Consider the following 55,244-nt stretch of genomic DNA (forward strand, 5'->3'; position numbering starts at 1 on the left):
TCTCGGCCTGCTTCAGGATCGCCATGATCTGCGCATCGCTGTATTTCGATTTCTTCATCAGAATCTCCTCTTTCATCATTTGAGAAAATTCTACTTCAGCACACCCCTAAATTTCGGGAGGATTACCCCATCAGTTTGGTCCGCCCAAGCCTGCATCAACTTAACACGTTGCTCCCAATACGTTGTACGGTTGGGGGCGTCGGCCTTAGCGCCGCCCGGAGGGAGGCTGCAAAATGGCGTGCCGTGGTGGCTTCAGGGCTGAACCCGATTACTGAGCGCGAAAAGATCAGGCGCGAGGCAGAAAACAACCTCCATACACTTAGGGAAGTCACGCATGACGCATTCGAAGCGCGAAAAGCTGAACTGAAGGGGGACGGTAAGGCGGGGCGATGGATATCACCGCTTGAGTTGCATGTGCTACCAAAGCTAGGGCGCGTTCCTGTTTCTGAGATATCGCAGATTGATATTCGAAATACTCTTGGCCCGATTTGGCACACCAAAGCTGACACAGCCCGCAAGGCCATGAATAGGCTAGGCTTGGTTCTCAAGCACGCTGCTGCGCTGGGTCTCAATGTGGATTTGCAAGCCACCGATAAGGCCAAAGCGCTGTTGGGTAAGACAAGGCACAAGCCAAGGGGCATTCCTTCGATGCCATGGCAGGAGGTTCCTGAGTTCTATGCGAGCATATGCGATGGCGGCACAACCCACCTCGCCCTACGGCTTCTAATTCTCACCGGCCTTAGATCAGCACCTATCAGGTTCGCTCGATCCGATCAGATTGAAGGAGATGTTTGGACCATACCCGGCGAACTAATGAAAGGCAGGCGCGACCAAACCCCAGATTTTAGAGTGCCACTCTCAGCCGATGCAATGGATGTGGTGAATAGCGCCGAAAAGATTGGACGCGACGGCTATCTATTCCCCGGCGTCCGCAAGGGTGTCATTTCCGACGCCACAATGAGCGCCCTCATGAAACGCGAAGGGCTGGAGTACAGGCCGCACGGCTTTCGATCCTCATTCCGAAATTGGGCGGAAGAGGTGGCCGAGGCCACCGAGCTTGTTGCAGAAACTGCACTCGCGCACGTTGTGGGCGGCGCGGTCCAGCGGGCCTATCGAACAACAGATGTATTGGAAAAAAGGAGACTACTTATGCAGCGCTGGGCGGATCATGTTGCTGGGCGGGAGGGCGCGGTTCTAAGGATGGTTACAGCATGAGACAGTTTGTTCCGCCTGGGTACATTTCGCATCTAGATTTTTTGAATGGCGTTATATCTAGAAATCTCAGAGATGAGCACGGCATTGACCCTCAGAGCGTTAGTGCGGAGGAATTTGGGAATGCCCAGGGCGATATGAATTACATTCTTCGGTCGGGCAGCCGCATTAAGGCAATTCGCTCGGCAATAGATGACGCTGTTCATGAAATACAAGGACGGCTGTATCAGGGCGACCTTGTAGGCTGTTATGTGGGCCCACTCGCAGATAAGAACATACTTGAGGTCGAGGCAAATTTTTGGGCGACTGAGAGAGGCGGGGAGACCATACATTCGGGGCGCTATTACTCGCCCGGGTTTGGCATCAACCATATATCGGGAACTACCAAAGGTTTCGATGTGCCTTTGTTTCTTCGCGAGTCAGTAGAGCAAGACGAGGCCCTAACTGATTATAAAGAAGATGTGCATTCGGGCGCGCCCGGACGCCCAAGCACTGGAGCGGATGCAGCGCTTGTGTACGTCACTCTATTTGCGGATGGGCATGTGTCTGCTGGCCTGTCGTGGAAGCAAGCACTAGAGCAGGTGAATAAGGCCCTGAAGCGCGCCGGGCGAATGCACGTTTCACTGAGTACGCTAAAATCTCACACACAGACACCAGCTGAGAGTTAACTGCCCGCCAAAAACCCTCATTGCAGGCATCAAAAACACATCAAAAACCCCCTACTTCTGGCAGATGGGTTTTTTGCATTTTTGGATACCTATATTAAATCAGACACTTATGGCCAAGTTCGACCATCACTAAGCAAGGATGGATCGAATGCAATACATCACACTCAATCAACTGCGCGCAAAACTGGGCAATCGCGCCCGATCCTCAATTTATCTGGATATTGAAGCCGGTAACCTGCCGAAGCCAAAGAAGTTGGGCGGCACACTTTACTGGAATGAATCTGAGATTGATGAGATCATGAGCGCCCCCGCGCCTGATACGCCCAGCGCCAACTCCGCAGCCGCTTAACGAACAACCCCCACTCAATCCAGCAGGATCGAACAGGGGGTGCTACATTGGAATTTGGTCTTTTGCAGAGACACTCCGACAGTAGCCCGTTCGGTCCTCACATTCAATACATGAGGACAAAAGCATGACAGGCACTACAGAAAAATACCCACGGTGGATTCTATCCGTCCGTGACTTGCCGAAGAAGAGAGGCCCAGCGCGTTACCGTGTTGAGACGCCAGACGGAACCACAAAGCAGATCATCATCGACAAGCGCAAGCGCCAAGTGGTCGATGCGATGCGGGAGGGGCCGCTTTTCTGCGCATCAACAGTCCGCCTTGGCGATGCAGTGTTTCGCTTGAAGCAGGATCACGACTTTCACACCAAAACCGAAAGACTCGATAACGGGCGCAAATTTTATGCTCTGCCCGAAACGGTGGCGTTCTTGGGCGAAGTTGTGGGCAAGGACAAGTCCGATGAGTGAGGCAGCAATCATCAACCGCCTGCGTCGCGCCTATGGCCTCTCTGAGACCGCTGCGCGCCTTGTCTTCAGCCTGCACTTCAGGGGGTCTGCATAATGGCCGATCACATCGAAATTCAAAAAAACAGCCGCGAAGTCTTCAGGATCAGCCGTGGCGAATTCAAAGGGCATGACATGCTGAATATCCGAGTTTTCTATCAATCAGAAGGTGGCGACAAGCTGCCGGGGAAACAGGGGGTGGCCATCAAGGCCACTCTGCTGCCCGATATAGTGCGCGCCTTGCAATCGTTCATGGCGGAGGGCGCGGCATGACCTACACAAACGTGTCCATTTGGCTTCACCCGGGTCGGTTCATTGTCTGCGGCTACTATCGCGGTGAACTGACTCCAATCGGTTCATATCCCGATGCCGCGCAGGCAATCGAGACGGCTATAGCTACCCCCCGGAGGGACTCTATCATCGGGCTTCGCGGGCCACTTGCCGAAACGGGTAGAGAGGGTGGCGCAGCATGAGTACCGTAGTAGATCCGAAACAGCTTACCCATGACCTTGGCGGCAAGTGGCACCAGCGCTAGGGGGCCTAGAAAACACTGTGACACGAGGAGCCAAATAAATGGCTAAGTTTTCAAGACGCACATGGGCATACAGCGGTGCACAGCGAACGGCATGTGTTGTTCGTTTAACGTAAGGCGGTGCGCCATGATGTAAGCCCGAGCGGTCTGACGAATAGAAACGGAACTTCTCCCGCAGCTAAGCAGAGTGAGCCAAGGCGCTTTCCGTTATGCTGGAAAAGGTCGAGGCGGAACGACAGCAAGAAGGGGAAACACACCAATCAGTTATCAGGATGAAACCGGTTGGCCGGGAGTGCAGCAACACCACCCGGCCTGCCAATGACCACGCAACGGCAACGGAGTATGACCAATGACAGCTAAGTTACTAGCTTACCTAAAGAGGAATCGTCAAACATATCTGATCATTATGGGGTTGGTGTTTTTCGTGCTGATCGGGCAACTCGCCCTGCACCTTTGGACCAACCGGGATGCTTGCGACGCTGATCCCTTCATCTGCGAAATACGGGAAAACTACTACAAGCTTAGGGATTAGCGAGCAGTATCATTGAAGAGGGAGGTCCACACCATGGTGTGGACCAGATGTGGGCGCGTATTGCTGAAAAAACTCTTGGCGCGGATATGGGCGCAACCCTAGGGGTTTCTGAAAGCTAAGCGGCACTAAGGCCTATCAAGCCGCTTCAAGCGACAAGGGGCAACGAGTACAGTCTATTCTGCGAGTCCATGTACAGTAAGTTTGCCATCGCGCGGCAAATGCATCACAGGCATCTTCCCATGCACTCGATTCCGCCTTATTTTCTGAACGAATTGCAAGTATTCTTCCCTGTGAGAGCTATGGATGTGCTCTTTATCATCAGCATCCTTTTGGGTCGGTATTGAACTGAGTTCACATAGAGTAATCATAGCTTCCCCCCTTACTACTTTCTTAATCGTTTGAATGCAGTCTGCGCAAGTATCTCTGGTTCAAGTCAATGTCAAAGAAGTGCTTTCGCTTCTTCCATACGAGGCCTTCGTTTTTTGTTATGATGGCAACATCAACTGGTCCGCCAACAGTTTCGCTTGGTCTCGTTACTTTTTCCTTAAGTGACTGCAAGTCAACCATTGTCGCAGCCAATTCCGCCATTTCCTCGACCGGAAGCATCGAGATGACACGCTCAAGCGGTGCCCCGTGTTTTTGTCGAGATTCTTGAAGGATGCTCCCGCCAACCGGGGCTATAACTTCTAATGTTGTTTGTTTGAATGCCTCTTCATCCATCAAGACATCTCCTTCGGCGTTTTTTAGCACGACACCGCTATCGGTATACTCCGTCCCGCCTCCAAACTCGGCGATGAACGGCGCCAACAGTTCTGGTAGGGATTGATCGTAGACCCCCTGGATCGTTTCGTACGCCTGCGCATCAAAGCCCATAATGAATGTGTCGGCCATGGAAGATTGCGCGAACCCCGAAATATATGAGTTCAAATGTTGCCCGATCACAATGGCTTCAGTCTCAGCCATCACGATATCCCTGGCTATGAAACCCGCTTTTTGTACGGCGTACGCTTCTGGGTATACGGACGAATCTCCAAATCCAGCAAAAACAAGGCCCGTGGGGCTTTCGGGGGGCTGCTTCGCCTTCAGGATGATCGCAAGAGAAACAATCTCCTTTAGGCGCGCGTCTGACCTTTCCTTAAGGTGCGGGTGAAAAACAGCTGAGTCCTCATGCCTAAGGTTTTGAAGGATTCTTTCTGGCCAAGTTTCCAGCAATGAAGCTAGAAATTCACTATCTAGCTCGTTTTCAAAATGGAGATTTTGTACTTGGTCATTCAATTCTGAAATGCAGTTCGCCTCATTGAAATCTTGGTTCGCGTCCGCCTCTTCATTGAAATTCTTACAACAAATTACTGATTGCAACTCGATAGCGTGAGCAAAGTTCTCGTCGCGGCGCTCATCTGGAAATAGCTGCTGGTTGTCGTTTAAGAATTGCTGGAACGCTTTGGCATATCCTTCAACAGTATCGAACGAGCTATTGCTCAGATGCTTCCGAAAGGCCTTAATCGCCAGCTCCCATGGTACTCCCATGATCTCTGCGTTTCCGAAGATCATCAAACCAACTGGGTGTGTATTTGATAACTGAAATACCTTGTTAGCACCCTTGAAGTACCTTTGCTGAAGTGCACCGTTTTCATAATATGAAATAGTTGACGCGCTGTCAGCGGCAAGCACGACGCTCATTCGGTTCATCACACATATTTCTGACGTCATTAGATTGTTCCTGTCGCTACCGACTGCCTGCGTTGCCTCAGATGTGAAATCCAGACCAATTCCGATTTGCTGGACTATCGAATAAAATTCAGTCGCAAATCAATATGGAGGCGTTAGATAGTGTCTGTCTTTAATCAGGGGGGCCACACGGGGGGCCAAGTGCCGTACTGTGTGAGAATATCTTTTGATAACAGAGTTTTATGTGGTGTAGGTGGTGCCCAGGAGAGGACTCGAACCTCCACGTCCATACGGACACTAGCACCTGAAGCTAGCGCGTCTACCATTCCGCCACCTGGGCCGGTGTCGTGAAGCCTGCGTTTAAGCCCAAGTCTGCGAGGTGTCAAACGGAAATTCCGCTAGAAGCTCAGGTGCTGAGAGCGGCGAGATGTTCGACCTGATCTGATGCAAAACGTGCCCTCTGTTCCCAGACACAACGGTCAGTTGATCAAAGTGTGCACGAATTCCACCTTGTTTCAAAGCCTGCACAGAGGTACATCCAGAACGAAGGCGTCATTTGGGGCAGCACATGACTAAACTCGTTACGATCTATGGGGGTTCTGGGTTTGTCGGGCGATACATCGCACGGCGGATGGCCAAAGCAGGTTGGCGCGTCCGTGTGGCCGTACGACGTCCCAATGAGGCAATCTTTGTGAAGCCCTATGGTGCGGTTGGACAGGTCGAACCTGTCCTTTGTAATATACGAGATGACGCCTCTGTACGATCGGTCATGTCGGGTGCGGATGCGGTGGTAAATTGCGTCGGCATTCTGGCTGAAGCGGGCAGGAACGAATTCGACACAGTACAGGCAGAGGGTGCTACGCGTATTGCCCGGATCGCTGCCGATGAAAGCGTCGGCAAGTTGGTCCATTTGTCTGCAATTGGCGCCGATTTGGAATCAGACAGTGAATACGCACGGACAAAGGCGGAGGGTGAAGCAGGCGTTCTAAACGAGATGCCTACAGCGGTGATCCTGCGACCATCCATTGTTTTTGGACCAGAAGACCAGTTCTTTAACCGGTTTGCATCCATGACCCGCCTTGGACCGATCCTGCCGGTCGTTGGAGCGGATACGAATTTCCAACCTGTATATGTTGACGACGTCGCGAAGGCGGCAGAGCTGGCATTGACCGAAAGTGTTGAGCCTGGCGTCTATGAACTGGGCGGCCCCGAGGTCGACAGCTTTCGCGGCCTGATGCACCGGATGCTGGAGATTATTCACCGCCGGCGCCTTGTTGCGAACATGCCATTCTTCGTGGCGCGGATCATGGCGTTCGGATTTGATATGATGCAAACGATCAGCCTTGGCCTCTTTACAAATTCGATGATCACACGCGATCAGGTGCGCAATCTGACAAATGACAATGTGGTTGGTGAAGAAGCAAAGGGTTTCGCCGAGCTTGGCATTCAACCCGTGACCATGGCCTCGGTTCTACCGGACTACCTGTGGCGTTTCCGCCCCTCGGGTCAATATGATGCGATCAAGGACTCTGCGAAAAATCTGCGCACTTAGGCGTAGGCGTAGATCAAAAGAACGACGCCCAAGAGTACCCGATAGACCACGTAAGGCGTGAAGCTGATGCTGCGCAGGAGCCGCATCATCAGTGACAAAGCCACAAGTGCTGCGACAAAGGCGAAAGCAGCCGCAATAAGCCCGTCGCGCGCGATCGCCCAATTGGCCTGCTGGATGACGTCGAGGCTCAATAGTGCGCCCGATGCCAGGATGGTGGGGATCGACATCAGCATTGACAGCTTCGCTGCGCTTTCTCGGTCATAGCCCAGGCGGCGCGCGGCGGTGATCGTGATTCCGGATCGCGAAGTGCCAGGTACCAAAGCCAGTACTTGCGCTAGCCCCATAATCATCGCATCCTTGATGCTCCACGCCTCAGAAGTCTTTTCAGTGGTTCCGATCTTGTCCGCCCAAAAGAGCACCAGGCCAAAAAGCAACATGGTCCAGCCAATGACTGCGACCGATCGCATCGCCTCATCAAGGCCGGTTAACTTGATGATCAAGCCCGCGACAATCACCGGGATCGTTGAGAGGATCAGGCAGAGCGCCAAGAAGGCACCCTGGGTATCGACCCGGCCGTGCATCAGGCGGCCCGCGCCCAAAAGGGCGATTTTGACGTCCGCGCGGAAATACAAGACCACGGCAATAAGCGTGCCAACGTGCACAGCCACATCAATCGCAAGACCCTGATCCGGGCCACCTGTCAGCGCAGGCAACAGCACAAGATGTCCAGATGAGCTGACCGGCAGGAATTCCGTCAAGCCCTGTATCGCTGCAACCATAAATAGTTGAAAAAGAGTCATCCGGCATTGTCCAATCGGGTTGAATATCGAGTGGTATAAGCACAAGAAATCAAAAGGAAAGAGTCGAATTAGGACCGATTCGGAGTTATATTCCGGCGATTTCAGGGTGTATTCTGCTTTGCAGCGCCAAATTTATTCATTATAGGTCAGTATAGCTGACTTTATTTCTGGTTGCGATTGGCGTAAGCGTGCGGTTCGGGACTTTTGTGGAGGAATTGGGCAATGGCGGAACAATCCATGTTGAAATTTGTCACTGTCGGGCGGGATATGCCGGAGAAACGCTCCGCCGATCTACGTCGGGAGGATTTCAACGAGATTTACGCGGAGTACGCTGAAGCCAAGGCCGCAGAGCAATCCAGCCGATGCAGTCAATGCGGTGTGCCCTATTGCCAGAGCCATTGTCCGCTGCACAATAACATCCCCGACTGGCTGCGCCTGACCGCCGAAGGGCGCCTGCAGGAGGCCTATGAGGTCAGTCAGGCGACCAACACCTTCCCGGAAATCTGCGGCCGTATCTGCCCGCAGGACCGACTGTGCGAAGGCAATTGCGTGATCGAACAATCCGGCCACGGCACCGTCACCATTGGAGCGGTGGAAAAATACATCACCGATACCGCCTGGGAAGAGGGCTGGGTTCAGCCGATTGCGCCCACACAGGAGCGCACGGAATCAGTCGGCATTATCGGGGCCGGACCGGGCGGGCTGGCGGCGGCGGATGTGCTGCGCCGGGCAGGTGTGCAGGTCACAATCTATGACCGCTACGATCGCGCGGGCGGATTGCTGACCTATGGCATCCCCGGCTTCAAGCTGGAAAAGGACGTGGTTATGCGCCGCAACACGCAGCTTGAAGCAGGCGGTGTCGCTTTTGAGCTGAATACCAACGTGGGTGAGGACATCTCTTTTGCTGATCTGCGGGCCCGGCACGACGCGGTGATCATCGCCACAGGTGTCTATAAAACAAGGGAAATCGAAGCGCCGGGCGTGGGCGCGGCCGGTCTTGTGCGCGCGATTGATTTTCTGACGGCCTCCAACCGCAAGAGCTTTGGCGATGCGGTGCCCGAGTTCGATTCCGGTGCGCTTGACGCCAATGGCAAACGCGTCGTGGTGATCGGCGGCGGCGACACGGCGATGGATTGCGTGCGCACCTCTGTCCGGCAGGGCGCGACATCGGTCAAATGCCTCTATCGCCGGGACCGGACGAATATGCCCGGCTCGCAACGCGAAGTGCAGAACGCCGAAGAGGAGGGCGTCATCTTTGAGTGGCTGTCCGCGCCCAAAGGATTTGCGGGCGATCCTGTGACCGGCGTTATGGTGCAGAAAATGCGCCTCGGCGCGCCGGATGCGACCGGGCGTCAGGCCCCCGAAGTGATCGAAGGGGCCGACTATGTGGAAGACGCCGATCTGGTGATCATGGCGCTCGGGTTTGAGCCCGAAGACCTGCCGACGCTCTGGGATCAGCCCGAACTGCCCATCACGCGCTGGGGCACGATCAAGGCGGCTTTCACCACAGGCGCCACTGATCTCAACGGCGTTTATGCGGTAGGTGACATCGTGCGCGGTGCGTCACTGGTGGTATGGGCGATTCGCGACGGGCGTGATTGTGCCGAGGCGATCCTCGACCGGTTTGGCGCGGCGACGGCCGTGGCAGCGGAGTGATCCCGACGTGCACAGACCATGCACAGGCGGTGCACAGGCTGTGCACCGGGGCGAGGCCTGCGGAAAGATGCAAAGGACATCGACTATGACCTATTCGGGGCGACATGCGGTTCTGACAGTCAGTGCAGCGCTGAGCGCTCTCCTGTCCTTTGGTGCCTCAAACGCGGCTGCACAGGATCTGGCCGAAGTTCCGGAAGGGTGCCAGCCCGTGGCGACGGTCCACAAAAACGGCTGCGCAACAACAACGATTTCGCAATGCAGCGACGCAACCTGGCAAGCTGTGAGTTATCGGCGGGGCAAGCCGCTTGGCACCTTGAGCTATGACCGCGATTGGGGATTTTTCAAGTGGCAGACCCACGAGTCCAATAAGCTGACTCTGGAATTGGTTCCCGGAACCGGAACGGCCATGAGCCGCGCGGCCCTGCTGGAAACCGGCCGACATGATGCATCCGGTGAATTCCGGTTGACCACCAATATTATCGAGGGGCAGCCCTACATCCTGACCGGCAACACCGAAAAAACCGGGGCGACCGAAGTCATCAGCGGTGAAACCTACACCTTCTACAAGGCGCGTCGGCTGTTCGAGCGCGAAGTCGGCAAGGGAGGGCTGTCGTTCGAAGTCGATGTTCTGATCGCGGAAGACCGGGATCTCATGATCGAGGGCCGCTGGTCGCGCAGTGTCATGGGCGGCAACGAAGAGGTTTTTGAATTTGCCCCCCGCGCCATTGCCCGGCCCGGAGACAGCGGATTTCTGGCCACCTTATCGGAGTACGGCTGTGAGTGAGGCCCCAGATACCCGTTCGGGCCAGTGCATGTGCGGCGCTGTGCGCTTTGTCGCGAAAGAGGTGCCAAAGACGATCAGCGCCTGCCATTGCCAGATGTGTCGCCGCTGGACTGGCTCCGCCCTTTTGGAGGTCAGCGTGCCAGAAGATGCCGTTACATGGGAGGGGGTCGAACACATCGCAACCCGCCAATCCACACCCTGGGCGGAGCGGGCATGGTGCCGCGAATGTGGCTCTGGCGTTTATTTCCGCATGACAGCCGAAAATGAGTTTTCCGGAACGCTGGACATACCTTTGGGCATTTTTGACGACCCGAATGGTTTTGAGATGACCCATGAAATATTCATCGACCACAAGCCAGACAGCTTTGCCTACGCAGGGGAACGACGACAGCTGACGCGCGCAGACTGCGTTGCAAAATTCGATCGGCTGGACAGCGTATGACCGGCCCGTCGATCATAAACGGGCGTTGCCTCTGCGGTGCCGTAACGGTGCAGGCCCATGCGCCAAAACCCATCTTGCGGGCGTGCCACTGCGACATGTGCCGCCAGCACACCAGTGGCATGTTCATCTCCATCGCGACCGAGCAGGAGGGCATGGTTATCGACGGCCCGGCGGTGTCATTTCAGTCATCGGAGTGGGCCGAGCGCGGCTTTTGTGGCACCTGCGGGTCAACCCTTTGGTATGGAACCAAACATGATGGCGCGCGCCATCTGGCTGCGGGCCTTTTCGAGCAGGCAGCGGGGGCCCGGCTTAAGCTGGAATTTTTCAGCGACATGTGCCCGCAGGGCTATGGGCTGAAGGGCGATCACCGGCGTCTGAATACGCGCGAGACCCTTGAGATGTTCGAGGGCAGCGAAGGCGACGAGACATGAGAGGTTTCGCAGCGCTCCTTTTGATCTGTCTTGCCCAAGCCGCGATGGCGGATGGCGCGCGTTTTTACCCGCCCGAGGGGTGTACCGGATTCCTGACCGTGCAGAACCGCAGCTGCGAGGTCACCAACTATTGGACCTGCGAAGGCGAGGCAGCGGGCGATCAATGGTCCATTGATTTGGGCCCGGACGGGCCGATCTACCTGTCAAAAATCGACTACGAGACGCAATGGATCGACAGTTACGAATTCTCACCGGTGCTGCGCGAGCAGATTGTGCTGCCTGCAAAAGACCCTGCCAGTTTCACCGACCTATTGCGTGACGGCGTGGATACGTTTGATTTCCAGTTGAGCAGTCCCGAGGGCATCAGCCGAGTTGTCGGCGCCGACCGCATTGTCGAGCGCGGCCTTGAAATTGACGGTGAACCGCTGATGCGCACGGAATACGCGGTACGTGTCACGGCGGCGGACGGTACGATGATCTGGGAAGCCGAAGGATACGAGTATATCTCGGAAAAACACCGGCGCTTTTTCACCGGGCTGCGCGAGGGGCGCGATCAGAACGGCTCCTATTCCTATGACGGCTCGCCTGTTGATTTCATTTATCCCGGAGAGCCGGGATTTTTCTCCAAGACACCGCTTTACGGATGCGCGGCCTTGACCGTCCGCTATGCCCCGAACTGAAAGGACCTGATCCATGACCAAATATGATGATGCCTGGGTGGCCCGCGAAGAAGCCAAACGCGCCTATATGTCCGAAAATGGGTTCTACGACGCCTCTGAGGAGCATTCCTCCTGCGGGGTCGGGCTGGTGGTGTCCATTGATGGCCGCAAAAGCCGCGGTGTGGTCGAGAACGGCATCAAGGCGCTGAAGGCAATCTGGCATCGTGGCGCGGTGGATGCGGATGGCAAGACCGGGGATGGGGCGGGCATTCACGTGCAAATCCCGGTCGATTTCTTTTACGATCAGGTCAAGCGCACGGGTCACGATCCACGCGAGGATGAGATGATCGCCGTGGGTCAGGTGTTTCTGCCGCGCACGGATTTCGGCGCGCAGGAGACCTGCCGGACGATTGTAGAAACCGAAGTGCTGCGCATGGGCTATTACATTTACGGCTGGCGGCACGTGCCGGTGGATATCTCCTGCCTGGGCGAGAAGGCAAATGCAACCCGGCCCGAGATCGAGCAAATTCTGATCTCCAACGCGAAAGGGGTCGATGAAGACACCTTCGAGCGGGAGCTATATGTGATCCGCCGCCGCATCGAAAAAGCCGCGTTGGTTGCACAGGTGCCGGCGCTCTACATCGCCTCGATGTCCTGCCGGTCGATCATCTACAAGGGCATGATGCTGGCCGAGCAGGTCGCCGAATTCTACCCCGACCTGATGGACGAACGGTTCGAGAGTGCCTTTGCGATCTACCACCAGCGCTATTCGACAAACACCTTCCCGCAGTGGTGGCTGGCGCAGCCTTTCCGCATGCTGGCCCATAACGGCGAGATCAACACGCTCAAGGGCAACCTGAACTGGATGAAAAGCCATGAGATCCGCATGGCGTCGGGCGCGTTTGGCGAGATGGCGGAAGACATCAAACCGATTGTCGCGGCGGGATCGTCCGACAGCGCAGCCCTGGACGCGGTCTTCGAAGTGTTGGTGCGCGCGGGACGTAACGCGCCGATGGCCAAAACCATGCTGGTGCCGGAAAGCTGGTCGAAACAGGCCATTGAACTGCCGCAGGCCTGGCGCGATATGTATTCCTATTGCAATTCGGTCATGGAACCCTGGGACGGACCGGCCGCGCTGGCAATGACCGACGGGCGCTGGGTCTGCGCGGGGCTCGACCGGAACGGGCTGCGCCCGATGCGCTATGTGGTGACCGAAGACGGCATGCTGATCGCGGGATCGGAGGCCGGCATGGTGCCGCTCAATGAGGCGGGCGTGGTGGAAAAAGGTGCGCTGGGACCGGGACAGTTGCTGGCGGTCGATATGAAGGACGGCGCGCTTTATCACGACAAGAAGATCAAGAACAAACTGGCCGCAAGCCAGCCTTTCGGTGACTGGGTGGGCAAGATCAATGATCTCGAAGAGGCGCTGGATCACGTCACCGAAAAGCCGCTTTTCACCGGAGCGGAGTTGCGCCGCAGACAGGTGGCGGCAGGCTATACCATTGAAGAGTTGGAACAAATCCTCGCCCCCATGGCGGAAGATGCCAAGGAAACGCTGGCCTCGATGGGGGATGACACACCCTCGGCGGTGCTTTCGGGCAAATACCGGCCGCTCAGCCATTTCTTCCGTCAGAACTTCAGCCAGGTGACCAATCCGCCCATCGACAGCTTGCGCGAATACCGGGTGATGAGCCTGAAAACCCGGTTCGGCAACCTCAAGAACGTGCTGGACGAAGACAGCAGCCAGACCGAAATCCTGACGCTCGACAGCCCCTTCATGGGCAATGCGCAGTTCGAGGAACTGCTCTCGCATTTCAACGTCGATCTGGTGACGCTCGACTGTACCTTCACACCCGGGGAGGAAGACCTGAGCGCGGGGCTTGAACGCATCCGGGCGGAGGCCGAAGACGCGGTGCGCTCCGGTGCCGGGCATATCGTGCTGACCGACCAGATGTCGGACGCTGGCAAAGTGGCGATGCCGATGATCCTGGCCACATCCGCCGTGCATAGCCATCTGGTGCGCAAGGGGCTGCGGACCTTCACTTCGATCAACGTGCGCTCCGCCGAATGTATCGACCCGCATTACTTTGCCGTGCTGATCGGTGCGGGGGCCACCATCGTCAACGCCTATCTGGCCGAGGATTCACTGGCCGACCGCATCGAGCGCGGTCTGCTGGACATGAGCCTGACGCAAGCCATTGACCGTTACCGCATCGCCATTGATCAGGGCCTTCTGAAGATCATGGCCAAGATGGGCATTTCCGTGATTTCCTCCTACCGGGGAGGGCTGAACTTCGAGGCCGTGGGCCTGAGCCGCGCCATGGTGGCGGAGTATTTCCCCGGCATGACCAGCCGGATTTCGGGCATCGGCATCACCGGCATTCAGAAAAAAGCCGAGGAAGTGCACCGCAAAGCCTGGGCCGGACCGGCCTCCGTACTGCCCATCGGCGGTTTTTACAAATCGCGTCAGTCGGGGGAAACCCACGCCTGGGAAGCGACCTCGATGCATATGATGCAGCAGGCCTGCAACCGCGCGTCTTACGAGATGTGGAAGCAATATTCGGCCAAGATGAAAAGCAACCCGCCCATCCATCTGCGCGACCTGCTGGACATCAAACCGCTAGGCAAACCGGTGCCGATTGAGGAGGTGGAAAGCATCACCTCGATCCGCAAACGCTTTGTCACGCCGGGCATGTCGCTGGGGGCATTGTCGCCCGAAGCGCATAAAACGCTGAATGTGGCGATGAACCGGATCGGCGCGAAGTCCGATAGTGGCGAGGGCGGCGAAGACCCTGCGCATTTCGTGCCGGAGCCCAATGGCGACAACCCTTCTGCCAAGATCAAGCAGGTGGCGTCCGGGCGTTTTGGCGTGACGGCGGAGTATCTCAACCAGTGTGAGGAGTTGGAGATCAAGGTGGCCCAAGGGGCCAAACCCGGTGAAGGCGGCCAGCTTCCGGGCATGAAGGTGACCGATCTGATCGCGCGGCTGCGCCATTCCACCAAAGGCGTGACGCTGATCAGCCCGCCGCCGCATCATGACATCTATTCCATCGAAGATCTGGCGCAGCTTATTTACGACCTCAAACAGATCAACCCGCGTTGCAAGGTGACGGTGAAGCTGGTGGCCTCCTCCGGTGTGGGCACAATTGCCGCCGGGGTAGCCAAGGCCAAGGCGGATATCATCCTGATTTCCGGACACAATGGCGGTACCGGGGCTTCGCCTGCAACCTCGATCAAATACGCAGGTCTGCCGTGGGAAATGGGGCTGACCGAGGCGCATCAGGTTTTGTCGATGAACAACCTGCGCGAACGCGTGACCTTGCGCACTGATGGTGGTCTGCGCACGGGCCGCGACATCGTGATGGCCGCGATGCTGGGGGCCGAAGAATACGGCATCGGCACCGCGGCGCTGATCGCCATGGGCTGCATCATGGTGCGCCAGTGCCAGTCCAACACCTGCCCCGTGGGGGTCTGCACACAGGACGAACGGCTGCGCGACAAGTTCACCGGGTCGGCGGATAAGGTGGTCAATCTGATCACTTTCTATGCCACCGAAGTGCGCGAAATTCTGGCACGCATCGGCGCGCGGAGCCTCGATGACGTGATCGGGCGGGCGGATTTGCTGGCGCAGGTCAGCCGGGGGGCGGCGCATCTGGATGATCTGGACCTCAACCCGCTGTTGATCACGGTCGATGGGGCGGCGGATATTGTCTATGACCGCGCCAAGGCGCGCAACGCGGTGCCTGATACGCTGGATGCGGAGATTGTACGCGATGCCGCGCGGTTCCTGCAGGACGGCGAAAAAATGCAGCTATCCTACGCGGTGCAGAACACACATCGGACGGTTGGTACGCGCACGTCGAGCCATATCGTCAAGCAGTTTGGCATGCGCAACACGCTGCAACCGGATCATTTAACGGTTAAACTATCCGGAAGCGCTGGCCAGTCGCTGGGGGCCTTTGCCGCGCCGGGGCTGAAGCTGGAAGTCTCCGGTGACGCCAATGACTACGTGGGCAAGGGGCTCTCGGGTGGCATGATCGTAGTGCGCCCGCCCATGGCCTCGCCCATCGAGGCGGCAAAGAATACCATCATCGGCAACACTGTGCTTTATGGGGCGACGGATGGCTATCTTTTTGCCGCCGGACGGGCCGGAGAACGTTTTGCGGTGCGCAATTCAGGCGCGAAGGTGGTGATCGAAGGCTGCGGGTCGAACGGCTGCGAATACATGACCGGCGGGGTTGCGGTGATCCTGGGCGATATCGGGGCCAATTTCGGGGCCGGGATGACCGGGGGGATGGCCTATCTTTACGATCCCGAAGGGCGGGCCCCGGCGCTGATGAACATGGAGACGCTGGTGACCTGCCCCGTCACGGTTGATCATTGGCTGGGCGAGCTGGAAGAACTGCTGGAGGCGCATTTGTCGGAAACCGGCAGCCGTCGTGCATCGGACATCCTGCAGCATTGGGACAGCGAAAAGCAACACTTCCTCCAGATCTGCCCCAAGGAAATGCTGGTACATCTGCCGGCACCGCTGAGCATCGAAAACGAGGCCGTTCCCGCCGAATAATACGCGTTGCCGGGCTCCAGAGGCCCGGCCTGACTGATCTATTGCGGTTCACAAAACATCGCCACGCGCCTATAGCTGGCATATGGCAAAGAGCAGAAAGAAGACGGCAAAACCGCGCAAATCCACTGCCAAGCGTAAACCCTCCCCGGGCCGCTGGCTACGCTATTTGTGGCGGGCTATTTTCAGTGTTGCGATCGTGATTGTTGCTTTGATTGCTCTGGGTCGCGTGCTCAATCCGATCACCACGCCTTACATGTTCGCCGAATCGCGTCGCCTTGGCGGGATTGATCACAACTGGGTCGCCCTGACGGCTATCGCGCCTGCCATGGCGCGGTCCGCCGTCGCGGCAGAGGACGCAAATTTCTGCAACCACTGGGGGTTCGACCTGCCCGCGATCAAGGACGCCATTGCCGAAGGTGGCAACCGGGGCGCATCGACGATCAGCCAGCAAACCGTCAAAAACGTCTATCTCTGGCACGGGCGCAATTATACGCGCAAAGCGCTGGAAGCCCTGCTGACACCGGTACTTGAGGCGCTCTGGCCCAAGGCCCGCATCGTCGAGGTCTACCTCAACGTGGCGGAATTCGACGAAGGCGTCTTTGGCGTGAAGGCGGCGGCTCAGCATTATTTCGGGGTCAGCCCGGCGCAACTCTCTGATCTTCAGGCGGCGCGCCTCGCTGCGATCCTGCCCGACCCAAAGAGGCGCTCGGCCAGCAAACCTACTGATTTCGTTCGTAAAAGAACCCGTGCGATCCTGTCTGGTGCGGCAACAATCAGCAAAGACGGCCGCTCCGCGTGTTTCGAGAGTTGAATCCACGCGCTGATGCAGGCATTGAAGAGCAACCACGCAAAATCCGGATGATCCCATGGCGCGACTGTTTCATGTCCCTCTCTCCCCTTTTTGCCGCAAGGTGCGCCTGAGCCTTGCGGAGAAGAAGATCGAGGTGGAACTGGTCGAGGAACGCTACTGGGAGGCGGATGCCGATTTTCTGCGACGCAACCCTGCGGCCAAGGTGCCGGTGCTGCGGCTTGATGGAATCATGATGGCCGAAAGCACGGCAATCTGCGAATACATTGAAGAAACACGCCCCGATCCGGCCCTGATGCCCAAGGACCCGGTGGCCCGGCTGGAAGTGCGCCGTCTGGTAAGCTGGTTTGACGACAAATTTCACAACGAGGTCACGTCCAAGCTGCTTTACGAACGGGTGAACAAGAAGGTGACCGGGCAAGGCTATCCCGACAGCACCAACGTCAAGGCCGGTGCCAAGGCGATCAAATATCATCTCGATTACATGACCTGGCTGCTCGATCACCGGCGCTGGCTGGCGGGCGACGTCATGACACTGGCGGATTTCGCCGCCGCCGCTCATCTCAGCGCGCTGGATTACCTCTCAGACGTGGACTGGAACCGTTCCGATGTGGTCAAGGACTGGTACGCCAAGATCAAATCCCGGCCCGCCTTCCGGTCCATTCTGGCCGATCAGGTGTCGGGTTTCCCGCCGCCCAAGCACTACAATGATCTGGATTTCTGAGCCAGACCAGCGGGATCGCCACGCGACCCGTGCTGCGCCATGACCGATCTGAAACAGCGCCTGATCACCGAGGCCGATGCGGTGGGCTTTGTCGCCTGCAGGATTTGCAAACCCGACGCCCTGCCTGATCTGCCGGACCGGTTGAAGGATTTCATCACAGCTGGCTACCACGGCCAGATGGGGTGGATGGCGGAGCGGATGCGTTGGCGCGGCAATCCTGCGGCCTTATGGCCGGAGGCGAAATCGGTGATCATGCTGGCCGAAAGCTATACCCCTGAATACGACCCACTGGACATCCTGAATCATCCGGAACGGGGTGCGATTTCGGTCTATGCGCAGGGGCGTGACTACCACGATGTGGTGAAAAAACGTCTCAAACGGCTGGCGCGTTGGCTGCTGGACGAGGCTGGCAAGGATGAGCAGGTCAAGGTGTTCGTCGATACGGCCCCGGTGCCCGAAAAGGCGTTGGGGGCGGCTGCGGGGCTGGGCTGGCAGGGCAAACACACCAATCTGGTGAGCCGCGATTGGGGCAACTGGGCCTTTCTGGGCGCGATTTTCACAACCCTTGATCTGGAGGCTGATGCGGCGGAAGTGGATCACTGCGGATCCTGTCGGGCCTGTCTGGATGTCTGCCCGACCGATGCGTTCCCCGCGCCTTACCGGCTGGATGCGCGGCGCTGCATTTCCTACCTGACCATTGAACATAAAGGACCGGTGCCGGAAAATCTGCGCCGTCAGATGGGCAACCGCATCTACGGTTGCGATGATTGCCTTGCGGTCTGCCCCTGGAACAAATTCGCCGTGGCGGCACGTGACATGCGGTTGTCATCCCGCCCGGAACTGACCGCTCCGCATCTGGCAGAGCTTGCACAGCTGGATGACGCAGAGTTTCGTGCCCTGTTTTCCGGCTCACCCATCAAGCGGATCGGGCGCGACAGGTTCGTGCGCAATGTGCTTTATGCCATCGGCAATGCAGGCCAATCCGCGCTCGCCCCTGTTGCTGCCGAGTTGACCCGCGACCCTGACCCTACCGTGGCCGAAGCCGCCCGTTGGGCGGTGGCGCAATATGTCGATCAATGTCGCTAAAGTGCTGGCAAGAGCAGTGAAATCATTTACATCGCTCTGAGCGGTTGGAGAACGTGAATGGCTTTGGTTTTGGGCGTCGATACGGGCGGAACATATACGGACGCAGTGCTGATCCGCGACGAAACAGACGTCATCGCGACCGCCAAGTCTCTGACAACGCGGGCGGATCTCGCGATTGGCATTGGCAAGGCGGTCTCCTCGGTGCTGGAAGGATCCGGGTGTCAGGCGGCCGAGATTTCCATGGCCTCGCTGTCGACGACGCTGGCCACCAATGCCCTCGTCGAAGGACAGGGCGGGCGCGTCGGTCTGATCTACATCGGTTTCCGCGAAAGGGACCTTGCCGCTCATGGATTGCGTGACGCGCTGAATGGAGACCCCTATCTGGTCTGCGAAGGTGGACATGATCATGCGGGAGCAGAGGCCAAGCCCCTGGACGAGGCAGCGATCACTGCATTTTTGCGCGCGCATCAGGGCGGCGTCAGCGGATTTGCCGTTGCGGCGCAATTTGCCACACGCAATCCGGCACATGAGCTGCGTGCAGCCGCTTTGGTGAGTGAGATCAGCGGTGTGCCGATATCATCGTCGCATCAGTTGTCTGCGCGTTTGAACGGGCCGAAACGCGCCCTGACGGCCGTTCTCAATGCGCGGTTGATCGGGATGATCGACCGGCTGATCGGGCGGGCCGAAGACCAACTGACCGCGCTTGGTGTCACAGCCCCGCTGATGGTGGTGCGCGGCGACGGCGCCCTGATTTCGGCGGAACAGGCGCGCGCGCGCCCCATCGAGACAATCCTGAGTGGCCCGGCCGCCTCCATCGTTGGCGCGCGGTGGCTGACCGGGGCGGATCGCGCGCTTGTCAGCGATATTGGGGGTACCACGACGGATATTGCGGTGTTGCAAAACGGCAAACCGACCATTGATCCGGCGGGCGCAAAGGTCGGCCCCTACCGGACCATGGTCGAGGCAGTGAAGATGCGCACCACGGGATTGGGCGGCGACAGTGAAGTTCGGGTTTTGGTTGAAGGATTGACCGGCGGTATTGAGCTTGGTCCCCGGCGCGTTGTGCCTATTTCTCTGTTCGCGAGAGAAGCTGCGGATATGGTTCACGACACCTTGGATCTGCAGCTGCGCAACGCTGTGCCGGGCGATCACGACGCCCGGTTTGTGCGCGCCCTTCCCGGTCAGGCACAGAAGGGTTTGGCCCCCCGAGAAGAAGTGTTGCTGGAGCGTATCGGTTCTGATGTGCACCCGCTTGGCCACATTCTGCGCGCACGTATCGAAGGGAGCGCTCTTAATCGGCTAATTGAGCGCGGCATCGTGCAGATCGCTGGCATCACGCCATCGGATGCAAGCCATGTTCTGGGCAAAACCTCTGACTGGGATACCGGGGCGGCTAAAAAGGCGCTGCGCCTTATTGCACGCAAACGTACCGGATCCGGGAATGCTTTGGCACCCAATGCCGATGTCATGGCCCAAATGATTATAGATCAGTTGACCCACCAAACCGTACTGGCGCTGCTGGAAACCGGTTTTGCGGAGGAAGCCGAAACTTTCGGAGGATCGCCAAAAGACCTTGCCCGGCATGCGCTGATGCAACGCGGTCTGTCGCAACATCGAAATCTGTTGCGCGTCGATAGCGGGCTGAATGTGCCGGTTGTGGGCCTCGGTGCGTCAGCTCATAGCTATTATCCGGCCGTGGGACTTGCCGTGGGTGCGGAAGTGATCTTGCCGGAGCATGCCAATGTGGCCAATGCCATCGGAGCGGTTGTCGGACGGGTGACAATGCGGCGCAGCGGGACTGTGACCACGCCAGGTGAGGGCAAATACCGGGTCCATCTGGATGAAGGGCCACAGGATTTCACAACTCAGGATGACGCGATAGCTCTGTTGGAAAAGATTCTACGTTCGCAAACCAGGGATCAGGCGGTCGCCGCAGGCGCTGCCGATATCCAGATCACGGTCGAGAAAGAAGTGCGCACCGCGGGCGTCGAAGCCCGCGAGGTCTTTGTGGAAGCCGTGATCACCGTATCTGCAACAGGCCGCCCGCGGGTTGCAGACGCCTGAAATCAGGGCGAGAGTACTGTTTATGACGCCAAACGAGCGGATGCCTCTGTCTCATCAATGTACCCGCTGCTGTCGATCTTGAAAGAAGAGGTAATCTGCCCGAGCGACGTGACCTCATTGGCCAGAAGCTGAGTGGCGGCATTTGTTTCTTCGAACATCGCGGCGTTCTTTTGGGTGACGTCATCGAGGCTGCCGATGGCGGACGTGATCTCTCCCAGCCCACTGGATTGTTCCGACGCTGCCGCGGCGATGTTACCAACCATATTGGCAAGATCTGCAACGAAGTTTTCGATCTCCGATAGGGATTCCCCGGTTTTCGAGACCAAATCCACGCCCTCTTTCACCTGATCGACGGAGGTCGAAATCAGTTTGGCGATCTGCGTGGCGGCCTCTGAAGACCTGAGCGCCAGCGCGCGCACTTCCGACGCGACAACCGCAAACCCTCGACCAGCCTCACCGGCGCGTGCCGCTTCAACACCTGCATTGAGGGCAAGCAAATTTGTCTGAAATGCGATGTCGTCGATAACTTCAGTGATCTTTGATATCTCCGACGAACTCGATGAAATCGCATCCATGGCGTTACGCGCATCTGTCATCACACCAGAACCGGCGGAAGCACGCGTCTTGGTTTTATCAACCACATCGCGCGTGTTTTCGGCGATCTCGGCGGTTGATTTTACCGAAGCCGCCATTTGTGTAATCGCGGCAGCAGATTGCTCAAGAGAGGATGCCTGGCTTTCCGTTCGGCGACTCAACTCATCTGACGCGCTGGAGATTTCAGTCGTTCCCTCACTGATTTTCTGATTGCTTTGCAGCACGGCCTGAATGCTGGCTTTCAGATGATCCTGAGCATCGTTGAAATCGGCCTTCAGGGCTGCGTATTCTTCGGGGAACCGCTCGGTGATCGGTGTGCTGAGATCACCCTTGGCCAAGCGCTTCATCGCCAGCTGAAGTTCCTCCACCACGCGCCGTCTCTCGGTGATGTCTTGAGCGTATTTGACCACCTTGTAAGGTTTCCCGTCCGGACCGAGGATTGGATTATAGGAAGCCACCAGCCAGATATCCCGGCCATCCTTGCGTTGCCGTTTAATTTCGCCGGATATGATCTCGCCGGTTTTCAAACGCTCCCAATGGGCCGCATATTCCTTGCCCTTGGCGTCCTCGTCACTGACTAAAATACGGTGATGTTTCCCCTTCACTTCATCGAGAGTATAGCCGACCGCATCCAGAAACAGCTGATTGGCAGCCAGAATTTCACCGTCGAGCTTGAATTCGATACAGGCCTGCACCCGGCTGATCGCATCGACCTGTTCGTTGGATCGACGCCGTTGCGATACATCTGTTGCAAACTCCACAATTCCGGTCTGTCTGCCGTCGTTGTCCAGGATGGGTGCGTAGCTGCATTGCAGCCATTTCTGCTCACCTTCTTTGGTAAATCGTTCGTAGCGACCAGACAGGAACTGCCCGCCGGAAACGTCTGCCCAGAATTTCTTGTAGTCATCTGTCTTTGCAAATATCGGGTTGAGCAGCTTGCGATGGTTCTGCCGGAGCAATTCGCCTTCGGAATATCCCAGAATATTGAGGAAATTATCGTTCACCTCGACAATGGTACCATCGAGATCATAGACCACTTTGCCCTGTTCGCGTGAAAGTGCGTCCATCTGACTGAGCAGGCGGGCAGTCTCGGAAGAGGAAGCTTTGACGCTTTCAGTAATGTCGTGGGCGATTTTCATCACCTTGGCCAACTTGCCGGTCCCGTCAGTGATCGGCAGATAGGTCGCAGAGAGCCAGATTTCACGTCCGTCCTTCGCGACTCTCTGGACGGTTTCCGCAGATGCCTCACCGGGTGCGACACTGACAATGAGCCCGGCACCCTGCGGATCGGTTGCGCCACCCGCTGCAAGAAATTTTGCATGAGGCTGGCCGACGATTTCATCTTTCGCATAACCAAAAATATTGCAAAACAACGGGTTGGCATCTAGCACGACACCTTGTGGGTCGAACCATGCGATGGCGTGGCTGTCATTCAGCGCCGCAAGGAGGATCGTGGTCTCATCAGAGGAATTTGACTTCTTTTTCTTCGAACCAAAAAAGGATGGCATGGGATTCTCCTGCTTCAACACCAGATGTGTTAAATAGAGACCCTTAAAATCGTCTTTATGCTGATAGGTTTCCCGCGCGAAAAAACGCGCGGGCAAAAAAGCCTGGTTATTCAGCTGCTGCCACGCTGCCATCACGCTTGGACAAAACCCAATCCGCGCGCGGGAAATGGCATGTATAGCCGTTGGGGATACGTTCCAGATAGTCCTGATGTTCGGGCTCGGCTTCCCAGAATGCGCCCACAGGCTCCACTTCGGTCACCACTTTGCCCGGCCAAAGGCCTGACGCTTCAACATCAGCGATGGTTTCGCGCGCGATTTGCTGCTGTTTTTCATCCACGTAGTAAATGGCAGAGCGATAGCTGAGCCCTCTGTCATTGCCCTGCCGATTGGGCGTGGTCGGATCGTGGATCTGGAAAAACAGCTCCAGCAGATCGCGGTAGCCGAGCTGTGCCGGGTCAAAAATCACTTCGATCCCTTCGGCGTGGGTGCCATGGTTGCGGTAGGTGGCGTGGGGGACGTCGCCACCGGTGTATCCCACACGGGTCGACACGACGCCCGGTTTCTTGCGGATCAGGTCCTGCATCCCCCAGAAACAACCGCCCGCCAGCACTGCGCGTTGATGGCTCATACCACATCCTCCACCTGATCGAGATAGGCCCCGTAGCCTTCGGCCTCCATGTCGTTGCGGTGCACAAAGCGCAAGGACGCGGAGTTGATACAATAGCGCAGCCCGCCGCGGTCGCGGGGACCATCGGGGAAGACATGGCCCAGGTGACTGTCCCCATGGGTTGAGCGGACCTCGGTGCGCACCATGCCCAGGGAGGCATCGCGCAATTCCGTGACATGCGCAGGCTCGATGGGTTTGGTGAAGCTTGGCCAGCCGCAGCCGGATTCGTATTTGTCGGCAGAGGCAAACAGCGGTTCGCCGGAGACGATGTCCACGTAGATGCCCGGCTCCTTATTGCCCAGCAGCTTGCCGGTACCCGGGCGTTCAGTGCCGTCCTGCTGTGTCACGCGGTACTCTTCCGGCGATAGTCTGGAAATCGCCTCTTTGGTTTTCTCATATGTGGGCATGGCATGCTCCTTTTGATCTTTGACTATATAAATGGGACAAAAACATCCGAATGGAAGAGGAAACTCTTGGGGGCCGCTTCACGTGTCTTTGATCGAAACCGACCTATATTGACAGACACGCGCTTGAGGAGCTTTTCATGAAACAGATCATCGCAGCCGTTTTCGGGATCATGGCCGCCACAGGCACCATCGCTGATATCTCGGATCATAGCTTTGCCTCCATTGATGGCGGCACTTTGAACACGGGCGATTGGTCCGGACGTCCTGTGCTGGTCGTGAACACTGCGTCACAATGCGGGTTCACCGGGCAATATGACGGGTTGCAGGCGCTTTATGACAAGTACAGAGAACGCGGGTTGGTCGTTTTGGCCGTGCCTTCGGATGATTTTCAACAGGAGCTTGGCAGTGCCGAAGAAGTCAAGGAGTTCTGCGAGATGAATTTCGGCCTCGATCTGCCGATGACAGATATTACCGGTGTCAAAGGCCCAACGGCCCATGCGTTTTACCGCGAGGTGGCAGCGGAGACCGGGTTCACCCCGCGCTGGAATTTCAACAAGGTGCTGATCGGACCGAATGGTGACGTCGTGGGCACCTGGGGTGCAACCGTCAGACCGCAATCAGCCCGGATCACCCGCGAAATCGAGCAGTTGCTGCAATAACACCAATCTCAATGGTCAGGCACAGGAAGGATCGGGGCTATGCCAGAAAAGAAACATAGTCTCGATAATGCCTATGCGCTCGAAACGCCTGAGGACAACAAGGCGCTATATGCAGGCTGGGCAGAGACCTACGACCAGACATTCGCGGCAGAGATGGATTTCATCATGCCAGATCATGTGGCGCAGCTGTTCTGGGCGATGGGTGGGCGCGGGCCTGTTCTGGACGCGGGAGCTGGTACCGGGCTGGTGGCGGAAAAAATTCTCAAGTCTGGAGATTGCATACTCGATGCTTTCGACCTTTCCGCTGAAATGCTGGCCGTGGCACGTGGCAAGGATATTTACCGCCAGACCATCCAGGGCGATCTGACCGCAACGCTGCCCTTTGTCGATGGCAGCTACAACGCCGTGGTCAGTGCCGGAACCTTCACCCACGGGCATGTGGGCCCCGAAGCGCTGGATGAGCTGATACGGGTGGCGGGTCATGGGGCGCTCTTTGTGCTGACCATCAAAACCGAACATTACCGCGAACGGGGCTTTGCCGATAAATTCGAGTTCCTGTCAAATCGCATCGAGGGGTTTGAGACCTCCGACATGCCGATTTATGGTGCCGGGGCAAAAGGAGATCACGCGAAGGATCGCGGTCTGGTCACGGCTTTCCGAAAACGTTGACGCCTTCGGATCAGCCGGGTTTTGCGGACCTGCGGGACCGGAGCGTGTCAACCGCAAGCGTGTCTTGCCGCCGAAACACGATCAGCAGCACGCAGGCTGCGAAGGTGATGATCGTCGGGTAGAACACATGCGAATTGAAGACAATGCGATCCACACCGCTGATGTACCACCGGTAAGGATCGATGATCGCCCACCAGACGCTGGCCGCCGTGAAGCCATGGATCAGCGCCTGAACCGGCAAGGCGAATTTGCGCCACAGGCCGATGACGCACAACATGCCAATGACCACCTGAAAGCCCCCGAAGGCAGTGCCCAGCAAGGCCCCCGTGGTTTCATCGATCTCGATATTGCGCCGCAGCGCAAAGGGTGTCGTGGCTTTGACAAGCTTGTTCAGCCCGACCCAGACCAGCAGGAAACCTGTGCTCACCCGTAAAAACAACAGGCTGAGCCGTTGTGCCCAAAGGGACGTGATGCCGTCATCGATACCCATCGGATCCTCCGTAGTGTTTGGTTGGCATAGGATTCTGACCCTAAACCCCGCCCTTCCAGACAAGCTTGGCGGTGCCGCCGTCAAGGCCCGGGCTGATGCCATAGGCCGCCCGATAGCTTTTGGAGAAATGTGAGAGCGATTTGAACCCGCAGGCAACACACACATCCGTTACCGAGAAATCCGTCTGGCGCAACAGATCGCGGGCTTTTTCGAGCCGCAGGCGCAGGTAATGGCGCTTGGGTGACGTGCCTGCGTATTTCGCAAAGAGCCGTTCGAGCTGCCGGGTTGATACGCCGACGATCTGCGAAATCTCATCCGGGCTGAGCGGGTCCTCAATGTTGTTGTCCATGATCTGCATGGCCATGGCGAGCTTGGCATTGCGTACCCGAGCGCGCGGTTGCAAGGCCATGCGCTGGGCATGATCTGGCAGGCGCGGATCGGTATAGACCATCTGGTCGGCCACCCATGTCGCAAGCTCGGTCCCGTAATCGGCCTTGATCCGCTCCAGCATCATGTCCATCGACGCGGCCCCACCCGCCGTGGTAAAAACCCGGCCGTCGATGGAAAATATCGCGTCTTCCATGATGACATCCGGCAGGATTTCCGTCAGAGCCGCGCGATATTCCCAATGGGTTGTCACCCGTTTGCCCGCCACCAGACCGGCCAGTGCCAGCACATAGGTGCCGGAGGACAAAGCGCCGAAATCCATACCGCGACGTACCTCGCGGCGCAGCCAGTTGATCAGTTTTTTGCTGGCGCTGTTGCCGACGTCTTCGCCAGCGCAAATGACAATGGTTTCATCACGCGCCAATTCGGTCAGCGGGCCGTCCACCGCCGTTGTGACCCCGTTATAGGCGCGCACCGCGTCGCCGGTCTCGCTGAGCAGACGCCATGTGTAATAGGTCCGCCCGTCGGGATGACGGTTGGCAAGGCTGAGGGCTTCGAGGGCGCAGGCAAACCCCAGTTGCGAATAGCCGGGAACCAGAACGAAAGCATAGGATTGAGGTGTGTCTGGCGAGGTCATCTGGGCTTTGCATTTCCGGCCATGCTGGGTCTGATAAACAGGCTAGCCACAAAAATCCGGCGCTGGATAGCCGAAAATCACCCTTTGCTCTGCCGTGATAGCTGAACAGCCAGAATCCCCAGAGTGATGATGGCCACGCCCAATACGTCCTGCGCGCCCAATGCCTCGCCCAGCAGAAGGGCCGCAATGGCCACGCCAAAGAAGGGGTTGAGGAAATGGAAGGTCGCTGCGCGTGTGGCTCCGATGCGATTGACCAGCCAGAACCACACGAAGGTGGCGGCCAGCCCCGGTACGAGCGTGGTATAAAGGAAGGCGGCGGCAAGGGGCCAGCTGGGGGTCACCTGTGGTGTTTCGAAAACTGCGGTCGCAAGGGCAAGTGCCGCGCAGCCCACGAGCATCTGCAGACCCACGATCATCAGAAAATTACCCCCCGATGTCGCCCCTCGTACCGCGAGCGTTGCGATGGTCAGGGCGATCACACCGATCCCGCAGAGCAGCAGGCCCATCAGATCGACACCTCCGGTGATGCGCGACCCCATGATCAATCCGACGCCGAGGGTCCCCGCCACCAGCCCGGCAGCCGCCAGGGGTTTGAGACGTTCGCCCAGAAAGGCCCAGCCCGCCAGCGCCACGAGAAGCGGCATGGTCGAGGCGATAATGGCCGCGACGGAGGCCTGAATGGTCTGCATCGCCACGAAATTCAGACCCAGATAGACGGCGTTCTGCAAGATGCCAAAGATGATCGTGGCGCGCCATTGCGCAGGTGTCAGATGCCACGACTGACCCAAAGCGCGGGCAATGGCGACACCCAGCAGCCCCGACACAAGGTAGCGCAGGGTCAGTGCCGCCAGCGGCGAGGCGTCGGCGACGATGATCCGCGCGGAGGTGAAGGCCGAAGACCACATCAGGGCAAAGGCAAGCCCAGCCAGAATCGCGCGAATATCCATGGGGGCCTTTCCGACGCCTTTGCCTGCCGGGGCGAACATTTCGCAATTCTCCAACGAGGGCAAGGTGGTGGCGGGGCGTTTTTATCAAGGGTCCGAGCGCGATGGACAATCCGGCCTGCCCCGCTAAACTTCCCGCATAGGTTTAATTTGCGGAGAGACCCCATGTCCGAAAAGATGCTCGATGATACCAGCAAGCAGCCCGACAAATCCGGTGATGGCCGGATCGAGGCGCTGTTTTTCAAAAGCCGGAATGTGATCATCACCGGTGAGATCGATGACAAGCTCGCGCAGCGCACCGTGACCCACCTGCTGGCGCTGGCGGAGGAAAGCGACGATCCGATCAACGTCTATATCTCTTCGCCCGGTGGCCATGTGGAGAGCGGCGACATGGTGCATGACGTGATCAAGTTCATCCGCCCGACCGTTCGCACCATCGGGTCCGGCTGGGTGGCCAGCGCGGGGGCGCTGATCTTTATCGGTGCGGCCCCGGAAAACCGGTACTGCCTGCCCAATACGCGGTTCCTGCTGCATCAACCACGCGGCGGGATTGGCGGGCAGGCCACCGACATGATGATCCAGGCCGAGCAGATCCGGATCATGACGGAACGGTTTTATGCGCTCTTCGCCGCAGCCACGGGTCAGACGCCGGAAAAGATCGCAGAGGACATCCGCCGCGATTTCTGGCTGACCACGCAGGAAGCCCTGGACTACGGGCTGGTGGGCAAGGTGATCTCGTCGATCAACGAACTGAGATAACGGTGGTACCAGGCGCGGGGCTGCGATGTCCCTCGCTTGGACACCCCGCATAAAAAAGGGCCGCGACTCGCGCGACCCCCTGTAGTCAGGCGTGATTGGCGATTAGCCGTTCACGCTGTCTTTAAGCGCTTTGGCGATGGTCATCTTGACCACCTTGTCCGCGTCTTTTTTGAATTGCTCGCCGGTGGCAGGGTTACGCACCATGCGCTCAGGGCGTTCGCGGCAGTAGATTTTGCCGACGCCAGGCAGGGTAACGGCACCGCCGCCCGAAACTTCACGTGTGATCAGGTTGCATACGGCTTCAAGGGCCGCACCTGCAGATTTCTTGTCCGCGCCCATCTCTTCGGCCAGTGCCGCGACGAGTTGCGTCTTTGTCATTGGTTTTGCCATGTTCTTATTCTCCTTCGCTGCCCGAACAGTTGGGCCTCATTTCCGAAATCTACCCGGATGTTGTGTATGAACACAACGATTAGTAGAGCAATGCAAGGAAAAACATGCAAAATTAACCTATTTTGTGGGGTTTTCGGGCGTCAGAGGAAGGCAGTCTCCTCAAAGGAGCGCAATTTCCGGCTATGGATACGTTCCAGCGGCATTGTGCGCAACCGTTCCATTGCGTGAATCCCGATCATCAAATGGCGTGCCACCTGTGTCTTATAGAAATCCGAGGCCATGCCCGGCAGCTTCAACTCACCGTGCAACGGTTTGTCGGAGACGCATAACAGCGTGCCATAGGGCACCCGGAACCGGTAGCCATTGGCGGCGATCGTCGCACTTTCCATGTCCAGAGCGACAGCCCGCGACTGGCTGAGGCGTTGCACCGGGCCGGACTGGTCGCGCAACTCCCAGTTGCGGTTGTCGATGGTGGCAACCGTGCCCGTGCGCATGATGCGCTTGAGCTCATAGCCTTCCAGCGCTGTCACCTGCGCCACGGCCTGTTCCAGAGCGATCTGGATTTCGGCCAGCGCTGGGATCGGGACCCAGACGGGCAGATCGTCGTCCAGCACGTGATCTTCGCGCAGATAGGCATGGGCCAGCACGAAATCACCCAGTGCCTGCGAATTTCGCAGCCCGGCGCAATGTCCGACCATCAACCAGGCATGGGGTCGCAGCACCGCGATGTGATCCGTGGCAGTTTTGGCATTCGACGGTCCTACACCGATGTTGACCAGTGTGATGCCCGACCCATCGGCGCGCTTGAGGTGATAGGTGGGCATCTGCGGTGTCTTGATGGCGGCTGCAAGGGGCTGATCGCCACCCGTGATGGTGGCATTGTCTGTGGAGACAAATGCGGTATAGCCGGAGGATGGATCATCCAGTTGTTCGCGCGCATAGGCCTCGAATTCGGAGACATAGAACTGGTAGTTGGTGAAGAGCACATGGTTCTGGAAATGCACCGGATCGGTTGCGGTGTAATGCGCCAGACGGGCCAGCGAATAATCGACCCGCTGAGCAGTAAAGGGTGCCAGTGGCCCGATGCCATCGGGTGAGACATAGGTGCCGTTCACGATGTCATCATTGGTGGTGCTCAGATCCGGTACGTCAAAGATATCGCGCAGGGTAAATTCCGCGGCACCTTCCTGTGGCACGGTGATGCTGCTGTCATTGGCAACGGCGAAATGCACGGGGATCGGTGTGGTCGAGGCCCCGATGCTGACGGGCTGGTCATGGTTTTCGATCAAAAGGCCAATCTGCTGCACCAGATAGTGCCGAAAGAGATCAGGCCGGGTGATGGTGGCGCGGAAGCTGCCGGGCGCGGAGACATGCCCGTAACTGAGGCGCGTATCGACTTGCGCGTAGCTTGATGTTTTGAACAGCACCTCGGGATAAAAGGCGCGAACACGAGACGCGGGCGCGCCTTCGGCCATAGCTTTGATGAAGTGTTTGCACAGGAATTCGGTGGCCTGATTGTAAAGCTCTTCGAGCCTTGCAACGGCGGCTTTTGCATCGCGGAATTCTTCTGTTTCGGGGACGTCTGGCGTCAGGATATCTGTCATGAAAGGGGCTCAATTACTGGAATGAATTCAAAGCGGCGCACATCGACCAATCCAAGATCGGAGATGCGCAGCTCGGGGATCACCACAAGGGCGAGCAGCGAGTGCTGCATGTAGGCGTTGTTCAGGGTGCAACCACAGTCGCGCATGGCCTGCATCATCTGGTCGGCTTTGGCGGCCACCTCCGTGGCGGGGCTGTCGGACATCAGGCCCGCGATGGGCAGTTCGACCAGCGCGCGTTCCACGCCGTCTTTGAAAATCACGATGCCGCCGCCAACCTCGCCCAGCCGGTTGGCCGCCATGGCCATCTGTTCAGCATCTGTGCCGACGACGATCATATGATGGCTGTCGTGGGCCACAGTCGAGGCCATCGCCATGGGGCCGTCATAGCCGAAACCCGAGACAAAGGCGTTGGTCACGGAACCGGTGGCGCGGTGGCGCTCGACCAGGGCGATCTGGCAGACCTCGCCAGTGGCTTGCACGCGGCCTTCAGTCACCGGCAATTCGAACTGCAACGCCCGCGTGGGGGCCTGATTTTCGACCACACCGATGACGTTGGCCCGCACGGCATTCGACCCAGTTGGCGCGGGAATGGCGAAATCATCCGCCGCAAGCGTCTTGCCCATGCGCACGGTCTGCCGCGCGGTGTCCGGCCAATCGTAATGCGGGCAATCCACAAGACAGGTGCCGTTTTCGGCCACGATCTGGCCGCGCGCCATCACGGTTTCAATGGGCAGGGTCTTCAGGTCGGACGTCAGGATCACATCCGCGCGCCTGCCGGGCGTCAACGAGCCGATCTCACGTTCCAGACCAAAATGCGCGGCGGTATTTATCGTGGCCATCTGCAACGCGACGATCGGGTCGCAGCCGCAGTCGATTGCATGGCGCACGACGCGGTTCATATGGCCATCATTCACCAAAGTGCCGGAATGACTGTCATCGGTGCACAGGATCATGTTGCGCGGATCAAGGCCCTTTTCGGTGATCGCGGTGATCTGGGTTTCGACGTCATACCAGGCCGACCCCAGTCGGATCATCGACCGCATCCCCTGCCGCATGCGCGCGATCGCGTCAGCCTCGCAGGTGCCTTCGTGATCATCCGCCGGGCCGCCTGCGACATAGCCCGCAAAGGCTGGCCCCAGATCAGGCGAGGCATAGTGCCCGCCCACGGTTTTGCCGGCGTTCTGGGTGGCGGCGATTTCCGCCAGCATCTTCGGATCCGCGTTCGACACGCCGGGGAAATTCATCATCTCGCCCAATCCGATGATGCCGGGCCATTGCATGGCTTCCGCCACGTCCTCTGCCGTAATCTCGAACCCTGTGGTCTCCATCCCCGGCGCGGACGGTGCGCAGGAGGGCATCTGGGTGAAGATATTCACCGGCTGCATCAGCGCCTCGTCGTGCATCATACGCACGCCTTCAAGGCCTAGCACATTGGCGATCTCGTGCGGATCGGTGAACATCGACGTGGTCCCATGCGGGATCACGGCGCGCGCAAATTCCGCCGGAGTCAACATGCCGCTTTCGATATGCATATGCCCGTCGCATAGACCGGGGATCATGTAGCGGCCCTGTGCCTCGATGATCTGCGTCTTGGGGCCCATGCAATGCGCGGCATCCGGCACAACACAGGCAATACGCCCTGACGCCACGGCAATGTCGTAACCGGGCAGAATTTCGCGCGTATGGACATTGACCCACACACCGCCTTTGATCACGGTGTCAGCAGGGGTACGCCCGGTTGCTACCTCAATGAGCTGTGCGGCGGTATCGGGCCATGAAGGAAAAGGAGCATGCGTCATGTCCCTAGGTGCCACGGGATTTGGGGATGTTCAAGCGGGGAGCTGCATTGATGGACTATGAAACCGTATCCGCCGAGGATTTCGGCAAAAGCCTGCGCGGGATCGGTCTGAACCTGCTGGTGCGCGATGTCCGCGCCACCTCTGCCTTTCTGCAAACGATATTCGACGTCGGGGTGCACCGTCTGAGCAATGATTTCGCCATCATCACCTATGGTGACGAGGTTTTTCAGCTGCACAGTGACGGCACCTACAGCGCCAATCCTCTGCTGAACATCCTGCCGGAGAACCCGCCGCGTGGTGCCGGCGTTGAAATCCGATTCTACGACACCGACCCGGATGAGGCCGTCGCCCGGGCGCAGGCGCTGGGCGCGATGATCCTTCAGGAGGCAACGGACAAACCGCACGGGCTGCGCGAAGCCTATATCCTGTGTGACGATGGCTACGCCTGGGTGCCGAGCCGCCCGCTGTAGAACGTGGCCAGTTCTGCCTTCAGCCAGCTTGTGAAGGCTTCGGCTGCAGGCATCGCCTGAGCGCGCGGGGCACGGATCAGATAGTAGGCTTCCTGCATTTCGGCGCGGTGCGCAAAAGGCGCGATCAGATGTCCCGCATCGATCAATCCCGCGACAATGGCGTCGTGACCAAGCGCCATGCCGCCCCCCGTTATGGCCACTGAAAGTGGGACGGAATAGGTGGTTGCATAGGTGACCGACGGGTCCGGCCAATCGATCGATTGCTCTTCAGCCCAGACAGCCCATGTGCCCATCATGTTGGAACAATCGTAAAGCGGCTGGTCCGCCAGCGTTACCAACGTGACGGGATAGCCCGGTGCACAAACGGGATAATAGTGGTCGGTCGCAAGAAGTTCCGCATGCACTTGATCCGACGGGCGCAGCGAGTAGCGGATTTCGACATCCGCCCCTTCGGCCATGTCCCGTGCTTCCCAAAGCTCGGTGGAGATGTTGATCTGCACCTCCGGATGTGCCTGCCGAAACCGTGCCAGCCGCGGGGCCAGCCATTGAATGGCAAAGGTGAGGTTGCACTGGATTTGCAACACATCACCTTCGCTGCGGGTCAGCGCGCGGGTGCCATGCGCCAGCGTGCGAAAAGCGTCCCGGACCACCGGCAGATAGCTGACCCCCGTTTGCGTGAGTTCCAAGGCCCGCGCCCGGCGGTGAAAGAGCGGTCGACCCAGAAAGCCTTCGAGCGATTTGATCTGCTGGCTCACAGCGCTTTGCGTCATGTTGAGATCGCGCGCGGCCCCGGTAAAGCTGAGGTTCCGAGCAGAGGCTTCGAAGGCACGAAGCCAGTTCAGAGGCGGTAAATCGGCCATCATAACCCATTCAGTAGTTTTACTTATGCGTGAGCTACGATTTTTTCGTTGGTCAAGCAAGCCGGTTGGGTGTTGTGATACCATCGAACGACCCCGGAGGACCCTTATGTCTGTCACCGAATTGCGCGCCAATATGGATCATTGGCAGGAACGCGTGGATCTCGCCGCCGCCTTTCGCTGGACGGTGCGGCTGAACATGCATGAAGCCGTGGCCAATCATTTCAGCCTTGCGATCAACGAAGACGGCACCCGGTTTTTGATGAACCCCAATCAGATGCATTTTTCGCGGATCAAGGCCTCTGATCTGATCGTGGTGGATGCCAATGACCCGGCAAGCATGGAAGGGCCGGATGCTCCGGACCCAACGGCCTGGGGGTTACATGGCGGGTTGCACCGGCACTGCGCCCATGCGCGTTGCGCCATGCATGTGCATTCGCCCTATGCCACGGCGCTGGCCGCACTGGCCGAAAGCCGCCTGCCGCCCGTCGACCAAAACGCCTGCACCTTCTTCAACCGCTACGTGATTGATGAAAACTATGGTGGCTTGGCCTTTGAAGAAGAAGGCGAGCGCTGCGCGCAACTCTTTGATGACCCGAAGAAAAAAGTCATGATCATGGGCAACCACGGGATCATGATCATAGGTGATACGGTGGCCGACACCTTCAACCGGCTCTACTATTTCGAACGGGCCTGCATGACCTACATCATGGCGCTGCAAACCGGCCAGCCCCTGCGGGTGCTGCCGGATGACGTGGCCGAAAAGACCGCGCGGGAACTGGAGGACTATCCCGAACAGGACGCGCGCCATCTGGCCGAACTCAAAGCCATCCTGGACGAAGAAGGGTCAAGCTATGCCCAATGATGCCGGAACCGCGGGCCTTCCCGACAGCGCCGAAACACGGGAGGCAGGTCGCTGGAACTTCCGCCCGCAGGTACCGCTAGCGCAAAACCCGCTGTTTCAATGGCCCCCCAGACCGGCGGCGATTTTCCGTTGGTACGCGGCTTTCTGGCTGGAGATTTCCACCACCACGCTGTGTTTCGTGTTGGCGCTCGCCGCATATTTCGTGATTCTACCCGAACTGGCCGAGATGCAGGTGCTGGCTTGGGGGTGGGTGATCAAGGTCTGGCTGGCCAATCTGGTCCCGCAGGTGATTTGCGCAGGCACCCTGCATTATTGGCTGATCATGCGCAAAGGTCAGGGGGAAAAGACCAAATACGACCCGCGCGATCAGGCGCGCAACAACGGCACCTTCACCTTCGGCAATCAGGTTCATGACAATATGTTCTGGCACATCGCCAGCGGCATCACGCTCTGGACAGCGGCGCAGGTGCTGGTGTTCTGGGCGATGGCCAATGGCTATGCGCCGGTGATGCTCTTTCCCGGCAATCCGGTCTGGTTTGTGGCGTTTTTCGTGCTGCTGCCGATCTGGTCGAGCTTTCATTTCTACTGGGTGCACCGGTTGTTGCACTGGCCACCGCTTTACAAGGCGGCCCATGCGCTGCACCACCGCAACGTCAACGTGGGCCCCTGGTCCGGCATTTCGATGCATCCCATCGAACATCTGTTGTTCTATACGAATTTCGCGATCCATTTCGTGGTGCCCAGCCATCCGCTGCATGTGCTGTTTCATGGCTATGTGCAATCCACGCATCCTGTCTTTTCCCATTCCGGCTTCGAGGAGATCATCGTTGGTGACAAACGACAGGCCAAGGCAGGCGTGTTTTTCCACCAGCTGCATCACCGTTATTTCGAATGCAATTATGGCACTGTAGAGATGCCGTGGGACCGCTGGTTCGGCAGCTATCACGATGGATCAGCGCAGGCCACCGATGAAACCCGCGCGCGCAAAAAGCAGATGTACACGTGATGCTCTGCCGTTTTGTGGATGATCTGACGCGCTGGACAAGCACGCGCCGGTTGGGAAGATAGGCGGGCAGATCGCCGCCTTTCCCTGACACCACACGAGAACTACCATGACAAACTACGGTCTGACCGATGAACACCAGATGATTGCGGATACGGTCCGGTCATTTGTGGAAAACGAAATTTACCCCCATGAAGCGCTGGTCGAGCGCACCGGCGAGGTGCCGCAGGAGATTGCACAGGAGATCAAGCGCAAGACCATCGAGCTTGGGTTTTACGCCTGCAATTTCCCTGAAACGGTGGGCTGCGCAGGGCTCAACCATTTGGAATTTGCGCTGGTGGAGCGGGAGTTGGGGCGCGGGTCCATGGCGCTCAATCACTTCTTTGGGCGTCCCCAGAACATCCTGATGGCCTGTGAGGGCGAACAGGTCGAGCGCTACCTCATGCCCGCTGTGCGCGGCGAGCGGATGGACGCGCTGGCCATGACCGAACCCGGTGCCGGATCGGATGTGCGCGGCATGAAATGTGCCGCCGTGCGGGACGGTGGCGATTGGCTTGTGAACGGCACCAAGCATTTCATTTCCGGTGCGGATCACGCCGATTTCATCATCGTTTTCATCGCCACCGGTGAGGATCAGACCCCCAAGGGCCCCAAAAAACGCATCACCGCCTTTCTGGTGGACCGCGACACGCCCGGGTTCACCATTCGCGACGGGTATAAATCTGTCAGTCATCGGGGGTACAAGAACATGATCCTCGATTTCGACGATTGCCGCCTGCCGGACGCTCAGGTACTGGGCGCGGTCGATGGCGGGTTCGAGGTGATGAACACCTGGCTTTATGCGACCCGGATCACCGTGGCGACCATGTCGGTGGGGCGTGCGCGGCGGGTCTTTGACTATGCGCTGACCTATGCTGCGGAGCGCGAACAATTCGGCCAGAAGATCGGCAAGTTTCAGGGCGTCAGCTTTCAGCTTGCCGATATGATTACCGAGATCGATGCGGCGGATTTGCTGACACTCGCTGCGGCGGATCGGCTGGACAAAGGCTTGCCCGCGAACCGCGAGATTGCGAGTGCGAAGCTTTATGCCTCCGAAATGCTGGCGCGGGTGACCGATGCGGCCATCCAGATTCACGGTGGCATGGGGTTGATGGACGACTACCCGCTGGAACGGTTCTGGCGTGACGCGCGGGTGGAGCGGATCTGGGACGGCACGTCAGAGATCCAGCGCCATATCATCAGTCGCGATCTGCTGCGCGCGCTTGGGGCCTGAGAGCACAATGGCGAAGGATTTGACGCGCCTGTTGCGCCCGCGCAGCATCGCCGTGATTGGCGGGGGCGCGTGGTGTCGGCAGGTCATTTTGCAGGCTCAAAAAATGGGCTTCGATGGCGCGATGCATCTGGTGCATCCGCGCGGGATCGATATCGAAGGCCTGCGCGCGGTCGCAGATATCAGCGATCTTGAGCAGGTCCCCGATGCGGTGTTTATCGGCGTCAATAGGCAGGCAACCGTTGAGGCAGTGACGGCCCTTTCGGCCATGGGCGCGGGCGGGGCGGTGTGCTTTGCCTCGGGCTTTTCCGAAGCCGCCGCAGAAGACGGAAACGCCACCACGCTGCAACGGCAACTGGTTGATGCCGCCGGGGATATGCCGATCCTCGGGCCCAATTGTTATGGGTTCATCAATGCGCTGGACGGCGCACTGCTCTGGCCGGATCAGCATGGCTGCGACCCTGTCCCGCGCGGTGTCGCCATACTGACCCAAAGTTCCAACATTGCGATCAACCTGACCATGCAGCGCCGGGCTCTGCCCATTGCCTGCATGGTGACCTGCGGGAACATGGCGCAAACCCGTCAGGCGGAAATTGCCATGGCCCTGCTGGACGATCCACGCATCACCGCCATCGGGCTGCACATCGAAGGCTTCGGCGATACCGGGCAGTGGCATGATCTGGCGGTGAAGGCGCAGGAAAAATCCGTACCACTCATCGCGCTGAAGGTCGGCGCGTCCGATCAGGCACGCAACGCCACGATTTCGCATACGGCCTCTCTTGCGGGGAGTGACGCAGGCGCGCAGGCCTTGTTGGACCGGTTGGGGATCGCGCGCCTGCATGATCTGCCCAGCTTTCTGGAGACGCTGAAGCTCTTGCACTGCAACGGGCCGCTGACATCCAATGCGCTCTCCTGCATCAGTTGTTCCGGGGGTGAAGCCAGTCTGGCCGCCGATACCGCCGCGCATTCCGCGCTGACATTCCCGGCCCTGACCAATGATCAGGAATCTGCCCTCGCAGATGCGTTGGGGCCGATGGTTGCCCTGTCCAACCCCTTGGATTATCACACATATGTCTGGGGCGATGCTGAGAAAATGACCGCCGCCTGGTTGCCGATGGCGGCAAGGCACATTGGATTGACCCTGATCGTCATCGACTATCCCCATACGGACGCCAGCGATTGGCAAAGCGCCACCCAAGCCGCAATCGCCGTCCGAAAGCGCAGTGGCCAGCCGGTCGCCGTGGTCGCAACGCTGCCGGAACTGATGCCGCGCGAGGTTGCCCGCGACTTGATGGCGGCGGGCGTTACGCCCTTATGTGGACTGCGCGAGGCGATGAATGCTGCTGAAGCTGCGGCCCAGATGCGCGCGCCGCACCGGATGCCGCCGCTTGTGCCAGGGCATGATCGGACCGTAGCCCCTTTAAGTGACGCCGATGCAAAAGAGCTGTTGCGCGGGTTCGGGGCCGACACGCCGCGCGCGGTCGCTGTGCATGGCGCCGGGGACGTGGCGGTAGCCTCTGATCTGGCGGCACCTTTGGTGCTGAAAGGGCAAGGCATCGCCCATAAATCAGAAGCCGGTGCCGTGATGTTGAACCTCACTCATGATGCGCTTGCCGTCACGGCGCAGCGCATGAAGGCCCAAAGTTTCCTGATCGAAGAAATGGTGCAAGGCGGCGTTGCCGAATTGCTGATCGGGGTGACACGCGATGCAGCACACGGGTTTGTGCTGACCCTTGGCGCGGGCGGAGTGATGACCGAGCTTTGGCAGGACACGACCTCCCTGCTGCTGCCCGTGACCGAAGACGATGTGACGGCGGCCCTGACCCGCTTGAAAACCTACCCGTTGCTGACCGGTTTCCGTGGCAGGCCCGGTGCCGATCTGACCGCGATCACGCGGGCCGTGATGGCCCTGCAAAGCTTCGTCATTGCACATGCCGACCGGATCGGTGAGGCTGAGATCAACCCGCTCATCTGCACAGCCGACCGGGCGGTGGTTGCGGATGCGCTGATCACCATGACCCCTGACACAAATGCGCAAGGAGAGCCTGATGGAGCCGATTAAGACAACCCGAAAAGGGGCAATTTTGCAGGTGACGCTCGACCGGCCAAAGGCGAATGCGATTGATCTGAAAACCTCCCGCATCATGGGCGAGGTTTTCGCCGATTTTCGCGATGATGCAGAGCTGCGCGTGTGCATTCTGACTGGTGGCGGCGAAAAGTTCTTTTGCCCCGGATGGGATCTGAAAGCGGCGGCAGAAGGGGACGCTGTTGACGGGGATTACGGCGTGGGCGGCTTCGGCGGGTTGCAAGAATTGCGCGACATGAACAAACCCGTCATTGCAGCGGTGAACGGGATCGCCTGCGGCGGTGGGCTGGAACTGGCGCTGAGCGCGGATATGATCCTGGCGGCGGATCATGCCACTTTCGCGCTGCCCGAAATCCGCTCCGGTACGGTGGCCGATGCGGCTTCGGTCAAGCTGCCCAAACGCATCCCCTATCACATTGCGATGGAACTGTTGCTCACAGGGCGCTGGTTTGATGCCGAAGAGGCCAAGGGCTGGGGCCTGATCAACGAAATCGTACCTGCGGTCGACCTGATGGCGCGCGCCTGGGCGCTGGCGGAACTTCTCGCCTCGGGCCCACCGCTGGTCTACGCGGCCATCAAGGAGATCGTGCGCGACGCTGAGGACGCCAAGTTTCAGGACAGCATGAATCGCATTACCAAACGCCAGTTGCCAACGGTGGATCGGCTATATGCCTCTGAGGATCAGATGGAAGGTGCGCGCGCCTTTGCCGAAAAGCGTGATCCCGTTTGGAAAGGCCGTTAACGCGCTGAGTGCTTGAACCTTGTGGCCGGGACATCCACCTTGGGCATATGACAAAGACACTTCTTTCAATCGGTCACGGCTTCAGCGCCCGCGCCTTGGCGGCGCGTCTGATCCCGCAGGGCTGGCGTATCATCGGCACCACGCGCAGCGATGCCAAAGCGTCTGAGATCGCCGCCACAGGTGTTGACCCGGTGATCTGGCCCGGCACTGATATTGGCCCGATACTTGCGCAGGCGGATGCGCTGCTGGTTTCTGCCGGACCGGGGCCACAGGGTGATCCGACACTTGCAGGAATGCGATCCGACATTGCGACCGCCGCCGCACATCTGGATTGGGTCGGGTATCTTTCGACCACCGGTGTTTACGGCGACCATCAGGGGGGATGGGTCGATGAAACCTCGGCCCTGACACCATCGACCAAGCGCGGTCAGGCCCGTGTCGAGGCTGAAGCTGCATGGCAGGCAATCCCCGATCTCAAGCTGCATATTTTCCGGCTTGCGGGGATTTACGGCCCCGGACGTGGCCCCTTTGCGAAGGTCCGTAAAGGCACGGCGCGGCGCATCATCAAGAAAGGCCAGGTGTTTTCGCGCATCCATGTTGAGGACATCGCGCAGGTGCTGGAGGCCTCGTTGGCGAAACCCGATCCCGGCGCGATCTACAACCTTTGCGACGATGACCCGGCCCCGCCGGAAGACGTGATTGCCTATGCTGCCGAATTGCTTGGCCTGCCGCTGCCGCCCGCAGTGGACTTCGAGACGGCGGAGATGACCCCGATGGCGCGCAGCTTCTACGCGGAGAGCAAAAAAGTGCGGAACGATCGGATCAAACAGGCGTTGGGTGTTCAACTGCTTTATCCGACCTACCGGGTTGGGCTGAACGCTTTGCTGCAAGAGGAACTGCAAGATCGGGACGTTTCGGACATATGATGACTGGCCGCTGACCCATTTGCTGGATGCGGTGGATAACGCCGCGACGGATGAGAAGGTGGCGGTGCAGGAAATCGTGTCTGAGATCGGGGACCGCACCACTACGCCAGTCATTCTGGTGGTCGCACTTTTTCTTGTCTCACCTCTTTCCGGTGTGCCCGGTATTCCGACAATCTGTGCCGCGATCATCGTCATGCTCGCGCTTCAGGCGCTGATGGGGTACCAGCTTTGGTTGCCCGAGAAGGTCATGGCGATGCAGATATCAAGATCTGCATTAGAACGCGCCGTGCAATGGTTGCGCGGGCCTGCCAGCTGGATTGACCGAAACTCCCACCCCAGGCTCCAGTACCTGACCCGCGGCCCCATGCGTATGCTGATCCTTGTGCAATGCGCGGTCATTCCGCTGGGCTGGCCCGCGTTGGAACTGGTGCCCGGGGTCACATCGCTGGCGGCTGCGACAATCGGGCTCTTCGCATTTGGCCTTTTTGCCCGTGATGGATACTTCGTCATTGCTGGCTATATCGGCATGGTTGCCGTGCCAATGGGGGCGGTATTGCTGGTGAGTGCAGCGATGGGGTGAAGCTCAGGCCCGCGCTTCACCGATCTGAGCCACTCCCAGAACGTCGAGGACCTTGCTCTCAATATCCGAAGCGTTCAGTTTGGCGACGGCGTACATATCCGCCGGGCTGGCCTGATCAATGAAGATGTCCGGCAGCACCATGGAGCGATACTTCAGACCGGTGTCAAAGACACCTTCTTCGGCAAGCAACTGCGCCACATGGCTGCCGAAACCGCCCACCGCGCCTTCTTCGATGGTGATCAGCGCTTCATGTTCTGCGGCCAGATTCAGGATCAACTCCCGGTCGAGCGGTTTGGCAAAACGGGCGTCTGCGACGGTCGGTGTGATCCCTCGCGTCCTCAGGGTTTCTGCTGCCTTCTCGACTTCCGCCAGACGGGTGCCAAAAGACAAGAGTGCAACGCGTGCGCCCGCAGCGATGATCCGCCCCTTGCCAATCTCAAGTGGTGTGCCGCGCTCTGGCATCTCCACGCCCTGACCTTCACCGCGGGGAAAGCGGAAGGCGATGGGTCCGTCATCATAGGCGGCGGCGGTCGCCACCATATGTTTCAACTCCGCCTCATCGGCGGCGGCCATCACCACAAAACCCGGCAGATTGGCGAGGTAGGCGACGTCAAAGGCACCGGCATGGGTGGCCCCGTCCGCCCCGACCAATCCGGCACGGTCAATGGCAAAGCGCACAGGCAGGCGTTGAATGGCCACGTCATGCACCACCTGATCGTACCCGCGCTGCAAGAAGGTCGAATAAAGCGCGCAGAAGGGCTTCATGCCGCCCGCCGCCAGCCCGGCAGAAAAAGTCACGCCGTGCTGCTCCGCGATACCCACATCAAAGCATCGGCTGGGATATCTTTCGGCAAAAAGGTTCAGGCCGGTGCCATCGGGCATGGCAGCCGTGATGGCACAAATCCTGTCATCCTCGGCGGCTTCCTGTAGCAGGCTGTCGGCAAAAACGCGCGTGTAGCTTGGCGCGTTGGAGGGAGCTTTTTTCTGCTCGCCTGTAATCACGTCGAATTTGGCGGTCGCATGCCCCTTGTCACGCGCGGTTTCGGCAGGCTCGTAGCCTTTGCCTTTCTTAGTCAATACATGGATCAGGATGGGGCCGGTCGCCCGCGCCTTCACAGTGCGCAACACCGGCAGCAGCTGATCCATATCGTGCCCATCAATGGGGCCTAGGTAGGAAAACCCCAGTTGTTCAAAGAGCGTGCCCCCAACGGCCATGCCTTTGAGGATATCCTTGGCACGTTTGGCCCCTTCTCTGAAGGGTTCGGGCAACAGGCTCACCGCCCCCTTGGCGGCAGCCTTAAAGTCCTGAAAGGGTTCTTCGGCATAAAGTCGGCTGAGGTAGGTGGACATCGCCCCCACCGGCGGCGCGATGGACATTTCATTATCGTTCAGAATGACAATCAGCCGTTTTTTCAGATGGCCCGCGTTGTTCATTGCTTCATAGGCCATGCCAGCGCTCATCGACCCATCACCGATCACGGCGATCGCATCACCCAGACCTTCGGGCACAACGCCTCCCAAGTCGCGGGCAACAGCAAAGCCCAGAGCGGCAGAAATCGAGGTGGAGCTATGTGCCGCCCCAAAAGGATCGTAGGGAGATTCCTTGCGCTTGGTAAAACCGCTGAGCCCATCCTTCATGCGCAGCGTACGGATGCGGTCGCGCCGCTCGGTCAGGATTTTGTGCGGATAACATTGGTGGCCGACATCCCAGATGATCTTGTCGCGTGGCGTGTCAAAGACAGCATGCAGCGCAACGGTCAGTTCCACCACACCCAGGCCTGCTCCCAGATGCCCGCCGGTGACGGATACCGCCGAGACAGTTTCCGACCGCAATTCACGGGCCAGTTGTGTCAACTGCCGATCCGACAGTTGTTTCATGTCAGCCGGTCGATTGATCGTGTCCAGCAAGGGTGTGTCCGGTCTGTCTGACGTCATAGCAAAGCTCTCAATGCGCGCGCGTAACAACGAAACGCGCAGCCTCTTTTAGTGTGTTGGCATCATTTCCGTAACCCGCCAGGCTGTCGCAGGCTTGGTCAATCAGGTCAGCGGCCCTTTGACGTGCGGTATCCAGCCCCAGGAGCGAAACAAAGGTGGCTTTGCCGGCGCTGGCGTCTTTGCCCACCGCCTTGCCCACGGTTGCACTGTCTCCGGTGACATCCAGCACGTCATCTGCGATCTGAAACGCCAACCCCAGCGCGCGTGCATAGGATTGCAGAGGGGTTGTATCGGCCTCAGCCATTGCGGCACCAGCCGTCGCTGACCATTCGATCAAGGCACCGGTCTTGCCCTGCTGGAGTGTCGTGATCTCGGCCAGTGTCAGAGGCTCTGCCGCTGTTTCCGCCGCAATGTCCAATGCCTGGCCCAAGACCATACCCTGCACACCGCTGGCGCGCGCCAGACGCAACACCAGATCTGCGCGCACCGACGGTTTGGCGCTGGTCTCGGCGCGGCTCACCAGTTCAAAGGCGAGGGTTTGAAGTGCATCCCCTGCCAGAACGGCCGTGGCTTCATCCCATTTCTTATGCACAGTCGGACGCCCCCGTCGCATGTCATCATCGTCCATGCACGGCAGATCATCATGCACCAGCGAATAGGCGTGCAACGCTTCAATGGCGGTGGCAGGCCAAATGGCATGGGTCGCGTCAATGCCATGCAGGCGGGCGCTTTCCAGTACCAGAAAACCACGCAACCGCTTACCGCCATGGGTCGCATGGGCCATGGCGTCCACCACAGGCACATCGTCCAGGGCTGCCAGAACAAGGTCGAAATGCTTTTGGATGGCCTGAGCAGACGCGCTCAGACGGTCGGCAAACATGCTCAGAGCCCTTCGACCGGTGTCGTGCCTGCCGCGTTTCCGTCACCATCCAGTGTGATGGCGGCAACCTTTTCCTCAGCTTCCTTGAGCTTGGTTTCACAGCGGGCTTTCAACGCAGCGCCGCGTTCGTAAAGGGCGATGCTCTCATCCAGGGCCACATCGCCACGTTCGAGCTGGCCCAGAACCTTTTCCAGCTCGGCCATCGCTTGTTCGAAACTCATTTCACCTACGGGCGTGTCCGTCATTGCCGCTTTCCTGTTCCAAAGTCGTTGCAGACCATAGCGCCCAAGTGCGGGCGTTGCCAGTCCGTCCGGTCAACAATGTCGGGTTATTCGGGTGCCAGCATGTATCCGGCACCCCGCACGGTTTGCAGATAGCGCGGTTGCTTGGGGTCTTCCTCGATCTTGCGCCGCAGCCGGGTAATCTGAACATCTACGGCGCGTTCCTGCGCTTGTCCGCGATCGCGCCCCAGTTCCTCGACCAGTTTGGCGCGGCTGATCGGTTCGTTGCAACTGGCAGAGAAGATTTTCATCAACTGCATCTCTGTGGCGGTCAGCCGCACAAGGTCTTCGCCCTGCCACATCTCGCCACGCTCCATATCGTAGCGAATGGCCCCAAGCGACAGCACCTTGGGCGCAATCTGATCGGCGGGCGCTTCGGGCATCCGGCGCAGGATTGCATTGATGCGCAACAACAGCTCCTTTGGCTCGAAGGGCTTGGCGAGGTAATCGTCCGCACCCGCTTCCAATCCTTCGATCCGATTGCCGGTTTCACCTTTTGCCGTCAGCAACAGGATCGGCACGGCGCGGGATTCTCGCAGAGACTTCGTCAGGGTCAGCCCGTCTTCGCCCGGCATCATCACATCCAGAACGATCAGATCAAAATCCAGACCGGACAGAATGCGCCGCGCGTGTTCCGCGTCGCGTGCTGCCGTGACCAGAAACCCGTTCCGCATCAGAAACTTTTGCAGCAATGTCCGAATGCGCTCATCATCATCTACAATCAGCAGATGGGCGTCCATATCACTCATGTGCCGCTGTCCCTCAGCCGCGTGTACGCAAAACGCATTTCCCGGTCCATCATCGCCTCCAACACCGTTCGAAACCCTGCGACGGCTTCGGGTCCGGCATCTCTGAATGCCATCCGCATCCGCGCGCGTTGGGCGTCTGACAGCTTCTGCTCCAACGCCTGACCATCCTCGGTCAGAAACAGATGCCTTTCGCGTTTATCCACTTTACCGACCTTGCTTTCAACCAGTCCATCTTCGATGAGCGTACGAAGGACGCGGTTGAGCGACTGTTTGGTCACGCCGAGTATATTGAGCAAGTTATTGACCGTCGTGCCCGGCGCACGGTTGATGAAGTGCACGGCGCGATGATGCGCACGACCATAGGCCAGATCGCTGAGGATACGGTCTGGATCAGCCGTAAATCCGCGGTAGGCAAAAAACATTGCCTCAATACCCTGCCGTAGCTGCTCGTCGGTCAAAAACAGAAGGTTTTCACCGCTTTGGGCTGTTGTTGATCGCCCGTCTGCCATCGGTTTGCCTCAAAATACAATAATCAACTTGAGCCAGTATATGTCAGTGTTGTTGACATTCCAAGAGTGAACGGCTATCGAATCGCATCTTTTGCGCAATATTATGTCCGTATCGGACGTATCTGGCGCAATAAATGCAAATCTGGCGGCGAACCTAGGGAAGGAAAGACGATGGCAGGCGCTTACAATGACCGCGACGGCAAGATCTGGATGAATGGCCAAATGATCGAATGGCGCGAGGCCAATGTCCATATTCTGACGCATGCAATGCACTATGCTTCGTCCGTCTTTGAGGGTGAGCGCGCCTACAACGGCAAGATTTTCAAGAGTCGGGAACATTCCGAACGCCTGATCCGATCAGCACAGATGATAGATTTCGAAATCCCCTACACGGTGGACGAGATCGAAGCCGCAAAGGTCGAAGTTCTGGCCGCAAGTGGGCTGCAGGACGCCTATGTCCGCGCCATCGCATGGCGCGGAGCTGGTGAAGACATGGGGGTAGCCTCTGCGCGTAACCCTGTGCAACTGGCGATCGCTGCCTGGGAATGGGGTGCATATTACGGGGATGCCAAGATGAAGGGCGCCAAGCTCGACATCTCCAAATGGAAGCGCCCCAGCCCCGAGACGATCCCCAGCCACGCCAAGGCCGCCGGTCTTTACATGATCTGCACCATGTCAAAACACGCGGCGGAGGCGAAAGGGTGCTCTGATGCGATGATGTTCGACTATCGCGGTTATGTTGCCGAAGCCACGGGGGCGAATATTTTCTTCGTCAAGGACGGTGAGGTTCACACGCCGGACCCCGACTGTTTCCTCAATGGGATCACCCGCCAGACCGTTGTGGGCATGCTAAAGGATCGTCAGATCAAGGTGCACGAGCGGCACATCATGCCCGAAGAATTGGAAGGGTTCGAGCAATGCTGGCTGACGGGTACTGCTGCAGAAGTCACCCCTGTCGGGCAAATCGGCGATTATAACTTCGAGGTGGGCAGCATCACCCGCGAAATCGCCCAAAGCTACGAAAAGCTTGTACGCGCCTGAAAGTTCATTGGCGGGTGGCAATGCCGCCCGCCGAAGTCCTTGATCGGGGTCAGAAATCGACGCCGCGTTGCGCTTTGATGCCTGCTTTGTAAGGGTGCTTCACCTCGGTCATTTCGGTGACCAGATCGGCAAATTCCATCAGTTCAGGTTTTGCATTGCGACCAGTCAGGATGACGCCGGTGCGCTTGTCACGGCCTTTCAGGCTCTCGATGACCTGTGCCACGTCGAGATAGTCGTAGCGCAGCGCGATGTTGATCTCGTCCAGCACGATCAGGTCATAATCCCCGCTCTCCATCATCTGGACAGCCTTGCCAAATGCGGCCTGGGCCGCGGCAATATCGCGCTCCCTGTCTTGCGTATCCCAGGTGAACCCTTCGCCCATCGTATGCCAGGTCACATCGCCCAACTGGTCGAAAAACCGCCGTTCTCCGGTAATCCACTTGCCTTTGATAAACTGGACAACGCCCACTTTCTGCTTCCATCCAAGCGCGCGGATGACCACACCAAAAGCGCTGGAAGACTTTCCCTTGCCGTTGCCAGTATGTACCAGCACCAGCCCCTTTTCCGGGTCCTGTAACTCGGCAACCTTTGCGCGGTGCTTGGCCTGCACTTCTTTCATCTTTTCCTTGTGGGTCTCTGGGTCGCTCATTTCCTGATCCTCTGGTTAGGGGGCACCTGAAGGTGGCATATTGGGCTTGGATTTGCTGCGGTCCAGCCCCAATTGACGTTCTCGCCAAATGATCAGCACGCCGCCTGCGATGACAAGGGTGGCACCGAGGATGATCGGGCCGGTGGGGACTTCGCTAAACGCCACATAGCCTATGATGCTGGCAAAGATCATCGAGGCATAGTCAAAAGGTGCCAGCATGGAAGCGCCGCCAAAACGATAGGACGACGTGACCATGATTTGCGCAACCCCGCCCACGAGCCCTGCGGTCACCAGCCAAATAAATACCGATCTGTCGGGCCAGACCCAGACAAAGGACGGGTGATCGACAACCCACCCGATGGGCGCGGAGAGCAAGGCAAGGCAAGTTGCCGTGGCAGAGAAGTAAAAGACAATCGCTGCCGTGTGGTCGGTCTTGACCAGCCGTCTGACGTGGATTTGCACGAGGGCCCGCAAGATCGAGGCCACCAGAACCATGATGGCCCCTAGCGTCGCGGCTTGTGACAGATCATCGGATCCGACACTCAGGCGCGGTGCCATGACGATCATGACGCCCACAAGACCAAGCGCAACCGCAGAGAGGCGAAATATCCGGACCTTCTCGCCCAGCAGTACCGCCGCGAAAAGCACCGTGAACATGGGCGATGCATATCCGATTGCGGTGACTTCAGGTAACGGCAGAAGACCAAGCCCGGCGAAGGTCAGGCCCATGGCGGTGGTCCCGAAAACCCCGCGCCAGACGTGGCCCATGAGGTTGGAAGGGATCAATCCTTCGCGGAGCTGACCGCGCTGCCAGAGCCATAAGGCAATAATGGGCATGGCGCACAAGGACCGGAAAAACACCGCCTCACCGGGCGGTACTTCGCCTGAAACACTTTTGATGATGGCCGCCATCACCATGAACAGAAAAACCGCGCAGAGCTTTAAAGCAATAGCGCGGCCGGGGCGATTTTGAGTGAGGTCTTGGGCCATGGGCCTCTCTTGCGCCCGTGGTGGTGAAAGATCAAGCGCGCAAGGGATGCCACGCTTGATCCTCCTTTATTCTCAGTTCAGGGCTGCGACGCCAAGCGGAACCGAGAATTTCAGGCACCAGATGTAGATTTCATTGTAGTCATCTACATTTACGGAAGCAGGCACGGTGTAGACCTGTTTGCCGTTCAGATTTTGCAGCACGCCCAGATCTGCTTCTGGTGCATAGCTGCCATCCTTACCGAAGGCCACGCGGGGGTCAGGCGCGCCATCCAGCGAGAATTTTTCGTCCAGAATCACCGTTGCGGTACCATCGGCGTTTTTCACGACCGTTACACCGCCGGTTGTAATGTGGTCGCTTTTACCGATGAAACTGCCGGAAGTTTCAGCAGCGGCACCAAAGGTTGCAAGGACAGTAAGGCCGAGAGCAAGGAACGCGTTGAGGATGATTTTCATGGAACCAGTCTTTCTATTTTCAGGCTGTTGCGGTTTGTGATAGCGGCAAGTTAGGATTTGGAACCACTTAGTACAATACACGTTTGCGTGAATTGTGTAACGATTGGTTCCGAACTATATTGATGCTGGCGCACAGGAGTAAGAAATGGCACGGCCTCGAGAGTTCAAGACAGATGACGCGATCAAAAAGGCCGCCAATGTCTTTTGGGAAAAAGGCTATCTGGAAGCGTCACTGCCTGACTTGCTCGATGGCATGGGGTTGACGCGCGGCAGCCTCTACAAGGCCTTCAAGGATAAGAAAACGCTTTTTCTTCTGGTGCTTGCCCATTACGAGGAGGAAGCTGTCGGTGCGGCCAAAGCCTGTCTCACGGATAGCTCTGTGCCGGATGGTCGTGATAGAATTCTCAGCCTTTTCGCCGCTCTTTGCGCGGCAGTGGCAGCAGGCGATACGCGCGGGTGTTTGTTATGCTCTGCGGCCGCGGGCTATGAAATGTCTGATCCGGATATCGCAGCAGCGGTCGAAAAGGGCATGAGTGGCATTCGCGAAGGTTTGGAAGCGGCTTTGAACGATTCTCCCCTGCACGCAGAAATGCCGGACGTCGAGCGTCGCGCCATCGCCAATGTCCTGTTGACCCAATACATCGGGCTGCGCGTGCTGGCCCGCTCCCGCATGCCGCTGGGCATCGTCGAGCAAAGCGTCGACAGCATCAGACGCCTGTTGGAGATGGACGGCGCCTAACCAATGTGCCCGCGATTTTCGCCGATCTGACCGCGATGCAGCAACATATGATCGAGCAGAACACAGGCCATCATCGCTTCGCCAACCGGGACAGCGCGGATACCCACACAAGGATCATGCCGACCCTTGGTGATGATCTCGGTCTCTTCGCCCGACTTGGTGATCGTGCGGCGCGTGGTCAGAATGCTGGATGTTGGTTTGACCGCAAAGCGCACGACAATGTCCTGACCTGTGCTGATACCACCCAGAATACCGCCCGCGTGGTTGGAGCTATATTCAGGCCCATCCGGACCCATTGTGATCTCATCGGCGTTCAGCTCACCGGTGAGCATCGCGGCGGACATGCCTTCACCAATCTCGACGCCCTTGACCGCATTGATGCTCATCATTGCCGCTGCCAGATCCGTGTCTAGCTTACCATAGACCGGCGCGCCCAGCCCGGCGGGCACACCGCGTGCCACAACCTCTATGATCGCGCCGACGGAACTGCCTGACTTGCGCAGCTTGTCCAGATAGTCGGCCCAATCCGCGGCGGCCTGCGCATCCGGGACCCAAAAGGGGTTCTGGTCGATCTGGTTCCAGTCAAATCGCGCCCGGTCGATCTGATGCGGACCCATCTGGGTCATGTACCCCTTGATCTCAATCTTTGGAGCCATCGCCGCAATTGCTGCGCGCGCAAGACCCCCAGCCGCAACCCGCGCTGCCGTTTCGCGCGCGCTGGAGCGCCCACCACCGCGATAGTCACGCACCCCGTATTTCTGAAAATAGGTGATGTCTGCATGGCCCGGGCGGAACTTGTCCTTGATGTCACCGTAATCTTTGGATCGCTGGTCGGTGTTCTCGATCAACAATTGCACCGGCGTGCCTGTGGTCTGACCCTCAAATACGCCGGACAGGATTTTGACCTCATCCGCTTCACGCCGCTGCGTGGTGTATTTGTTCTGGCCGGGTTTGCGTTTGTCCATCCACTGCTGGATCATCGCCTCATCAATGGCGATACCCGGCGGGCATCCATCCACGGTCGCCCCCAGCGCAGGTCCGTGACTTTCACCCCATGTGGTAACGCGGAATAGGTGGCCAAAGCTGTTGATCGACATGAAACGCTCCTTTGATCCCGGTGCTTAGCGGGGCAGGCGGGTCGCCTCAAGAGCTTATCGCTTGCCAATCCCGCGCAACCGCACTACCTGTCGCCTTACCTCGGGGGGCCTTTCCGGCTGAGATGTGCATATGCGCGGACCCGTAGAACCTGAACCGGTTAAGACCGGCGGAGGGAAGGTGAGCTGATCATCCTCTTTCGCCGTTCGACGCATTTGAAAGGACTGATCATGCGAAGAACTCTTCTTGTCACCAGCCTGTTGCTGGCCACTCAAGCCGGGGCCGACACCCCGGTGCTGACCGTTTATGCGGGTGATTATTTCACCTCCGAATGGGGTCCCGGCCCCAAGATCGAAGCCGGGTTCGAGCAAACCTGCAACTGCGATCTGCAATTTGCCACCGGCGATCTGCTGCCGCGACTGTTGCTCGAAGGAGAGCGCACCAAGGCCGACGTTGTCATCGGCCTGACCTCCGACGTCACGGCAAAGGCCCGCGCGACGGGGTTGTTTGCGCCACATGGTCAGGACAACGGCGCTCTGACATTGCCGATCGAATGGACGGATAACACATTCCTGCCTTTCAACTACGGCCACACGGCGTTCATCTACAATGAGACAACGATGGACGCGCCGCCCGCGAGTTTCGACGCGCTTCTGGACATGTCTGATGACGTGAAACTGGTCATTCAGGACCCGCGCACGTCCATCTCCGGTCTGGCGCTGGTGCTCTGGGTTCAGGCCGTTTACGGCGAAGAAGCCGCGGATGTCTGGACAAAACTTGCCCCTAAAATCCTCACGGTGACCAAAGATTGGTCCGCCAGCTACGGCATGTTCACCGATGGGGAGGTTGACATGGTGCTGAGCTACACGACCTCGCCCGCCTATCACATGTTCGCTGAGGACGATTTCACCAAGAAGGCCGCGATCTTCCCCGAAGGTCACTATTTCATGGTCGAAACCGTCGGCAAAATCGCCCAGACCGACCAGCCGGAACTGGCCGACGCCTTCATGGCCTATGTGTTGTCGCAGGATTTCCAACAGATGATCCCGACCGCCAATTGGTCCCTGCCGTCAGCGCTGCCCAAGGACCAGTGGCCCGAAGGCTGGGCGCAACTGGCGCTGCCGGAGAAGGTCCTCTTCTATTCGGAAGAAGAAGCAGCCAGCCTGCAGGCTGAAGCGATTGAGACATGGCGCAGCGCGCTCAGCCAGTAATCGGCACCACCGGGATCGTCGCGGGTGGCTTTGTCGTCGTGGCGGTCCTGCTGTCCTTTCTGGGCATTGGATTGCGCGCCGAGGTTGGGCGCGGTATCGGACCTGCCGAATGGGCCGCGATCCGCTTTACGGTGGTGCAGGCGATCCTGTCGGCATTGATTTCTGTACTCTGCGCCATTCCCTTGGCCCGGGCGCTGGCCAGGCGACGGTTTATCGGGCGCGGTTTTCTGATCACCCTGTTGGGAGCCCCGTTCATCCTGCCTGTGATTGTCGCAGTACTCGGGCTCTTGACTGTCTTTGGCCGATCAGGCTGGGCAAATGCCGCTTTGGGCTATTTTGGGGTACCCCCGCTTTCAATTTACGGGCTGCACGGCGTGGTTCTGGCCCATGTTTTTTTCAATCTGCCACTGGCAACGCGGCTCCTGCTGCAAGGCTGGCAGAGCATCCCAGCCGAGCGGTTTCGGTTGGCCGCCCAGCTCAATTTACCGCCTCGGATGATCCGGCGCACCCTGGAATACCCATTGCTGGTGCAAATCGTGCCCGGGGCGGCAGCGCTGGTGTTCGTCATCTGTTTGACCAGTTTTGCCGTGGCCCTCACGCTGGGCGGCGGACCGCGTGCGACAACCATCGAACTGGCCATCTATCAGGCGTTCCGGTTTGATTTCGACCTCGCCCGGGCGGCATTGCTGTCGCTTATTCAGCTTTTTATTGCCGGGGGGGCTGCGTTGATCGCGCTGTGGATTATCCCGAATTTCCCGCTTGGCGCCGGTCTGGACCGCACCCTGCAACGCTGGGATGCGCGGTCGGGCCTGCAACAGGTTCTGGACGCAATTGTCATCGCATTGGGCAGCGCGTTCCTGCTGCTGCCGCTTCTGGCGATTGTTCTGGCCGGTTTGCAAGGTCTGCCGGAAATGCCTGCGGTCGTGTGGAAAACGGCGGGGAATTCGCTTGGTGTTGCGGTGCTCAGTATCCTTACCCTGCTGATCATTGCACTGCCAATGGCCGGATGGATTAGCTCGCGCAGGGCAGGTGGTGCCGAAGCCATCGGGCTGATCGGTCTTTCCGCCTCGCCCCTGATGATCGGCACCGGCTGGTTCATTCTGATCAATCCGATTGCCGACCCGGTGCCTTTGGCCCTGCCGGTGACCGCGCTCATCAATGCGATGATGGCGCTGCCTTTTGCCCTGCGGATACTTGTGCCGCCGATGCGCGATACACTGGTTACCTTCGACCGTCTGTCGCGCTCTTTGGGCCTGCGCGGTTGGTCCGCCTGGCGGTGGCTGGTGCTGCCGCGGTTGCGCGCTCAAATCGGTTTTGCTGCGGGTTTGACCGGCGCGTTATCGGTCGGGGATCTTGGTGTCATCGCCCTTTTTGCGGACCCGGACCGGGCAACACTGCCGTTGCAGATGTACCGCTTGATGGGCGCGTATCGTACCGAGGCCGCTGCCGGCGCGGCCTTGCTGCTGCTCGCGATGGCATTGGGGCTTTTCTGGCTCTGCGACAAGGGAGGCCGCTGGCGTGCTGAAGCTTGAAGATGTTGTGATGTCTCAGGGAAATTTTGCCCTGAAGGCCGGTTTCAGCGTCGAGCCGGGACGTAAAACCGCCGTGATCGGACCCTCCGGTGCCGGAAAATCCACCCTGCTTGGTGCGATTGGAGGGTTTTTGCCGCTGCGCGGCGGCAAACTGTGGTGGCGGAACCAAAACATCACCCATGCGGCACCGGGCGAACGTCCGATTGCGATGCTGTTTCAGGATAACAACCTGTTCCCGCATCTCAGCATTGCCAAAAACATCGGGCTTGGCATTCGGCCGGACCTGAAATTGTCGGCAAGCGATCAGGACCGCATCGGTAAGGCGCTGGAGAGAGTGGGCCTGCGCGAGATGGTAGACCGAAAACCGGGGGAACTTTCGGGCGGCCAGCAAAGCCGTGCCGCTTTGGCCCGCGTGCTGGTTCAAAACCGGCCAGTGATCCTGCTGGATGAGCCCTTTGCGGCATTGGGCCCCGCCCTGCGGTATGAAATGCTCGATCTGGTACATGATCTGAGCAATGAGACAGGTGCCACCCTGTTGATGGTAACCCATGACCCGCAGGATGTGCGGCGCATTGCCGATGACGTGATTTTTGTCGAAGGCGGGCGGGCTGAAGCGCCGCAACCGGCGGCGGCGCTGCTTGAGAACCCGCCGCCAGCCCTGCGCGCCTACCTCGGCTAGGCCGCCTTGGCGCGCAATGACGCGCGTGCTTTCAAAATCCCGAGTGCCGCTGATGCGGCCTCTTTGCCCTTGGTCACAAAATGGGCGCGATAGATCGCGTTGTGGTGATCAGTTTCCTGATAATGATGCGGTGTCAGTGAAACGGATAAAACCGGCACGCCTGTATCCAGACCGACCCTCATCAACCCGTCCACGACGGACTGTGCCACAAAATCATGCCGGTAGATGCCGCCATCAACCACAAACGCCGCACAGATCACGGCATCATATTGACCGGTGCCGGCCAGATCGCGGGCCATCAAGGGCATCTCGAACGCCCCCGGTACGTCAAAAACCTCGACCTGCGATGCGGGTATTTCCTGGGTAAATCCATCATAGGCGCGGTCCACGATATCCGCGTGCCACTGCGCTTTGACGAAGGCGAAACGGGTGTGTGTCATGATCATGATCTCCTTTTTGGTCCAGACACGTCCACCCAAGGCGATCACGATCACACAAGGCACACTGGCCCAGCGTTTTCGCATTCTCTTTCATCCGGACTATGACCGTCGGCTCTGGCATCTCACCAGATCTGCTTGTCACCTCGCAAGAGGCCGCTCGCGGGCTCACAGTTTGTCACTGCATACCGCCGGTGGGGAATTTCGCCCCGCCCTGAGAATGACCGTAACTTGCCAAGCCGCGCCAAAGCCTGCAAGAGAAAATGCAACACAAATCAAAGGCAGGTCGATGCACCCGAACCCCGTTTTCCACACACATGAAAATGCCGCCAACCTTGAATACGCGCGCGAACGCGCCTTTGGTGTGCTGGCGGTCAGCGGGGCAGAGGGGCCATGGCTGTCGCATATTCCGTTTCTGCTGGACGAGGATGGGGAGACGGTTTGGTTGCATTTGCTGCGCTCGAACCCGATCTCGCGGGCCTTGAAAGAGGCCGATTTGCCCGCGCGCATCGCGGTATCCGGGCCTGACAGCTACGTGTCACCCGATTGGTACGGCGTGATTGATCAGGTGCCGACGTGGAATTATGTGGCCGTGCATCTGACTGGAATGCTGGCGTTGCGCCCGCAGGACGAACTGCATAATCTGCTCGATCGCCAGACGGCTTTTTTCGAAGAACGCCTTTTGCCTAAAGCGCCATGGACCACATCGAAGATGTCA

General features: G+C 58.5%; 56 protein-coding genes, 1 tRNA gene and 2 riboswitches (1 of these 59 running past the window's edge). Of the genes, 34 read left to right on the plus strand and 23 right to left on the minus strand.

Translation table 11 applies throughout. From position 1 onward, the window contains the following. Nucleotides 1-246 precede the first annotated feature (246 nt). From ACOTTU_RS22015 to ACOTTU_RS22040, 6 genes are all read left to right on the plus strand, one after another. Nucleotides 247-1,215 carry a tyrosine-type recombinase/integrase gene (locus tag ACOTTU_RS22015; RefSeq protein WP_425661224.1) on the plus strand — a complete coding sequence of 323 codons (969 nt, stop codon included), beginning with the start codon at nt 247-249 and terminating at the stop codon, nt 1,213-1,215. Beyond that, on the plus strand, nt 1,212-1,880 hold the full coding sequence (locus tag ACOTTU_RS22020; RefSeq protein WP_425661226.1) for a hypothetical protein: 669 nt from the start codon (nt 1,212-1,214) through the stop codon (nt 1,878-1,880). The genes ACOTTU_RS22015 and ACOTTU_RS22020 overlap by 4 nt, the downstream gene beginning before the upstream one ends. Before the next feature lie 148 nt (nt 1,881-2,028). Then, the gene (locus ACOTTU_RS22025) at nt 2,029-2,229 is read left to right on the plus strand and encodes a helix-turn-helix transcriptional regulator (RefSeq protein WP_425661228.1); all 201 of its coding nucleotides are present in this window, start codon (nt 2,029-2,031) and stop codon (nt 2,227-2,229) included. Nucleotides 2,230-2,353: 124 nt separating this feature from the next. After that, a complete protein-coding gene (locus ACOTTU_RS22030) occupies nt 2,354-2,692 on the plus strand; it encodes a hypothetical protein (protein WP_425661230.1) in 339 nt (112 codons plus the stop codon). 93 nt (nt 2,693-2,785) lie between these two features. Beyond that, nucleotides 2,786-3,001: a transcriptional coactivator p15/PC4 family protein gene (locus ACOTTU_RS22035; RefSeq protein ID WP_425661232.1), complete on the plus strand. Its 216-nt coding sequence runs from the start codon at nt 2,786-2,788 to the stop codon at nt 2,999-3,001. 608 nt (nt 3,002-3,609) lie between these two features. Continuing rightward, entirely contained in the window at nt 3,610-3,792 is a 183-nt protein-coding gene (locus tag ACOTTU_RS22040) for a hypothetical protein (protein WP_425661234.1), read from the plus strand. Between the two features lie 390 nt (nt 3,793-4,182). On the opposite strand, the gene ACOTTU_RS22045 is transcribed toward ACOTTU_RS22040, so the two are convergent. Beyond that, the gene (locus tag ACOTTU_RS22045; RefSeq protein ID WP_425661236.1) at nt 4,183-5,472 is read right to left on the minus strand and encodes a hypothetical protein; all 1,290 of its coding nucleotides are present in this window, start codon (nt 5,470-5,472) and stop codon (nt 4,183-4,185) included. Between the two features lie 242 nt (nt 5,473-5,714). After that, nucleotides 5,715-5,800: transfer RNA gene (locus tag ACOTTU_RS22050), tRNA-Leu, on the minus strand. 228 nt (nt 5,801-6,028) lie between these two features. Between ACOTTU_RS22050 and ACOTTU_RS22055 the strand changes: the two genes are divergently transcribed. After that, the gene (locus ACOTTU_RS22055) at nt 6,029-7,012 is read left to right on the plus strand and encodes a complex I NDUFA9 subunit family protein (protein ID WP_425661238.1); all 984 of its coding nucleotides are present in this window, start codon (nt 6,029-6,031) and stop codon (nt 7,010-7,012) included. Here the strand turns inward: ACOTTU_RS22055 and ACOTTU_RS22060 are convergent. Next, entirely contained in the window at nt 7,009-7,812 is an 804-nt protein-coding gene (locus ACOTTU_RS22060) for an undecaprenyl-diphosphate phosphatase (protein ID WP_425661240.1), read from the minus strand. The genes ACOTTU_RS22055 and ACOTTU_RS22060 overlap by 4 nt on opposite strands. 222 nt (nt 7,813-8,034) lie before the next feature. On the opposite strand from ACOTTU_RS22060, the gene ACOTTU_RS22065 reads away from it, so the two are divergent. The 10 genes from ACOTTU_RS22065 (at nt 8,035) to ACOTTU_RS22110 (ending at nt 21,033) form a co-directional block, all read left to right on the plus strand. Then, nucleotides 8,035-9,468, plus strand: a complete 1,434-nt coding sequence (locus tag ACOTTU_RS22065) for an NAD(P)-dependent oxidoreductase (RefSeq protein ID WP_425661242.1) — start codon at nt 8,035-8,037, stop codon at nt 9,466-9,468. A gap of 85 nt (nt 9,469-9,553) precedes the next feature. Further along, a complete protein-coding gene (locus tag ACOTTU_RS22070; RefSeq protein ID WP_425661244.1) occupies nt 9,554-10,252 on the plus strand; it encodes a hypothetical protein in 699 nt (232 codons plus the stop codon). After that, nucleotides 10,245-10,694 carry a GFA family protein gene (locus tag ACOTTU_RS22075; RefSeq protein ID WP_425661246.1) on the plus strand — a complete coding sequence of 150 codons (450 nt, stop codon included), beginning with the start codon at nt 10,245-10,247 and terminating at the stop codon, nt 10,692-10,694. Before ACOTTU_RS22070 ends, ACOTTU_RS22075 begins: the two co-directional genes overlap by 8 nt. Further along, the gene (locus ACOTTU_RS22080; protein WP_298916554.1) at nt 10,691-11,125 is read left to right on the plus strand and encodes a GFA family protein; all 435 of its coding nucleotides are present in this window, start codon (nt 10,691-10,693) and stop codon (nt 11,123-11,125) included. The genes ACOTTU_RS22075 and ACOTTU_RS22080 overlap by 4 nt, the downstream gene beginning before the upstream one ends. After that, complete coding sequence (locus tag ACOTTU_RS22085; RefSeq protein ID WP_425661249.1) at nt 11,122-11,805, plus strand: hypothetical protein; 684 nt, start codon at nt 11,122-11,124, stop codon at nt 11,803-11,805. The genes ACOTTU_RS22080 and ACOTTU_RS22085 overlap by 4 nt, the downstream gene beginning before the upstream one ends. A 13-nt stretch (nt 11,806-11,818) precedes the next feature. Continuing rightward, nucleotides 11,819-16,351 carry a glutamate synthase large subunit gene (gltB, locus tag ACOTTU_RS22090; protein WP_425661251.1) on the plus strand — a complete coding sequence of 1,511 codons (4,533 nt, stop codon included), beginning with the start codon at nt 11,819-11,821 and terminating at the stop codon, nt 16,349-16,351. A gap of 82 nt (nt 16,352-16,433) precedes the next feature. Further along, on the plus strand, nt 16,434-17,162 hold the full coding sequence (gene mtgA / locus ACOTTU_RS22095) for a monofunctional biosynthetic peptidoglycan transglycosylase (protein WP_425661253.1): 729 nt from the start codon (nt 16,434-16,436) through the stop codon (nt 17,160-17,162). Nucleotides 17,163-17,217: 55 nt separating this feature from the next. Further along, nucleotides 17,218-17,883, plus strand: coding sequence for a glutathione S-transferase family protein (locus ACOTTU_RS22100; RefSeq protein ID WP_425661255.1), 666 nt, complete (start codon nt 17,218-17,220; stop codon nt 17,881-17,883). Between the two features lie 39 nt (nt 17,884-17,922). Beyond that, the gene (gene queG / locus ACOTTU_RS22105) at nt 17,923-18,969 is read left to right on the plus strand and encodes a tRNA epoxyqueuosine(34) reductase QueG (protein ID WP_425661257.1); all 1,047 of its coding nucleotides are present in this window, start codon (nt 17,923-17,925) and stop codon (nt 18,967-18,969) included. A 57-nt stretch (nt 18,970-19,026) separates the two neighbouring features. Beyond that, on the plus strand, nt 19,027-21,033 hold the full coding sequence (locus ACOTTU_RS22110; protein WP_425661259.1) for a hydantoinase/oxoprolinase N-terminal domain-containing protein: 2,007 nt from the start codon (nt 19,027-19,029) through the stop codon (nt 21,031-21,033). 20 nt (nt 21,034-21,053) lie between these two features. On the opposite strand, the gene ACOTTU_RS22115 is transcribed toward ACOTTU_RS22110, so the two are convergent. The 3 genes from ACOTTU_RS22115 to msrB form a co-directional block, all read right to left on the minus strand. Continuing rightward, nucleotides 21,054-23,135: a methyl-accepting chemotaxis protein gene (locus ACOTTU_RS22115; protein WP_425661262.1), complete on the minus strand. Its 2,082-nt coding sequence runs from the start codon at nt 23,133-23,135 to the stop codon at nt 21,054-21,056. Nucleotides 23,136-23,241: 106 nt separating this feature from the next. Continuing rightward, nucleotides 23,242-23,763 (minus strand): peptide-methionine (S)-S-oxide reductase MsrA, encoded by a 522-nt coding sequence (msrA, locus tag ACOTTU_RS22120; RefSeq protein WP_425661264.1) that lies wholly within the window; start codon nt 23,761-23,763, stop codon nt 23,242-23,244. After that, nucleotides 23,760-24,209 (minus strand): peptide-methionine (R)-S-oxide reductase MsrB, encoded by a 450-nt coding sequence (gene msrB, locus ACOTTU_RS22125; protein WP_425661266.1) that lies wholly within the window; start codon nt 24,207-24,209, stop codon nt 23,760-23,762. Before msrB ends, msrA begins: the two co-directional genes overlap by 4 nt. 137 nt (nt 24,210-24,346) lie before the next feature. Between msrB and ACOTTU_RS22130 the strand changes: the two genes are divergently transcribed. Both ACOTTU_RS22130 and ACOTTU_RS22135 read left to right on the plus strand, forming a co-directional pair. Beyond that, complete coding sequence (locus ACOTTU_RS22130) at nt 24,347-24,868, plus strand: glutathione peroxidase (RefSeq protein WP_425661268.1); 522 nt, start codon at nt 24,347-24,349, stop codon at nt 24,866-24,868. Nucleotides 24,869-24,907: 39 nt separating this feature from the next. After that, a complete protein-coding gene (locus ACOTTU_RS22135) occupies nt 24,908-25,537 on the plus strand; it encodes a class I SAM-dependent DNA methyltransferase (RefSeq protein ID WP_425661270.1) in 630 nt (209 codons plus the stop codon). Between the two features lie 10 nt (nt 25,538-25,547). On the opposite strand, the gene ACOTTU_RS22140 is transcribed toward ACOTTU_RS22135, so the two are convergent. The 3 genes from ACOTTU_RS22140 to ACOTTU_RS22150 form a co-directional block, all read right to left on the minus strand. Next, complete coding sequence (locus tag ACOTTU_RS22140; RefSeq protein WP_425661272.1) at nt 25,548-26,027, minus strand: hypothetical protein; 480 nt, start codon at nt 26,025-26,027, stop codon at nt 25,548-25,550. A gap of 40 nt (nt 26,028-26,067) precedes the next feature. Beyond that, nucleotides 26,068-27,051, minus strand: coding sequence for a GlxA family transcriptional regulator (locus ACOTTU_RS22145; protein WP_425661274.1), 984 nt, complete (start codon nt 27,049-27,051; stop codon nt 26,068-26,070). Nucleotides 27,052-27,128: 77 nt separating this feature from the next. Next, on the minus strand, nt 27,129-27,998 hold the full coding sequence (locus ACOTTU_RS22150; protein ID WP_425661330.1) for a DMT family transporter: 870 nt from the start codon (nt 27,996-27,998) through the stop codon (nt 27,129-27,131). Between the two features lie 162 nt (nt 27,999-28,160). On the opposite strand from ACOTTU_RS22150, the gene ACOTTU_RS22155 reads away from it, so the two are divergent. Further along, complete coding sequence (locus ACOTTU_RS22155; RefSeq protein ID WP_298916587.1) at nt 28,161-28,754, plus strand: ATP-dependent Clp protease proteolytic subunit; 594 nt, start codon at nt 28,161-28,163, stop codon at nt 28,752-28,754. A gap of 102 nt (nt 28,755-28,856) precedes the next feature. Here the strand turns inward: ACOTTU_RS22155 and ACOTTU_RS22160 are convergent, their stop codons facing one another. The 3 genes from ACOTTU_RS22160 to ade form a co-directional block, all read right to left on the minus strand. Beyond that, a complete protein-coding gene (locus tag ACOTTU_RS22160) occupies nt 28,857-29,144 on the minus strand; it encodes an HU family DNA-binding protein (protein WP_298916590.1) in 288 nt (95 codons plus the stop codon). Between the two features lie 140 nt (nt 29,145-29,284). Beyond that, nucleotides 29,285-30,748 carry an AMP nucleosidase gene (locus ACOTTU_RS22165; protein WP_298916593.1) on the minus strand — a complete coding sequence of 488 codons (1,464 nt, stop codon included), beginning with the start codon at nt 30,746-30,748 and terminating at the stop codon, nt 29,285-29,287. Further along, nucleotides 30,745-32,547 (minus strand): adenine deaminase, encoded by a 1,803-nt coding sequence (ade, locus tag ACOTTU_RS22170; protein WP_425661277.1) that lies wholly within the window; start codon nt 32,545-32,547, stop codon nt 30,745-30,747. The genes ACOTTU_RS22165 and ade overlap by 4 nt, the downstream gene beginning before the upstream one ends. A 50-nt stretch (nt 32,548-32,597) precedes the next feature. Here ade and ACOTTU_RS22175 point away from each other — a divergent pair, with 50 nt between their 5' ends. After that, nucleotides 32,598-33,017: a VOC family protein gene (locus ACOTTU_RS22175; RefSeq protein ID WP_425661279.1), complete on the plus strand. Its 420-nt coding sequence runs from the start codon at nt 32,598-32,600 to the stop codon at nt 33,015-33,017. Here the strand turns inward: ACOTTU_RS22175 and ACOTTU_RS22180 are convergent. Continuing rightward, nucleotides 32,987-33,877: a LysR substrate-binding domain-containing protein gene (locus tag ACOTTU_RS22180; protein ID WP_425661281.1), complete on the minus strand. Its 891-nt coding sequence runs from the start codon at nt 33,875-33,877 to the stop codon at nt 32,987-32,989. The two genes, ACOTTU_RS22175 and ACOTTU_RS22180, sit on opposite strands and share 31 nt — an antisense overlap. Nucleotides 33,878-33,983: 106 nt before the next feature. Here ACOTTU_RS22180 and ACOTTU_RS22185 point away from each other — a divergent pair, with 106 nt between their 5' ends. From ACOTTU_RS22185 to ACOTTU_RS22215, 7 genes are all read left to right on the plus strand, one after another. After that, nucleotides 33,984-34,739 carry a class II aldolase and adducin N-terminal domain-containing protein gene (locus tag ACOTTU_RS22185; protein WP_425661283.1) on the plus strand — a complete coding sequence of 252 codons (756 nt, stop codon included), beginning with the start codon at nt 33,984-33,986 and terminating at the stop codon, nt 34,737-34,739. Then, nucleotides 34,729-35,745 (plus strand): sterol desaturase family protein, encoded by a 1,017-nt coding sequence (locus ACOTTU_RS22190; protein ID WP_425661285.1) that lies wholly within the window; start codon nt 34,729-34,731, stop codon nt 35,743-35,745. Before ACOTTU_RS22185 ends, ACOTTU_RS22190 begins: the two co-directional genes overlap by 11 nt. 106 nt (nt 35,746-35,851) lie before the next feature. Then, complete coding sequence (locus ACOTTU_RS22195; RefSeq protein ID WP_425661287.1) at nt 35,852-37,015, plus strand: acyl-CoA dehydrogenase family protein; 1,164 nt, start codon at nt 35,852-35,854, stop codon at nt 37,013-37,015. Between the two features lie 7 nt (nt 37,016-37,022). Then, the gene (locus ACOTTU_RS22200; protein WP_425661289.1) at nt 37,023-39,074 is read left to right on the plus strand and encodes an acetate--CoA ligase family protein; all 2,052 of its coding nucleotides are present in this window, start codon (nt 37,023-37,025) and stop codon (nt 39,072-39,074) included. Further along, on the plus strand, nt 39,061-39,840 hold the full coding sequence (locus tag ACOTTU_RS22205; RefSeq protein ID WP_425661291.1) for a carnitinyl-CoA dehydratase: 780 nt from the start codon (nt 39,061-39,063) through the stop codon (nt 39,838-39,840). Before ACOTTU_RS22200 ends, ACOTTU_RS22205 begins: the two co-directional genes overlap by 14 nt. Before the next feature lie 47 nt (nt 39,841-39,887). Next, on the plus strand, nt 39,888-40,766 hold the full coding sequence (locus ACOTTU_RS22210) for an SDR family oxidoreductase (RefSeq protein ID WP_425661293.1): 879 nt from the start codon (nt 39,888-39,890) through the stop codon (nt 40,764-40,766). A gap of 19 nt (nt 40,767-40,785) precedes the next feature. Beyond that, a complete protein-coding gene (locus tag ACOTTU_RS22215; protein WP_425661295.1) occupies nt 40,786-41,346 on the plus strand; it encodes an exopolysaccharide biosynthesis protein in 561 nt (186 codons plus the stop codon). A gap of 3 nt (nt 41,347-41,349) precedes the next feature. On the opposite strand, the gene dxs is transcribed toward ACOTTU_RS22215, so the two are convergent. From dxs to ACOTTU_RS22240, 5 genes are all read right to left on the minus strand, one after another. After that, nucleotides 41,350-43,281 carry a 1-deoxy-D-xylulose-5-phosphate synthase gene (gene dxs / locus ACOTTU_RS22220; RefSeq protein WP_425661297.1) on the minus strand — a complete coding sequence of 644 codons (1,932 nt, stop codon included), beginning with the start codon at nt 43,279-43,281 and terminating at the stop codon, nt 41,350-41,352. A gap of 10 nt (nt 43,282-43,291) precedes the next feature. Further along, nucleotides 43,292-44,161: a polyprenyl synthetase family protein gene (locus ACOTTU_RS22225; RefSeq protein WP_425661299.1), complete on the minus strand. Its 870-nt coding sequence runs from the start codon at nt 44,159-44,161 to the stop codon at nt 43,292-43,294. A 2-nt stretch (nt 44,162-44,163) separates the two neighbouring features. Further along, nucleotides 44,164-44,406 carry an exodeoxyribonuclease VII small subunit gene (locus tag ACOTTU_RS22230; RefSeq protein WP_298916627.1) on the minus strand — a complete coding sequence of 81 codons (243 nt, stop codon included), beginning with the start codon at nt 44,404-44,406 and terminating at the stop codon, nt 44,164-44,166. Between the two features lie 83 nt (nt 44,407-44,489). After that, nucleotides 44,490-45,191 (minus strand): response regulator, encoded by a 702-nt coding sequence (locus ACOTTU_RS22235; RefSeq protein ID WP_425661301.1) that lies wholly within the window; start codon nt 45,189-45,191, stop codon nt 44,490-44,492. Beyond that, entirely contained in the window at nt 45,188-45,700 is a 513-nt protein-coding gene (locus ACOTTU_RS22240) for a MarR family winged helix-turn-helix transcriptional regulator (protein ID WP_298916633.1), read from the minus strand. The genes ACOTTU_RS22235 and ACOTTU_RS22240 overlap by 4 nt, the downstream gene beginning before the upstream one ends. 171 nt (nt 45,701-45,871) lie before the next feature. Between ACOTTU_RS22240 and ACOTTU_RS22245 the strand changes: the two genes are divergently transcribed. After that, complete coding sequence (locus ACOTTU_RS22245; protein ID WP_298916636.1) at nt 45,872-46,741, plus strand: branched-chain amino acid aminotransferase; 870 nt, start codon at nt 45,872-45,874, stop codon at nt 46,739-46,741. A gap of 49 nt (nt 46,742-46,790) precedes the next feature. On the opposite strand, the gene cobO is transcribed toward ACOTTU_RS22245, so the two are convergent. From cobO to ACOTTU_RS22260, 3 genes are all read right to left on the minus strand, one after another. Next, complete coding sequence (gene cobO / locus ACOTTU_RS22250; protein WP_298916639.1) at nt 46,791-47,390, minus strand: cob(I)yrinic acid a,c-diamide adenosyltransferase; 600 nt, start codon at nt 47,388-47,390, stop codon at nt 46,791-46,793. A gap of 15 nt (nt 47,391-47,405) precedes the next feature. Further along, nucleotides 47,406-48,380, minus strand: coding sequence for a DMT family transporter (locus ACOTTU_RS22255; protein WP_425661304.1), 975 nt, complete (start codon nt 48,378-48,380; stop codon nt 47,406-47,408). Nucleotides 48,381-48,452: 72 nt separating this feature from the next. Beyond that, nucleotides 48,453-48,833, minus strand: coding sequence for a DM13 domain-containing protein (locus ACOTTU_RS22260; RefSeq protein ID WP_425661306.1), 381 nt, complete (start codon nt 48,831-48,833; stop codon nt 48,453-48,455). 145 nt (nt 48,834-48,978) lie between these two features. On the opposite strand from ACOTTU_RS22260, the gene ACOTTU_RS22265 reads away from it, so the two are divergent. Then, complete coding sequence (locus ACOTTU_RS22265) at nt 48,979-49,572, plus strand: TetR/AcrR family transcriptional regulator (protein WP_425661308.1); 594 nt, start codon at nt 48,979-48,981, stop codon at nt 49,570-49,572. On the opposite strand, the gene aroC is transcribed toward ACOTTU_RS22265, so the two are convergent. Next, the gene (gene aroC / locus ACOTTU_RS22270; RefSeq protein ID WP_425661310.1) at nt 49,569-50,669 is read right to left on the minus strand and encodes a chorismate synthase; all 1,101 of its coding nucleotides are present in this window, start codon (nt 50,667-50,669) and stop codon (nt 49,569-49,571) included. The two genes, ACOTTU_RS22265 and aroC, sit on opposite strands and share 4 nt — an antisense overlap. A 91-nt stretch (nt 50,670-50,760) precedes the next feature. After that, nucleotides 50,761-50,862, plus strand: a riboswitch (TPP riboswitch). A 35-nt stretch (nt 50,863-50,897) separates the two neighbouring features. On the opposite strand from aroC, the gene ACOTTU_RS22275 reads away from it, so the two are divergent. Genes ACOTTU_RS22275 through ACOTTU_RS22285 form a run of 3 tightly spaced genes read left to right on the plus strand, consistent with a single transcriptional unit; the run spans nt 50,898 to nt 54,089 of the window. Continuing rightward, entirely contained in the window at nt 50,898-51,878 is a 981-nt protein-coding gene (locus tag ACOTTU_RS22275) for a thiamine ABC transporter substrate-binding protein (RefSeq protein ID WP_425661312.1), read from the plus strand. Next, complete coding sequence (locus ACOTTU_RS22280) at nt 51,854-53,410, plus strand: thiamine/thiamine pyrophosphate ABC transporter permease ThiP (protein WP_425661314.1); 1,557 nt, start codon at nt 51,854-51,856, stop codon at nt 53,408-53,410. Before ACOTTU_RS22275 ends, ACOTTU_RS22280 begins: the two co-directional genes overlap by 25 nt. Beyond that, complete coding sequence (locus ACOTTU_RS22285; RefSeq protein WP_425661316.1) at nt 53,397-54,089, plus strand: ATP-binding cassette domain-containing protein; 693 nt, start codon at nt 53,397-53,399, stop codon at nt 54,087-54,089. The genes ACOTTU_RS22280 and ACOTTU_RS22285 overlap by 14 nt, the downstream gene beginning before the upstream one ends. Here the strand turns inward: ACOTTU_RS22285 and ACOTTU_RS22290 are convergent. After that, a complete protein-coding gene (locus ACOTTU_RS22290) occupies nt 54,086-54,613 on the minus strand; it encodes a 6,7-dimethyl-8-ribityllumazine synthase (RefSeq protein WP_425661318.1) in 528 nt (175 codons plus the stop codon). The genes ACOTTU_RS22285 and ACOTTU_RS22290 overlap by 4 nt on opposite strands. Next, nucleotides 54,608-54,752: riboswitch (FMN riboswitch) on the minus strand. Its footprint overlaps the gene before it by 6 nt. A gap of 63 nt (nt 54,753-54,815) precedes the next feature. On the opposite strand from ACOTTU_RS22290, the gene ACOTTU_RS22295 reads away from it, so the two are divergent. Next, nucleotides 54,816-55,244, plus strand: partial view of an FMN-binding negative transcriptional regulator gene (locus ACOTTU_RS22295; protein ID WP_425661320.1) — the 5' portion only. Its footprint extends 204 nt past the window's final position; the window shows 429 of its 633 coding nt (coding positions 1-429); its start codon is at nt 54,816-54,818; its stop codon lies beyond the right edge, outside the window.

The sequence above is a fragment of the Roseobacter sp. EG26 genome (assembly GCF_049830555.1).
Lineage (GTDB): Bacteria > Pseudomonadota > Alphaproteobacteria > Rhodobacterales > Rhodobacteraceae > Roseobacter.

Excerpts from the sequence above, each read along its gene's own strand:
- ACOTTU_RS22020 (WP_425661226.1), top strand. The coding sequence starts at position 1,212 with ATGAGACAGTTTGTTCCGCCTGGGTACATTTCGCATCTAGATTTTTTG.
- ACOTTU_RS22025 (WP_425661228.1), top strand. The coding sequence starts at position 2,029 with ATGCAATACATCACACTCAATCAACTGCGCGCAAAACTGGGCAATCGC.
- ACOTTU_RS22030 (WP_425661230.1), top strand. The coding sequence starts at position 2,354 with ATGACAGGCACTACAGAAAAATACCCACGGTGGATTCTATCCGTCCGT.
- ACOTTU_RS22035 (WP_425661232.1), top strand. The coding sequence starts at position 2,786 with ATGGCCGATCACATCGAAATTCAAAAAAACAGCCGCGAAGTCTTCAGG.
- ACOTTU_RS22040 (WP_425661234.1), top strand. The coding sequence starts at position 3,610 with ATGACAGCTAAGTTACTAGCTTACCTAAAGAGGAATCGTCAAACATAT.
- ACOTTU_RS22045 (WP_425661236.1), bottom strand. The coding sequence starts at position 5,472 with ATGAGCGTCGTGCTTGCCGCTGACAGCGCGTCAACTATTTCATATTAT.
- ACOTTU_RS22055 (WP_425661238.1), top strand. The coding sequence starts at position 6,029 with ATGACTAAACTCGTTACGATCTATGGGGGTTCTGGGTTTGTCGGGCGA.
- ACOTTU_RS22060 (WP_425661240.1), bottom strand. The coding sequence starts at position 7,812 with ATGACTCTTTTTCAACTATTTATGGTTGCAGCGATACAGGGCTTGACG.
- ACOTTU_RS22065 (WP_425661242.1), top strand. The coding sequence starts at position 8,035 with ATGGCGGAACAATCCATGTTGAAATTTGTCACTGTCGGGCGGGATATG.
- ACOTTU_RS22070 (WP_425661244.1), top strand. The coding sequence starts at position 9,554 with ATGACCTATTCGGGGCGACATGCGGTTCTGACAGTCAGTGCAGCGCTG.
- ACOTTU_RS22080 (WP_298916554.1), top strand. The coding sequence starts at position 10,691 with ATGACCGGCCCGTCGATCATAAACGGGCGTTGCCTCTGCGGTGCCGTA.
- ACOTTU_RS22085 (WP_425661249.1), top strand. The coding sequence starts at position 11,122 with ATGAGAGGTTTCGCAGCGCTCCTTTTGATCTGTCTTGCCCAAGCCGCG.
- gltB (WP_425661251.1), top strand. The coding sequence starts at position 11,819 with ATGACCAAATATGATGATGCCTGGGTGGCCCGCGAAGAAGCCAAACGC.
- mtgA (WP_425661253.1), top strand. The coding sequence starts at position 16,434 with ATGGCAAAGAGCAGAAAGAAGACGGCAAAACCGCGCAAATCCACTGCC.
- ACOTTU_RS22100 (WP_425661255.1), top strand. The coding sequence starts at position 17,218 with ATGGCGCGACTGTTTCATGTCCCTCTCTCCCCTTTTTGCCGCAAGGTG.
- queG (WP_425661257.1), top strand. The coding sequence starts at position 17,923 with ATGACCGATCTGAAACAGCGCCTGATCACCGAGGCCGATGCGGTGGGC.
- ACOTTU_RS22110 (WP_425661259.1), top strand. The coding sequence starts at position 19,027 with ATGGCTTTGGTTTTGGGCGTCGATACGGGCGGAACATATACGGACGCA.
- ACOTTU_RS22115 (WP_425661262.1), bottom strand. The coding sequence starts at position 23,135 with ATGCCATCCTTTTTTGGTTCGAAGAAAAAGAAGTCAAATTCCTCTGAT.
- msrA (WP_425661264.1), bottom strand. The coding sequence starts at position 23,763 with ATGAGCCATCAACGCGCAGTGCTGGCGGGCGGTTGTTTCTGGGGGATG.
- msrB (WP_425661266.1), bottom strand. The coding sequence starts at position 24,209 with ATGCCCACATATGAGAAAACCAAAGAGGCGATTTCCAGACTATCGCCG.
- ACOTTU_RS22130 (WP_425661268.1), top strand. The coding sequence starts at position 24,347 with ATGAAACAGATCATCGCAGCCGTTTTCGGGATCATGGCCGCCACAGGC.
- ACOTTU_RS22135 (WP_425661270.1), top strand. The coding sequence starts at position 24,908 with ATGCCAGAAAAGAAACATAGTCTCGATAATGCCTATGCGCTCGAAACG.
- ACOTTU_RS22140 (WP_425661272.1), bottom strand. The coding sequence starts at position 26,027 with ATGGGTATCGATGACGGCATCACGTCCCTTTGGGCACAACGGCTCAGC.
- ACOTTU_RS22145 (WP_425661274.1), bottom strand. The coding sequence starts at position 27,051 with ATGACCTCGCCAGACACACCTCAATCCTATGCTTTCGTTCTGGTTCCC.
- ACOTTU_RS22150 (WP_425661330.1), bottom strand. The coding sequence starts at position 27,998 with ATGGATATTCGCGCGATTCTGGCTGGGCTTGCCTTTGCCCTGATGTGG.
- ACOTTU_RS22155 (WP_298916587.1), top strand. The coding sequence starts at position 28,161 with ATGTCCGAAAAGATGCTCGATGATACCAGCAAGCAGCCCGACAAATCC.
- ACOTTU_RS22160 (WP_298916590.1), bottom strand. The coding sequence starts at position 29,144 with ATGGCAAAACCAATGACAAAGACGCAACTCGTCGCGGCACTGGCCGAA.
- ACOTTU_RS22165 (WP_298916593.1), bottom strand. The coding sequence starts at position 30,748 with ATGACAGATATCCTGACGCCAGACGTCCCCGAAACAGAAGAATTCCGC.
- ade (WP_425661277.1), bottom strand. The coding sequence starts at position 32,547 with ATGACGCATGCTCCTTTTCCTTCATGGCCCGATACCGCCGCACAGCTC.
- ACOTTU_RS22175 (WP_425661279.1), top strand. The coding sequence starts at position 32,598 with ATGGACTATGAAACCGTATCCGCCGAGGATTTCGGCAAAAGCCTGCGC.
- ACOTTU_RS22180 (WP_425661281.1), bottom strand. The coding sequence starts at position 33,877 with ATGGCCGATTTACCGCCTCTGAACTGGCTTCGTGCCTTCGAAGCCTCT.
- ACOTTU_RS22185 (WP_425661283.1), top strand. The coding sequence starts at position 33,984 with ATGTCTGTCACCGAATTGCGCGCCAATATGGATCATTGGCAGGAACGC.
- ACOTTU_RS22190 (WP_425661285.1), top strand. The coding sequence starts at position 34,729 with ATGCCCAATGATGCCGGAACCGCGGGCCTTCCCGACAGCGCCGAAACA.
- ACOTTU_RS22195 (WP_425661287.1), top strand. The coding sequence starts at position 35,852 with ATGACAAACTACGGTCTGACCGATGAACACCAGATGATTGCGGATACG.
- ACOTTU_RS22200 (WP_425661289.1), top strand. The coding sequence starts at position 37,023 with ATGGCGAAGGATTTGACGCGCCTGTTGCGCCCGCGCAGCATCGCCGTG.
- ACOTTU_RS22205 (WP_425661291.1), top strand. The coding sequence starts at position 39,061 with ATGGAGCCGATTAAGACAACCCGAAAAGGGGCAATTTTGCAGGTGACG.
- ACOTTU_RS22210 (WP_425661293.1), top strand. The coding sequence starts at position 39,888 with ATGACAAAGACACTTCTTTCAATCGGTCACGGCTTCAGCGCCCGCGCC.
- dxs (WP_425661297.1), bottom strand. The coding sequence starts at position 43,281 with ATGACGTCAGACAGACCGGACACACCCTTGCTGGACACGATCAATCGA.
- ACOTTU_RS22225 (WP_425661299.1), bottom strand. The coding sequence starts at position 44,161 with ATGTTTGCCGACCGTCTGAGCGCGTCTGCTCAGGCCATCCAAAAGCAT.
- ACOTTU_RS22230 (WP_298916627.1), bottom strand. The coding sequence starts at position 44,406 with ATGACGGACACGCCCGTAGGTGAAATGAGTTTCGAACAAGCGATGGCC.
- ACOTTU_RS22235 (WP_425661301.1), bottom strand. The coding sequence starts at position 45,191 with ATGAGTGATATGGACGCCCATCTGCTGATTGTAGATGATGATGAGCGC.
- ACOTTU_RS22240 (WP_298916633.1), bottom strand. The coding sequence starts at position 45,700 with ATGGCAGACGGGCGATCAACAACAGCCCAAAGCGGTGAAAACCTTCTG.
- ACOTTU_RS22245 (WP_298916636.1), top strand. The coding sequence starts at position 45,872 with ATGGCAGGCGCTTACAATGACCGCGACGGCAAGATCTGGATGAATGGC.
- cobO (WP_298916639.1), bottom strand. The coding sequence starts at position 47,390 with ATGAGCGACCCAGAGACCCACAAGGAAAAGATGAAAGAAGTGCAGGCC.
- ACOTTU_RS22255 (WP_425661304.1), bottom strand. The coding sequence starts at position 48,380 with ATGGCCCAAGACCTCACTCAAAATCGCCCCGGCCGCGCTATTGCTTTA.
- ACOTTU_RS22260 (WP_425661306.1), bottom strand. The coding sequence starts at position 48,833 with ATGAAAATCATCCTCAACGCGTTCCTTGCTCTCGGCCTTACTGTCCTT.
- ACOTTU_RS22265 (WP_425661308.1), top strand. The coding sequence starts at position 48,979 with ATGGCACGGCCTCGAGAGTTCAAGACAGATGACGCGATCAAAAAGGCC.
- aroC (WP_425661310.1), bottom strand. The coding sequence starts at position 50,669 with ATGTCGATCAACAGCTTTGGCCACCTATTCCGCGTTACCACATGGGGT.
- ACOTTU_RS22275 (WP_425661312.1), top strand. The coding sequence starts at position 50,898 with ATGCGAAGAACTCTTCTTGTCACCAGCCTGTTGCTGGCCACTCAAGCC.
- ACOTTU_RS22280 (WP_425661314.1), top strand. The coding sequence starts at position 51,854 with ATGGCGCAGCGCGCTCAGCCAGTAATCGGCACCACCGGGATCGTCGCG.
- ACOTTU_RS22290 (WP_425661318.1), bottom strand. The coding sequence starts at position 54,613 with ATGCGAAAACGCTGGGCCAGTGTGCCTTGTGTGATCGTGATCGCCTTG.